Below are 55211 nucleotides of genomic sequence, written 5' to 3'. Positions count from 1 at the left end.
ACGTTCCGCCGCAACGGCCGCGCGGCCGCCGGCGCGGGCCCGCTCTACGGCGAGGGCCAGCCGACGGCCTGGAGCACGTACATCGCCACCGACGACGCCGACGAGATCGCCGGCCGGGTCGAGGCGGCCGGGGGCAAGGTGCTGGTCGCGCCGTTCGACGTGATGTTCCAGGGCCGCATGGCGGCGTTCCTCGACCCGGCCGGGGCGCCGTTCAGCGTCTGGCAGGCCGGCACGATGAAGGGCGCCGACGTGTTCGACGTGCCGGGCGCGCTGACCTGGAACGAGCTGACGACCCGGGACGTCGAGGGGTCGGCGGCGTTCTACGGTGCGGTGTTCGGCTGGGTGGCGCGGGAGAGCTCGATGGACGGGCTGCCGTACATCGTGTGGGAGCACCAGGGCGCGACGATCGCCGGCATGCGCGCGATGGACGCCGGCGAGTGGTCCGACGACCTGTCTCCACACTGGATGGTCTACTTCGCGGTCGCCGACTGCGACGAGTCGGCGGCGCTCGCCCAGTCCCTCGGCGGCCGGGTGGTCCGCCCGCCGGCGGACCTGCCGATCGGCCGCTACGCGGTCCTGGACGACCCGCAGGGCGGCACCTTCTCGATCCTGGAGAGCCCTACCGCCTGACCGGGACCACGAGCGGTCCCTGCTCACCGTCGACGACCTTGACGCGTACGCGGTAGTGCTCGGCGAGCAGGTCCTCGGTCAGCACCTCCCGCGCGGTCCCGTGCGCCACGACCCGGCCACCGGCCAGCAGCACGAGGCGGTCGGCGTACTCCCCGGCCGTCGACAGGTCGTGCATCGTGGCCAGCACGGTCAGCCCGCGCTCGCGTCGCAGCCGGTCGACCAGCTCGAGCACCTCCTGCTGGTGCCCGATGTCGAGCGCGCTGGTCGGCTCGTCCAGCAGCAGGGTGCGGGCACCCTGGGCGAGCGCGCGGGCGAGGAACGCGCGTTGCCGTTCGCCGCCGGAAAGCGTGTCGAGCCGGCGCTCCGCGAACCCCTCCAGGTCCAGCGCGCCGAGGACCTCGCCGACCACGGCGAGGTCCGAGGCGGACTCCCGGCCCAGGGCTCGGATGTACGGCGTACGCCCCAGCAGCACGTAGTCGTAGACCAGCATCGCCGGCGGCACGACCGGGTGTTGCGGGACGGTCGCGACCGTACGGGCCCGGTCGCGGCGGGACAGGGATTCCAGCGGGGCACCGCCGAGCGCGATCGTGCCCGTGTACGGCAGCAGCCCGCCCACGGCCCGCAGCACGGTCGACTTGCCGGCGCCGTTCGGGCCGATGACCGTGACCCACTCGCCGTCGGCCACGTCGAGGTCCACCCCGTCGACGACGGCCGCCCCGCCGAGCCGCACCCGCAGCCCCCGTACGGTGATCATCCTTTGATCCTGCGCAGCACGACGGCGAAGAACGGCGCGCCGAAGAACGCCGTCACCACCCCGATGGGGATCTCCGCGGGGCTGGCGACGGTCCGCGCGACCAGGTCGGTGAGCGCCAGGAACGCCCCGCCGAACAGCACCGACAGCGGCAGTATCGACCGGTAGCTCGGCCCGGCCAGCAGCCGCAACGTGTGCGGCACGATGATGCCCACGAACCCGATCAGCCCGGACACCGAGACGGCCGCCGCGGTCCCCAGCGAGGCGGCGACCACGAGCAGATAGCGGCTGCGCTGCGGATGCAGCCCGAGCGCCGAGGCCTCCTCGTCACCGACCGTCAGCACGTCCAGCTCCCGGCGGTGCGCGAGCACGATGATCCCGGTCACGGCCGCGTACGGCAGCACGATCAGCACGTCGTGCCAGCCCGCGGTCGCGAGCCGGCCGAGCAGCCACGCGTACACCTCGCGCAGCGAATCGGTGTGTCGCTGCATCACGTACGTCTGCGCGGCCGCCAGGAACGCCGACACGGCCACCCCGGACAAGATCAAGGTCGCGGGGGTACGCGCGCGCCCGCCGGCCGCCCCCAGCAGCCACGTCAACACCACAGCCCCGACCGCACCGACGAAAGCCGCCAACGGTACGCCGAAAGGAAGGTCGGCCGTGACATCGCCGGTTCCGGAGCGCGCGGCGATCACCGCGGTCACGCCCAGCCCGGCCCCCGCCGCGACCCCGAGCAGGTGCGGATCGGCGAGCGGGTTCCGGAACACCCCCTGGTACGCGGCACCGGCCAGCGCCAGCATCGCCCCGACCAGCAGCCCGAGCACGACCCGCGGCAGGCGCAGGGCGGTGACGATGGCGACCTCGCGCTCGGTCAGGCCGCTGTGCAGCCGTACGCCCGGAATGAGGTTGAGCAGCTCAGCCGCGACGCCGCCGGGCGGCAGGGTGACCGGCCCGAACGCGATGCCGGCGACGAGCGCGACCGCCACCGCGACGAACCCGCCCGCCAGCCAGGCCGCGCGCAGCCCGGCCGGCTTCCTCCCGGCGGCCTTTGCCCGGGCTTTTGCCGGGTTCTTCGTCCGATCAGCTGCCGCGTTGAAGCCGGCCGGCTCGGCGTCGGCCGCTCGTCCGCCGGTCTCAGCCCGCCCACCGGCAGCCGGGGACGCCGCGCGGGCCGGCCGGGTGGTCACGCCGGAACCTTGGCCACCGCGTCCGCGACCGAACGGACCAGGTCCACCACGCGCGGCCCCCACCGCGACGCGATGTCGTCGTCCAGCGCCACGACCTGGCCGGTCTTCACCGCCGTCACGTTCTGCCACCCCTTGCGGGCCCGGACCGTCGCCGGCGACTGCGCGCAACACTTGCTGTCGGCCAGGAAGATCATGTCCGGGTCCGCGGCGACCAGCGCCTCCTGCGACAACTGCGGGTACGCGGTCTTGGCACCGTCCGCAACGTTCTTCAGCCCGACCATCGCGAAGATCGAACCGACGAAAGTCTGAGACGTCACGGTGTAGTACGTCGGGTCCAGCTCGTAGTAGTACGTCAGCGGCGCGGACCGGGCCGGCACGCCCTTCACGATCTTGTCGATGTCGGCGCGCATCCGCCCGGTCAGCGCGGCGGCCTCCGCCGGGTGCCCGGTGAGCGTGCCCAGCTGCGCGATCTGCCCGTACGTGTCGTCCAGCGTCTTCGCCGCGGGCGCGAGCAGCACCGGGATCTTCAGCTTGCTCAGCTGGTCGACGATCTTGTTGAGGTCGTCGGAGACCACGACGAGATCCGGGTTCTTCCCGGCGATCGCCTCGGCGTTCGGCTTGAACCCGGAGAGATCCGAGCGCGGCGCCTCCGGCGGGTACGTCGACTGGTCGTCCACCGCCACGACCTGCGACCCTGCATCGATCGCGAACAGCACCTCGGTCGCAGTCGGCGCGAGCGACACGATCCGCTCGGGCCGCTTCTCGAGCGTCACCCCACCCGCGGTCGCCGGGTACGCGGCCCCGCTCGCACCGGCCGAGGGCTGAGCGCCCGCGCCGTCGTCCGATCCCCCGCCGCCGCACCCGCCGAGCAACAGCGCGGTCACCGCGATAGCGGCCGTGAACATCCGTCTGGTCATCCTGGTCCTCCTGCCGGCCGAGGCTGCGGTGCATCGCCGGCCGGAGCCCCGGCCCGCGAGGCGCCCCTCCCCGAGAGCGCTGAATCGCGACCGACGCGCAGGCGACCTGGCTTGTCCGATCACCGCCGGAAAGGCGGCATCGGAACTTCACAGTTGCGGGACAGCGCCGGAATCCCACCGGCTTCGCTGCGACGCGGTCCCCCCGACGCTATCCCACCACCTCCGAGGGCCGGATCGGCGGCTCCCCGACTGATGTGTTCACCCGACGACCTCTCGGCGCTGATCCGCTTCGCGAGCGGCCTGGTCGAACCGGGCGCGCCGGCACGGGCCCGGCTGATCGGGCCGGACGGCTCACAGCTGGAACTTCCGGACGAGGTCTACAGCCTCCTCCGGGACGTGGTCACGGCCCTGTCGCAGGGGGTCGCCATATCGATCGCACCGGGGAACACGATGCTGACCACGCAGGAAGCCGCCGACCTGCTCAACGTCTCCCGCCCGACGCTGGTCCGCCTCCTGGCGGCCGGCGAGATCCCGCACACCATGCGCGGACGGCATCGCCGCGTGCTGCTGCGGGACGTCATCGACTGGTTCGCCGGCATCTGTGACTAGTGCGGCAGGCTGGCTGTGACCATGGCGATGAGCTGGTCGTACGTCTCCTCGACATCCTCGGCCAGCCCGAATCCCCCACCCGCCTGCAGCACTGAGAAGCCGTGCACCGTCGCCCGGATGCGGCGCGTCGCATGCGTCGCCGCGGCGTCGTCGAGGCCGTAGCCGCGGAGGACCGCGACGATGACCTCGAGCAGTGCGCGGCCCGCTTCTGCCATCGCCGCCGGGCCGCGATGCAGCGGGTCGAGCGGGACGAGGGCGTACCAGCCCGGGTGGGCGAGGACGAAATCACGGTACGCGCGCATCAGCGCGGCAACCGCATCGTCGTGGCTGCGTCCCACGGCGGCCGACGCCGCGGCGCGGGCCATCGCATGCATGATCTTGATGGCCATGAGGTCGCGCAGGGCGGCGAGGCTGCCGACGTGCTTGTAGAGGGAGGGGGCGGCGACGCCGGCCCGGTCGGCGACCGCCGCGAGGCTCAGCGCCTCCGGGCCCTTCTCGTCGACGAGGGCGAGGGCCACGTCGACGACGGCGTCGCTGGTCAGGCCGGCCCTAGGCATGCAAACTACCTGTCATAGCTCTAAAGCTATGACAGGTAGCTGCTTCCGGCAAGCGGATCAGCAGTACGTGGACTGCTTACCGATCACCTTGTACGGGCAGTCCGCCGCCTCGGCCAGCATCAGCGCGGCCTCCCGGTTGCGCGTGGTCTCCCGGGTGATCACGCTGGCGGGCGGGTAGAAGCCGCCGGCCGACGAGCTGGTCGGGTACATCTCGAAGGTGTACGCGAAGATCTTGTGCGTGCCCCAGAGGTAGTCGAGCAGGTCCCCGTCGGTGATGTAGAGATCGCTGGACTGCTCCGGGGTGTAGCCGTTGGTCGCGGCCATCTGCCGGCCCAGCGTGGCGAAGGTGTTGTTCTGGTCGGCGTTCATGCCGGTCGTGGTGTTCGCCGTGGTGTGCCCGAACGGCCACAGCACCAGCTCCGAGTACGTGTGGAAGTCCATGGCGGCCTTGATCTGCTGCACGCCGCCGACGACCCGGCTGAGCACGAAGTCGCGGACGACGCGCGTCTCGGGAGCGGAGAAGGCAGCGGTGCCGCGGTACGTCTCGGACGACGGGCTACCCGACGAACCGCCGCAGCAGCCCCACTTGTAGCCGTAGTTCCGGTTCAGGTCGGTGCCGACGTACCGGGAGCCGCTGTTGGGTTGCCGGTTCTTGCGCCACGAACGGTAGCTGCCGGTCGCGATGTCGTACTCGGCGCCGTCCGGGTTGACCGACGGGATGATCCAGATCTCGCGGCTGTCGACGATGCTCTTGATCCGGCTGTCGCTCGCGTAGTTGTCCGCGTACAGGTGCAGCAGGTAGACCGCCATCTCCACGGTCAGGTGCTCGCGGGCGTGGTGGTTGGCGTCGTACAGGACCTCGGGCTCGTTCTCGTCGGTGCCCACGTTGTCCGAGATCTTCACCGCGACGATGTCCCGGCCCTCGTACGTCTTCCCGAGCACCCGCTTGCTCGCGATGGCCGGGTAGCTCGAGACGATCGAGTTCACCTCGGAGATCATCTCCGAGTAGTTGTGGTACGCGGCGTCCCGCGACGGGAAGTCCAGCGTGGACACGTCGTCGCTCGCGGCCGCCGCCTCGACCTTCTTGACGGTGAATCCGAGCGCCCGCAACGCTTTCACCTCGCGCGGCGTCGCGGTCACCTCCACCACGGCATGCTGCACCGAATCGATCGCGACGCCGGTGCCGGCGATGGTGTTGCGCTGCTGGAGGGTACGCACGTCGTACACCTCGTACTGGGCGGAACTGTCGGCGCGCAGCTCCGCGGCGGAAGGCTGGGCGGTGGCGGGCTGGGCGGCGGCTGCGGTGGCGGCGATCAGGGCCAGGCCGGCGGTGACCGCCGCGGCCAGACCGGTGACGCGTCGTCTCATGAACGACCTCCGGGGGGTGTCAGAGGGGTCCGGGCCCCGTCACTGCACCACCCGGTATAGACGTTTGGCAATGCGTGGAGGGCATGCCAATGTGCCCCCTACGTCCGCGTGATGACACCGAGCCGCAGCTCAGGAAGCCTTCTCGGCCCCGCCGGTGGCGGCATCCGGCCGGGCGGCGGCCGTGGCGTCCGGCCGAGCGGCCGCATCGGGCCGGCCGGCCGATTCGGCGGGCTTCGTCGCCGGTCCGGCCGCGTCGTCGGCGGGCTGCGCGACCCGATCCGCGGCCCCACCCCCTGCGGCCTTGGCGGCACGGCCGGCGGCCGGCTGCGCGACCCGATCGGCGGCCGGCTCAGCGGCCCGGTCCGCGACCGGCTCAGCGGCCCGGTCGCCCGCCGCGGCGGCTTCCTCGTCGCCCGCGAGCGCCGCCCGCAGCCGCTGCTTCTCCGCCGCGCGACGCTCGGCCACCGACCCGAGCTGCTCGGCCATCTCCTCCCGCCACTTCGCGAGCAGGAAGTACGAGAACGCCGCCGAGGCCACCAGCGCGATCATGGCCTTCACGAGGAAGTTCAGGGGCACGGGCAGCAGCAGCGCGAACACCACGACGAACAGCCCGAAGCGCCCGAGCGTGTACTTGAGGGCGGGACTCATCACGTACTCCTTCAGCCCGCCCGGTGGCTCAGCCACCGGAGGCCGTAGAACCAGACCAGGCAGTAGACGACGGTCAGGCCGAGGGCGCCGACGGCGCCGCTGACCAGAGCCGGGAAAAGAGGCGCGGCCAGGCCGGCGAGCGTCATGCCGACGGCGACGCCGAAGCCGGCTCCGAGCAGGGCGACCACGATCCGGTACGCCCCGAAGCCGGCCGCCCGGAACTCCTCGGTGAACAGCCACACGGGCAGCACGACGGCGATCCATCCGTTGGCGGCCCCGAACTCGGAGGCGCGCAGGAGAGACATGACGCCCTCGAAGATCAGCAGAATGACCAGCCCGGCGACGAGCCCGGCCAGCGCGACGCCCAGCAGGTCCTGAATGGTCGCCAACCGCCCATCCGCATCCCGGCGCGGACGGCGCGCACTCTGAGTCTCGGCCATGACAAAACAAAGGGTACGCCGGAGCGCAGGGCCACCCACCCGCAGCCCGGCAGCGAGCTCAGCAGGTTCGCGGCAGGCTCCCACGCCCGGCGCCTGCAACCCACCCCCGTGACCGAGGCCCGGCAGCCAACGGCTGGCGCCCGGCGGCCAGCCGCACCGAGGCCGACGCCCAGCGGCCCACTGTCGGCGCCCGGCACCCGCCAACGCGGGCCCGGCACCCGGCGGCCCTCGCCCGGCACCCGGCAACGCCGGCCCGGCGCCCGGCGGCCCTCGCCCGGCACCCGGCAACGCCGGCCCGGCGCCCGGCGGCCCTCGCCCGGCTGATCAGCCGGCGTGGCCGCCGGAGGCGTGGCCGCCGGAGGCGTGGCCGCCGGAGCTGGTCGAGCGGCGGGTCAGGCCCAGACCTGCTGGGGTTCGCTGCGGCGCTCGGCGAGCGGCGTCGGCTTGTCGTACTCGCGGACGACCTCGTAGCGGGTGTTGCGCTCGACCGGTTGGAAGCCCGCGTCCCAGATCAGGTCGAGCAGGTCGCCGCGGTGCATCGTGTTGGGGGTGCCGTACGAGTCGGCGTCGTGGGTGATTTTGTACTCGACGACCGAGCCGTCGAGGTCGTCGACGCCGAAGTTGAGGGAGAGCTGGGCGACCGACAGGCCGTGCATGACCCAGAAGCACTTGACGTGCGGCACGTTGTCGAACAGGAGCCGGGAGACCGCGAACGTCTTGAGCGACTCGGCCGGCGCCGCCATGGTGGTGCGGGCCTGGATGCGGTTGCGGATCTTGCCGTCCGCGGAGTCGACGAAGTCGTGCTGGTAGCGCAGCGGGATGAACACCGCGAAGCCACCCGTCTCGTCCTGCAGCTCGCGCAGGCGCAACACGTGGTCGACCCGGTGCCGCGGCTCCTCGATGTGGCCGTACAGCATGGTCGCCGGGGTCTTCATGCCCTTCTGGTGTGCCAGCCGGTGGATCCGCGACCAGTCCTCCCAGTGGCAGTTGTGGTCGACGATGTGCTGGCGGACCTCCCAGTCGAAGATCTCCGCGCCGCCGCCGGTGAGGGACTCGAGCCCGGCGTCCATCAGCTCGTCGAGGATCTCGCTGGCGGGCAGGCCGCTGATCTTCTCGAACCACTGCACCTCGGTGGCCGTGAAGCACTTGAGGTTGACGTTGGGCAGCGCCGCCTTCAGCTCGCGCAGCACCTTGGGGTAGTAGCGCCAGGGCAGCGTGGGGTGCAGGCCGTTGACGATGTGCAGCTCGGTGAGCTGCTCGTCCTCCATCTCCTTGGCCTTGCGGACGGCCTCGTCGATGCGCATCGTGTACGCGTCTTTCTCGCCCGGCTTGCGCTGGAAGGAGCAGTACGCACAGCTGGCGGAGCAGACGTTCGTGAGGTTCAGGTGCCGGTTGACGTTGAACATCACCCGGTCGCCGTTCATCTCGGTGCGCTTGTGGTGGGCCAGCCGCCCGAGCCAGGCGAGGTCGTCGGACTCGTAGAGGGCGATGCCGTCCTCGCGCGTCAGCCGCTCACCGGCGTAGACCTTGGCTTCCAGCTCGCGCTTCAGTCCGACGTCCATCTGGGCCCCTCTCATCACGGTGCTGTCGAGCGTACGTCCACCCTCCGACAGAAGTGCGCCCGTGGCCGCTTCGGGGCGGCGCAGGTCACGTTCACCGGCGCACGATTCTCAGCGTCCTTTCATCTCCATTCGATCGACACCGGTGCAGGTGTTGCGGTAAGACCTTATTGGGGACCGAAGACGCCGGACGGCGACCGGCTGCGGGACGGGGTGGCATGGCTGAGACGAGGCACGGCCGACGCGGAGCGGCTATGAGGGCACGCCCCTGGTGGCGCCCCCTCGCGTATTCCGCAGCGACCGCAGCTGCCATCGCGGCTCTGTTCAACCCGCTTCCCGCCTCAGCCGCACCCGTCGCGCCCGGCGTTCCGGTGGCACCGGCGGCGCCCGTCGTGCCGGCCGCGCCCCTGGCGCCCGGTTCCGTTCCGGATGCTGGTTCCCGGCCCGTCGCCCTCGGCTCGATCACGCTGCCGGGCCAGCGGCCGACGACCCCTGCCACGCCGCCGGCAAGCCTGATCGGCGCCGGCACACCGACCAGTCCGGTTCTCAAGAAGGTGGAGGCCGGGCGGGCCGAAATCACCGCCAAGGGCGAGGAGCTGGCGAAGCTCGACGAGGATCTCAACCTCATCCGGACTCAGCTCACGACCGCCGATCAGAAGGTCACCCAGACCCAGGCCGCGGTGACGGCGGCCGAGCAGGAGGTCACGGCGGCGGCCGCTGCTTCCGTACGCAGCGCCGCAGCGCTTCCGCCCGGCTCCTTGGGCACCGGGCTGCAGGACCTCGATGCACTGGCGCGGATCCAGCGGGGCGATTCCGCGACCGAGCAGGCCGCCGGACGGCAGCTCACGATCGTGCAGGCCGCGTACGTGTCGGCCGTGGCCGAGCAGCAGGCCCTGCGCACCACGCTCGACCGGCTCACCACCGAGCGCGCCACCAAGAAGGCGGCCCTCGACAAGAAGGTCGCCGCCCAGCAGAAGTACGAGGCGCAGCACGCCCCCGAGATCAACGCGGCGGACGCCGCCGAGGCAGCCCAGGACGCCCAGGTCGGCGCCGGCTTCCTCGCGGGTGAGAACGCCGGCCGGGGCGCCGACCCGCGGGCCATCGCGGCGCTGCAGGTCGCTCTGGCTCAGCGCGGAGATCCGTACGTGTGGTCGGAGGAGGGCCCGGACAAGTTCGACTGCTCGGGGCTCATGTGGTACGCCTACCACCAGGACGCGGCGGGCAACTTCCCGCTCACCCGGGTGTCGAAGGACCAGTACTACCAGACCCGCGGCAAGACGGTGGACCGCTACTCGCTGCTCCCGGGCGACCTGTTGTTCTTCAGCTCGACGACCAGCTGGACAGGCATCCACCACGTCGCCATGTACGCCGGCGACGGCATGATGGTGGAGGCGCCGCGCACCGGCCTGAACGTGCGGCTCACCCCCGTACGCTGGACCAGGTTGTTCGCGGCGACGCGCATCTACGGCTCGATCGAGGGCACGGTCGAGGGCCCGCACCTGGGCTCTCCCGACCCGGAGACGCCGAGCCACCACACGCCGACGACCAGCCCCACGCCGAAGCCGAGCAGCAAGCCGCCGACGAAGCCGACGACCCCGGGCACGCCCTCGACGTCGCCCAGCAAGCCGTCGACCTCGCCGAGCAAGCCCTCGACGTCGCCCAGCAAGCCCTCGACTCCGCCGAGCTCGCCGTCGACCCCGCCGACGTCGCCGAGCACGGAACCGAAGCCGACGACCACGCCGCCCTCGAGCGCGCCGCCGTCGTCGGCCACCCCGAGCAAGGACACCTCACCGTCCGGCTCGGCGGACAGCTCGGACGGTACGAAGTCGCCCACGGCGTCGGCCACGACGAGTAAGTCCACGTCAGCGCCGGCCCCCACCTCGACGACGAAGTCCGCGACGGCGAAGACGTCCACGTCAGCGAGCTCGAAGACGTCGTCGTCGGCCTCCGCGAAGACGTCCGCGTCCGCCTCCGCGAAGCCCTGATCCCTGACCGCGAAACAATCGGGTAACAGCTGAGTCCGGAACCGGATCTTCGGGCGGCGACCGCTCGACACCGGGTGCGCTAATGAGCGCTGGTATGGCACGGTAGTGACGAACGCCCGGCATCCGGCTTGCCCGGCGTCCGGTATGTGACGTCGCACGCGGGTGGCGGCGATCGGGAGGACCCATGGACGAGCGGCAGACGGCACCGGACAGCGACGGCACGAAGCCGCCCGCTGCGCGGACGCCCGCGAGCAGCTCCGGGCCGCACGAGGATCACGGGTACGAGCTTCCGCCACCGCCCGCCGCGGGTGCCCTGTGGGCGCCGGAGCCGGCAGATGCGGCGAAGCCGGTCTCCGGCTCGGCATCGGTTCCCACCTCGGCCCCGGTCAGCGGATCCGCGTCAATCCCCAGCTCAGCCCCGGTGAGCGGGTCCGCCTCGGTGCCCAGCTCCGCCCCGGTGAGCGGGCCGTCCGGCCGCGCGTCGGTGCCGGCGGACCGGTCCGCGTTCTTCCCCGGCAGCGCCGCACCCGCCTCGGCCCAGCCAGCCGACGGTGACCAGGCGGAACGCGCCGACAACCGCTCCTCGAACCGGCAGGGCGGCGTCTACGGCACTCGCTCGATCGAGCGCCCCGACGCCGCCACCGAGAGGCCGGCGTCCGAGCCTGCCAGCCCCGGCGCCGCCACCGAGAGGCCGGCGTCCGAGCCTGCCAGCCCCCGCGCGGCCGCCGAGAGACCGGCGTCCGAGCCTGCCAGCCCCCGCGCGGCCGCCGAAACGGCGTCGTCCGAGCCGGCCACCCCCGCCGAGCCGGAGCCTGACCTGCCGGAGCCGTCGACGCCCGACCCGCGGCCGAAGCCGGAGCCTGCGAAGCCCACCCGCCCGGAGCCGGCGCCGTTCCCGCCGCCCTCGCCGCGGCCACCCGGGCCCGGCCCGTCGCCCGAACCGGGCCCGTCGCCGGTGCCGCCGGGTCCCGTGCCCGGCCCCGGTCCGGGCCCCGTCCCGCCGGGTCCCATCCCCCCGGGCCCCGGGCCGAGCCCCGTACCGCCCGGTCCCGGACCCAGCCCCATACCACCCGGTCCGGGTCCGAACCCGGTGCCGCCCGGTCCCGGGCCGAGCCCCGTACCGCCGGGTCCCGGGCCGTCGCCGGTGCCCGCGCCGCCGCCGTTCCCGGCTCCGCCGGTCATTGCGTCGTCCGGCCTGCCGTCGTACACGATGCCGCCGACCGGTGGTCCTGCGGCGAGCGACTCCACCATGCCCTTCACCGCCGCGGCCGCTGCCGGCGGCTTCGGTGGCCACCCCGCGACGGACCGCAACCCCGACGCGACCATGCCGTTCAACGCCGGCGCAGGGAGCGACTCGACCATGCCGTTCAACGCCGGCGCGAGCAGCGACTCGACCATGCCGTTCAACGCCGGCGCGGGCAGCGACTCGACCATGCCGTTCAAGGCCGGCGCCGGAAGCGACTCCACGATGCCGTTCAACGCGGGCGCCGGCAGCGAGTCGACCATGCCGTTCAACGCCGGCGCGGGCAGCGATTCGACGATGCCGTTCGCGGCGCACGCCGCCCAGCAGGCCGCCACCTACGGGGTCGGCGCATCGGGTCCGGCTCGCCAGCCGTTCGGCGGAGCCGCCGCACCGGCCGGCACTTCCTCCGCACGGCCGACGACGTACGGGTCGGGTTCCGGACAGGGCGGCGCCGTGCCGCAGCAGCGCGGCGAGGGCACGGTGTACTGCGGCCTCGCCGACTACGCGCCCGCCGACATGACGATGCCCGTGATGATGAACCCGGTGGAGAACTCCGGCTCGCTCACCGGTCACATCCTGGCCCAGGGCTGGCGCGATGCCCCGGAGGCGCAGCGGCGCAGCAACGTCAAGGTGATCGTCGCCATGCTCATCGTGCTGCTGCTCCTGGTCGGCGTCAGCCTGGCGTTCCTGTTCACGGTCGGTGACGCGTTCAGCAACATGATCGGTGGAGTTTTCTCGAAATAGTTGTCGCTCCGCCGCCCGCCGCCTAAGCTGGCGAGGTTGCGCCCGGGGTGAGTCAGCCCACTACCGGGGCGGAATGCGGGCAGTGTCCCTGACGTTGACCCGTACACTGATGGCAGTAATTGACCTGGCGTGCCCTGTCGGTGCACGCCACGGGCGTTCTTGCGGGCATTTCAGCGGTCGGCTCCCAGCAGCCGAGGCGGGCCATTCGCGAGCATGCGCCCCCGTAGAGAGGTTCTCTTGACCACTTTCGCTGATCCCAGCACGTTCCCGTCCGTCTTCGAAACCCCCGCTTCCCCCGCTTCCTCCGAGGAGCCGCAGGCCCCCGCCGCCGACCAGGTGACGACCAGTGAGGCCCTTTCCGCCGACCCGGCGACGACCACCGAGGCCCTCCCCACCGACCCGGCGACGACCACCGCCGCGGCCACGACGGCCCCCGCCGCCGACCCGACGACCGCCGAGGTCGAGATCGTGGAGGCGACCAAGACCTTCGCCGACCTGGGCCTCGCCCCCGAGCTGGTCCGTGTGCTCAGCCGCGAGGGCATCACCACCCCGTTCGAGATCCAGGCCGCGACGATGCCCGACGCGCTCGCCGGCCGGGACGTGCTCGGCCGCGGGCAGACCGGCTCCGGCAAGACCCTCGCGTTCGGCCTGCCGCTGCTGGCCCGCGTCGCCCAGGGTGGCCGCGCGCTGCCGCACCGCCCCAAGGCGCTGATCCTCGTCCCCACCCGTGAGCTGGCGATGCAGGTCGCCGACGCGCTCATGCCGCTGGGCCGCTCGGTCGGCGTCTTCCTCAAGACCGCCGTCGGCGGCGTGCCGTACGACCGGCAGATGGACGCGCTGCGCCGCGGCGTCGAGGTGATCGTCGCGACGCCGGGCCGCCTGGGCGACCTGATCGAGCGCGGCGCCTGCAAGCTCGACGACGTCGAGGTGACCGTCCTCGACGAGGCCGACCAGATGGCCGACATGGGCTTCCTGCCCGAGGTCACCGAGCTGCTGGCGAAGACCCCGGCGGACGCGCAGCGCCTGCTGTTCTCCGCCACCCTCGACGGCGACGTCGACACGCTGGTCAAGCGGTTCATGACCGACCCGGTGACGCACTCCACGGCTCCGGCCGAGGCGAGCGTGTCCACGATGGACCACCACCTGCTGCTGATCCCGCCGCACGACAAGTTCCCGATCACCGCGTCGATCGCCAACCGCGCGGGCAAGACGATCGTCTTCGCCCGTACGCAGATGGGCGTGGACCGGCTGGTCGAGCAGCTCGCGGCGGTGGGCGTGCGCGCCGGCGCGCTGCACGGCGGCAAGACCCAGCGGGTACGCACCCGCACGCTGGCCGAGTTCAAGGAAGGCCGCACGAACGTGCTGGTCGCCACCGACGTCGCCGCCCGCGGCATCCACGTCGACGGCATCTCGCTGGTCGTGCACGTCGACCCGCCGAAGGACCCCAAGGACTACCTGCACCGCGCCGGTCGTACGGCCCGTGCCGGCGAGTCGGGCGCCGTGGTCACGCTGGTCCTGCCCAAGCAGCGCCGCAGCACCCAGGCGATGATGCAGAAGGCGGGCGTCTTCCCCAGCGAGGTTCGCGTCCGCCTCGGCGACGAGAAGCTGGCGGAGGTCACCGGGGCCCGTGAGCCCAGCGGCGTCCCGGTGAAGGCCGAGCCGGAGCCCCGCGAGCGCGGTGACCGTCCCCGCCGCTTCGGCGACCGCCCGCAGCGCGGTGGCTACGACCGTCCCCGCGGCGAGCGCAGCTACGGCGACCGGCCGCGCGGCGAGCGTTCCTTCGGCGACCGCGACCGTTCCTTCGGCGACCGGCCCCGTTCCTTCGGCGGCGACCGCGACCGCGGCTTCGGCGGCGACCGGGACCGTAGCTACGGCGATCGGCCGCGCACCGAGCGCCCGGCCGGCGGCGAGCGTTCCTTCGGCGGCGACCGCGAGCGCAGCTACGGCGACCGCCCCCGCACCGAGCGTTCCTTCGGCGACCGCGACCGTTCGTTCGGCGACCGGCCCCGCGGTGAGCGGTCCTTCGGCGGTGGCGACCGTCCGGCGGCCCGCAACTACGGCGACCGCACCGGCGGGTTCCGCCGGGACGGCGGCCGGAACGACCGTCGCGAGGCCGGCGGCCGCTACCAGTCGGGCCGGCCCACCCCGATTCACTGATCCACCGCACGACTTGAAGGGCTCCCGGCCGACGCCGGGGGCCCTTTTGCGTGGCGTACGGCGGGCGGGGTATGAAGGTCGCATGTCCGTATCGCCTGGTTCGCTGTTCTGGGAGCGCCGCGACACGACCGGCGCCGAGCACGCCCTGGTCGACCTGAGCGCCGGGCTGGTCGCCCGCGGCACCGCGCTGGCTGTGGACCCGATCGCGTACACCGCGCGGTACGAGCTGCGTACCGATGCCTCCTGGGTGACCACCTCGCTGGAGGTGAGCGCCGAGGGGGCCGGGTGGAGCCGGACGCTGCGCCTGCAGGCCGAAGGCGGCGCCTGGCGTGCGACGACGTCCGAGCACGGCGACCTCGACGCCGCCCTGACCGCCGCGGGGCACGCCGGGGCCGGGCTGCCCGGCACGGAGGAACCGGAGCTGCTGCTGGGGGCGTACGACGTCGATGTGACGGGGTCGCCGCTGACGAACACCCTGCCGATCCGGCGGCTGGGCCTGCTCAAGGCGGAGCCGGGGGTGGCGCACCGGGTCAGCGTGGCGTGGGTGCTGCTGCCCAGCCTCGAGGTGGTCCAGGCGGATCAGATCTACACGGCGCTGGGCGACGGGCGGGTGCGATTCGCGAGCGAGACGTTCAGCGCGGACCTGACCGTCGACGACGAGGGCTTCGTCCGGGACTACCCCGGCCTGGCGGCCCGGCGGGGCTGAGCGTCACGCCCGGTCGCGGATGTACGCGACGCACGCCTTGTCGACCGCGGCGAACGGCTTGCCGAACGCGGCGCTGGAGGCTGAGTCCAGGTCGCGGTCCTCGCGCAGGTGGAGGCGGACGAAGCTGAACAGGGCGCGCTGGCCGTACTTCTTCGCCATGCAGTCCGCCGCGAAGTGGCCGAGGCCGTAGAAGGCGTCGCCGTCGCGCAGCCGGGCCTGCGCCTTCAGCGGGTCGACCGCGATGGACCTGGGGCGCCCGCTCCCGTTGACCAGGGTGCGGACCGCGGGGCGGCGCCAGCTCGCCGTGGCGGGTCGCGGATACCAGCCGATGTATTCGGCGATGCCTTCCTTGAGCCACATGTCGCTGTCGACCCAGGTGCGCCGGTGCACGCCGCCGATGGTGATGACGTGGCCGAGCTCGTGCTGCATCGTGGTGGCGAGGAACTCCGCGTCGTCCTTGAGCTCGGCCATGTTGAGGACCACGTCGGTGCCCGCCTCGTTGCGCGGGAACGCGTACGCGACGATCCACTTGTCGGTGATGCCGCCGTACCAGCTCTTCCACTGCTTGGCGCCGGCCAGGTAGACGCGGTAGCGCTGCTGCGGGTTGCCGAGCAGGGCGGCGAAGCGGTCGTTGACGGCGGCGGCACGCTCGGCGACCGGCAGGACCCGCCGGAAGTACTTCTGCTCGCTGCGGGCGGCGACCAGGGTGACGCGCTTGCCCACGGCGGTGACGAGTTCGCCTGCCACCCAGGGCGCCCGGGACAGGTCGGGAGTGGGCTTCCGGACGGCCAGCGACGTGATCATCCATCGGCCGTTGTGGGGCCTGAGCGTGAGTTCCTGCGCCACCGACGGCGGGCCGTCCGAAACGGCGCTCTTCTCGGTGACGCAGGTGTCGCCGGTGAAGCAGTACGCGACCTCCGCGCCGACCCCCAGGCTGCCGGTCCGGCTGGGGCGCACGTCGCGGACGTACGTCTTGTACTCGAAGTGGCGCACGCCGAGCACCCGCAGCGACCGGTACATCGCGCGGTAGCGGTTGCGCAGCTTCGGGTTGCCCGGGTCGACCGCGGCCAGCCAGGCCTTCTCGTCGCCGCGCAGCAGCGCCGCCGCCTGCGTCTTGAGCGCCGCGCTCGCCTGCTCGAACGGGGTGAGCGGCAGGTCCCGGCGGGCCTCGGCGGCCGCCTCGGCCCGGGAGTCGAGCGGATCGCGGTTGGCCACGTACGCCGCACCGGCGCCGAGGAACAGGGCAGCGACCAGCGCGAGGGATCCGCCGAACAGGAGGCCTCTGCCGAGCGCGCGCCGAGGCTCGGGGGCCGGCGGCGGGGTGCCCGGGGGAACGGACTCCCAGACGTGCGGGGCCCGCTGAGCCGGGACGAACGGGGCGGCCGGTGTCGGTAACCCGGAGGGCGGAGCGGGCGGGATGGTCACGTCGTCGCCGTCGGGCACGACGCTCATCCTTCCAGGTCGCGGGCCTCCACGCTGCCCCCTTCCCGCGGCGGGCGCCACGGCCCGCCGGCGAGAAAGGCATCGATGCAGGCCAGCGGCTCGTCCAGGGTGAGGCCCTGCGCTGCGACCCACCCGTCGGAGTAGTACGTGTCGGCGTACCGCTCGCCGCCGTCGCAGATGAGCGTCACCACCGAGCCCGTGCGGCCCGCCTCGCGCATCTCGGCTATCAGCGCGAACGCGCCCCACAGGTTCGTACCCGTGGATCCGCCGACCCGGCGCCCCAGCACGGCCGAGCCGGCCCGCATGGCCGCCAGCGACGCGGCGTCGGGCACCGGGATCATGCGGTCCACGACCGCCGGCTGGAACGACGGCTCCACCCGGGGCCGGCCGATGCCCTCGATGCGCGAGCCGCGGCCGGTGCGGACCTCCCAGTCCTGGTTCACGTACGCGGGCCAGAACGCCGATCCCTCCGGGTCCACCACGCACAGCCGGGTGGGGAAGCGACGGTAGCGTGCGTACCGGCCGATCGTGGCGCTGGTGCCGCCGGTGCCCGCGCCGACCACGATCCAGGCCGGTACGGGATGCCGTTCCAGCCCCAGCTGCGCGTAGATCGACTCGGCGATGTTGTTGTTGCCGCGCCAGTCGGTGGCCCGCTCGGCGTGGGTGAACTGGTCCATGAAGTGCCCGCCCAGGCCGGCCGCGAGCGTACGGGCCGCCGCCACCACGGTCGTCGGGTCGTCGACGAGGTGGCACTTGCCGCCCTGGAACTCGATCAGCGAGATCTTCTCCGGCGACGTGCTCGCCGGCATGACCGCGATGAACTCCAGCCCCAGCATCCGGGCGAAGTACGCCTCACTGACCGCGGTGGAGCCGGAGGACGCCTCGACGACGGGGGTGTCGGGGCCGATCCAGCCGTTGCAGAGGGCGTACAGGAAAAGGGAGCGCGCCAGGCGGTGCTTGAGCGAGCCGGTGGGGTGTGAGGACTCGTCCTTGAGATAGAGGTCGATGCCCCAGGACGGCGGCAGCGGGAACGGCAGCAGGTGGGTGTCGGCCGAGCGGTTGGCGTCGGCCTCCACGAGCGAGATGGCGTCGCTCACCCACTGCCGGCGGGCCGGATCACAGCGCTCGAGATGCATCCTGATCAACCTACCGCCGGGTCGCGACCCTGCTGCGGCCGGTTCTCCCACTTCGTGGACAGCGCGATCGCCGTCCGGGTGGAGGCGACGCCGGGCGTGCGGTTGATCCGGACGATCAGCTGCTCGAGCTCGGCGATCGTGCCGACCCGGACGGTGAGCTGGTACGACTCCACGCCCGCCATGAAGTAGCAGGACTCGATCTCGGGCATGACCCGCAGCGCGGCGAGCACGTCGTCGGTGTCGGCGCCGGAGTCCTCGATGATGCCGATGAGCGCGGTGACGCCCAGCCCGATCGCCTCGGGTTCGACCTCCGCCCGGTAGGCCCGCAGCGTGCCCGCCGCCTCGAGCTTGCCGACCCGCTCGTGCACGGCGGGGGCGGACAGGCCCACCTGACGGGCGAGCTCGGCGTACGACGAACGGGCGTTGTCGCGCAGCAGGTCGATCAGGCGCAGGTCGATGGCGTCCATGGCTTCAGAGGTTAGTGCGGCCCGTCCGGGTGGTTCACGCCCGGTAGCGGGCCGGGAGCGCCGGAGCGCACAAGGATAATGGTCATCGTCGCAATCAGGGCTTTTTCCGCATTTCAGCGACTTGCTGTTTTTCCCGATGCTCTAATGGCTGTACGTCCCGATCGAGCACGCCGAACACGCACAGTGACCACCGGCGCTCCACAACGACGCAGGGAGAGGGCCGTGGACACTGGAGACCGACTGCTGACGCCCGGGGAGGTTGCCGCGCTGTTCCGGGTCGACCCCAAAACCGTCACGCGATGGGCGGCCGCCGGACGCATCGGCAGCATCCGTACTCCGGGTGGACACCGCCGATTCCGCGAGTCGGAGGTGCGGGCGCTGCTCGAGGGTGACGGCGTGGTCGAGGAGATGCGCGAGGACGACGCGGCCAACCGGCCGCGCAACGCCGGACCGTCGAACCCCGGGGCCGGCTACGGCCCGCCCAACGGGTTGCGCTGAGCCGCATCGCCCGCCCAGCGGCGGGCGCTGCCGGCCCGCGCCGAGGAACTTCGGGCGGTGCGCGCTACGGGGTGCGCTGAGCCCCGCCGAGCTCGCCCCGCCACCTGGTGAACAGGTCGTGGGGCACGCCGAGCGCGTCCAGCACCTTGCCCGCCACGAAGTCGACGAGCTGCTGCGCGGTGGCGTCCGCCCCCGCGCCGTAGAAGCCGGGCGACGCGGGCAGGACCACCGCGCCGGCGTCGTGCAGCGCGATCAGGTGCTCCAGGTGGCTGCGGGTCACCGGGGTCTCGCGCGGCACGACGACCGTACGGCGGCGCTCCTTGAGGGTGACCTCCGCCGCGCGCTGCAGCAGGTCCTTGGACAGGCCGATGGCGATGCCCGCGCAGGCGGCCGTGCTCGCGGGCACGACCGCCATGCCGTGCGCCGGGTACGAACCGCTGCTGGGTCCCGCCGCGAGATCACCGGCGGGCCAGTACACGAGGTCCGCGTCGCCGAGGTCGCGCCCCAGCCAGGCGCCCACGTCGTCCTTCCAGTGCGCGTCCCGGACGGTCGCCCCGGTCTCGTCGAGCAGCGTCAGCCGGGCGGCCCGCGAGATCACCAGGTCCACGGCCGCCCCGGCGTCCAGCAGCGCGCCGATCACGGCCCGGGCGTACGGGGTGCCGGAGGCTCCTGAGACACCGATGATCCACGGGGTGCGCATGCTTCCAGCATGCCCGATCACAGCAGGACGAGATCGAGCAGCGCGAAGAGGAACAGCGCGATCCCGACGAAGCCGTTGGCCGTGAAGAACGCCCGGTTGACCTTGGACAGGTCGGTCGGCGTGACGACGATGTGCTGGTACGCGAACGCCACCGCGGTCAGCGCCAGCCCGATCCACCAGAGCCAGCCCAGCCCTGCGACCTCGCCGAACCAGACGAAGAGCGCGAACGTCACGATGTGCGTGACCGTGGAGATGTGCAGCGCCGTGCGTACGCCGAAGCGGGCCGGGGTGGAGTGCACGCCGATCCGGCGGTCGACCTCGACGTCCTGGCAGGCGTAGATGATGTCGAAGCCGCCGATCCACAGGCCCACCGCGACGCCGAGCAGCCAGGCGGGGCCGGAGCCGTCGAACGTGCCGGTGATCGCCAGCCACGCGCCGACCGGCGCCACCGCCTGCGCCAGCGCGAGGACGTAGTGCGGGAAGTTCGTGAAGCGCTTCGCGTACGGGTAGACGACCAGCGGGATCACGGCGAGTGGCGACAGCAGCAGGCACAGCGGGTTGAGCAGCCCCGCGGCGAGGAACAGCACGGCCAGGGAGACGGCCGCGCCGGTCCACGCGGTGCGTACGCTCACCGCCCCGGTGACCAGCTCCCGGTTCTGCGTCCGGGGGTTCTGCGCGTCGATCCGGCGGTCGAGGATGCGGTTGGCCGCCATGGCGAAGGTCCGGCCGGCGACCATCGCGACGGTGACCAGCAGCAGGTCGAGCCAGTGCACGCCGGCGCCCTCGCGGTCCATCGCGACCGCGGCGGACAGGTACGCGAACGGCAGCGCGAAGACCGAGTGCTCGATGGCCACCAGCCGCAGGAACGCCTTGACCTTGCCGGGCTGCTCCGGCGCGGGGGCCACCGCCGTCATATGCCGTATTCCTTCCAGCGCTTGTCCACGAGGGCGGTGACCTCGCTCGACATGGTCATCTCTTCCGGCCAGCCGCGGGTGTAGCCCTCGGCGGGCAGCTTACGGGTGGCGTCGAGGCCCGCCTTACCGCCCCAGAACTGCTGGTAGGAGGCGTGGTCGAGGTGGTCCACCGGGCCCTGGGTGACGAGCAGGTCGCGGTCGTAGTCGACGTTGCCGAACGCCCGGAACGCGACCTCGTGGTAGTCGTGCACGTCGCAGTCCTCGTCCACGACGACGATCAGCTTCGACAGCGACATCAGGTGCGCACCCCAGATGGCGTTCATGATCTTCTGGGCGTGCTTGGGGTAGCGCTTGCGGATCGACACGATGACGCAGTTGTGGAACACCCCGGCGGCCGGCATGTCGTAGTCGACGATGTCCGGGATCAGCATCCTCAGCAGCGGCAGGAAGATCCGCTCGGTGGCCTTGCCGAGCCCGTGGTCCTCCTGCGGCGGCTTCGACGTGATGATCGAGTGGTAGACCGGCTGCTTGCGCATCGTCATGCACTCGATGTGCAGCACCGGGAACGGCTCGACCGGCGTGTAGAAGCCGGTGTGGTCGCCGAACGGCCCCTCCGGCATCCGCTCGCCCGGCTCGAGATAGCCCTCCAGGATGATCTGGGCCTGCGCCGGCACCTGCAGCGGCACGGTGAGGCAGTCGACCATCTCGACGCGCTCGCCGCGCAGGAAGCCCGCGAACATGTACTCGTCGATGTCGCCGGGCAGCGGCGCGCTCGCCGCGTAGCTGACGACCGGATCACAGCCGATCGCGACCGCCACAGGCAGTCGTTCGCCGCGCCGCTCGGCGACCGCGTGGTGGGCGGTCGAGTCCTTGTGGATCTGCCAGTGCATGCCGAGCGTGTTCTTCGAGTGCTGCTGCAGCCGGTAGAGGCCGAGGTTGCGCTTGCCGGTCTCCGGGTGCTTGGTGTGGGTCAGCCCGAAGTTGTGGAAGATGCCGCCGTCGCCGGGCCACACCTGCAGCCCGGGCAGCCGGTCCAGGTCGACCTCGTCGCCCTTGAGCACGACCTCCTGGCAGGGCGCGGACTTGACCTTGCGCGGCGGTACGGACTTGAGCTGCAGCACCTTGCCCAGGCCCTCGCGGATGCCCGACCAGCCGACCGGCAGCTCCGGCTTGATCAGGTCGCCGATGCGGTCGCCCACCTCGTCCAGGGAGTCCACGCCGAGCGCCATCGCCATGCGCTTCTCCGTACCGAACAGGTTCACGACGACCGGCATCTCGCCGCGGGTGGGCCGCTCGAAGAGCAGGGCCGGGCCGCCGGAGCGGACCGTGCGGGTCACGATCTCGCTGATCTCCAGGGTCGGATCGACCGGTACGCGCACCCGGCGCAGCTCACCGGCCTTCTCCAGGGCCGAGATGAAGCTCTGCAGATCGTGGTACGGGAAGCCCTTCGCAGCCATGCCTCCAGTCTGTCACCCGTCACCGGACGATCTCCTCCGGCGTTGGAGTCTGCGGTTCGGTTTGCGTACGGCTCGGGGGACGGGGTGGGCGGCGTGAGGTTCCGGTTCGTGGCACGGTGGTGCGCGCTGGCCGGCCTGGCCGGCGCCCTGGCGGTCGCGGCGCCCGCGGCCTCCCAGCGCAGCCACCGCCTCCCGGAATGCAAGCCCGGCCGGCCCTCCACCACGGCACCGACCGGGCCGGCGACCACCTCCGCCCCGAAGGCGTGCCGGGCCACCGCACGCATCCTGGAGTCCGGCGTACGGATGGACGCGGTCCGCAACACCCCGAGCGGCTACCACCACCTCGGCGCCGGCACGGGCAACGAGTGGAGCGGCGTCTTCGGCCGCCTTTCCGTCGTCGACAGCGCGGTACGGCGCAACACGTACGACTTCGTCGCGAGCCGCTTCATGGCGAAGCGGGACATGGGCGGCGGCAGGATCGCCTGGCTGGAGGCCGGCTGGGCGGAAACCGGCTGGGCCGGCCAGGGGCGCCAGCGCATCTACACGTTCAACACCAACACGAACGCCTGGCAGTTCTACGACCAGTACCAGCTGCGGCCGGGCGACCGGGTGTGGCTGGACGTGCACACCGACGCCGACAACGTGTGGCAGGCGTGGCTGTGGTGGAACAACCGCTGGAACCTGCTCACCGCCCAGAAGCTGCCGATCGGCTCCAGCGCGTACGTCGAGCAGTACGTCGAGGTGCACGTCGACAAGGGCAAGGCGGCGCGGCTGCGGGTGCCGCCGGTGACCGTGGACAACGTGCAGCTGCGGCCCCCGGACGGCGGGGCGAGCCGCTACTGGCGCGAGGACGTCGACACGCTCACCGGCGACACCGCGCGGGAGCGTACGGGCGGTTTCTGCCTCGACTGGCTCACGCACTACGACACCTGGACGGCCGGCGACTGCTAGCCCCCGATCTTCTCCAGCTCGTCGAGGTCGTCGCCGGACAGCACGAGGCCCGCGCCCGCCGCGTTCTCGCGCAGGTGGGCGACCTTCGAGGTACCCGGGATCAGCAGGATGTTCGGTGACCGCTGAAGCAGCCAGGCCAGCGCGACGGACATCGGTGACGCCTCCAGCCGGGCCGCCACGGCCGACAGCGCCGCGGACTGCAGCGGGGTGAAGCCACCGAGCGGGAAGAACGGCACGTAGGCGACGCCCTGCGCGGCGAACCGGTCGATCAGCGCGTCGTCCTGGCGGTACGCGAGGTTGTAGAGGTTCTGCACGCACACGATCGGCGCGATGCCCTGCGCCTCGGCCACCTGCTCCGCTGTCGCGTTGCTCACGCCGAGGTGGCGGATCAACCCCTGCCGCTGAAGCTCCACGAGCGTCTCGAACGGCTCGGCGAGCGAACCGGGCTGCGGCCCCTCGGCGTTGCCGAGCCGCAGGTTGACCAGGTCCAGCACGTCGACGCCGAGGGCCTCGAGGTTGTCGCGTACGGCCCGGCGCAGGTTCTCCGGTTCCCGGGCCGGGGGCCAGCCGCCCCGCTCGTCGCGGTGGGCGCCGACCTTCGTCACGACGTGCAGCGCCTCCGGGTACGGGTGCAGCGCCTCCCGGATCAGCCGGTTCGTGACGTGCGGCCCGTACGCGTCGCTGGTGTCGATGTGCGTGATGCCGAGCCCGACGACCTCGCGCAACACGGCGAGCGCGCCGTCACGGTCGGCGGGCGGCCCCATGACCCCGGGGCCGGCGAGCTGCATGGCGCCGTACCCGAAGCGGGTGACCGTGAGGTCTCCCATCGTCCAGGTGCCGCCGGGGAGCGAAGAAGAGGAATCAGTCATGCCGCCAGCCTGCCGAGTTGCCGCCGGGCCACCCAGATCCCCGCCGATACTGGTAGTGGCAGGGACAGGGACAGCGCCCCGCCCGCGGCTACCGTGAGAAGCATGCAGGAGGACAACCGGCTCGGGGACTACCTCCGGGCGCGCCGGGAGCTCGTCAGCCCCGGGGACGCCGGGCTGCCGGCGCACGGCATCCGCAGGGTCGCGGGGCTGCGCCGCGAAGAGGTCGCGATGCTCGCCGGGATCAGCGCCGAGTACTACCTGCGGCTCGAGCAGGGCCGCGACCGCAACCCGTCGATGCAGGTCCTCGAGGCGCTCGCCCGGGTGCTGCGGCTCGACGACACCGCCACGGCGTACCTCCTGCAGCTGGCGGCGCCGCGTCCCCGCAGCCGCACCCGCCGGCCCCGGCGGCAGACCGTGCCGCCGGCGACGACGCAGCTGCTCGCCACGATCGGGCTGCCGGCCTTCGCCGCGGACAAGTACTTCGACATCCTGGCGGTCAACCCGCTAGCGACCGCGCTGGCCCCCAACGTGCGGGTGGGCGAGAACCGGCTCCGGTCGCTGTTCCTCGACCCCGCCGAGCAGGACCTGCACCTCGACTGGGCGGCCACCGTACGCGAATGCGTCGCCGCCTTCCGCAGGCGGCTCGGCTCGGACGTCGACGACCCGCGGGCCGCGCAGCTCGTCGGCGAGCTCTCCCTGGCCAGCGAGGAATTCCGCCAGGCCTGGGCCCGCCACGACGTCCGCCCGATGCGCGGCCGGCCGGTCCGGATGCGGCACCCACTGGTCGGCGAGCTCTCCCTCGGCATGTCCAAGCTCGACATCGACGGCACGGACGGCATGGTGCTGTCCGTCTTCCACCCCGAGCCGGGCACCGAGGACGCCGAGCGCCTGGCCCTGCTGACCTCCCTGACCACCGCTCCGGCGACCCGGGAGGTCACCGTCGCGGCGGAGAAGTGACGCCGACGCTCACATGCCGCCGGCGTTGGCGTACGAGTGCAGGCCCTCGAAGAACAGGTTCACGCCGAACAGGTTCATCAGCATCGTCGCGAAGCCGACCAGCGCGATCCACGTGGCCGTCGTGCGCTTGACGCTCGGGGTGGCCCGGGCGTGCAGGTACGCGGCGTAGACGACCCAGGAGATGAACGCCCAGACCTCCTTGGGGTCCCAGCCCCAGTAACGCCCCCACGATGCCTCCGCCCACAGCGGCCCGGCGATCAGCGCGCCGAACGTGAACAGCGGGAAGGCGAACGCGTGCAGGCGGAAGGTCAGGCGCTCCAGCGTCGCCGCCGCCGGGACCTTGGCGCCGAGGGTGTACGGGAAGCGGCGCTTGCCCTCGTCGTGGCCGGTGCGGATGAGGAACATCGCGGCCGGGACCGCCCCGATCAGCAGGATGCCGCTGGCGATGATGATCGTGGAGACGTGGATGACGTACCAGTACGAGTTGAGCGCCGGGACGAGCGGGCCGACCGGGGTGTACGCGATCAGGCCGGCCGCGCCGAGCAGGACCACGAGCGCCAGAGCCGCGAACAGGCCCAGGTGGCGCACGGTGGGGCGGCGGGTGAGGACGCCCAGCCAGACCGCGGAGCCGACCAGCGTGACGGCGAGGATGAACTCGTACATGTTGCCCCACGGCATGCGGTCGGCCGCGATGCCGCGCGTCACCACCGTGCCGAGGTGCAGGGCGAAGGCGAGCCAGTTCAGCCCGACGCCGATGCGGCCGAGCAGTTCCCCGCGGTCCCGCCGAGGGGCCTCGGCAGGCTCCTCAAGAGAGGCCGGCGGGACCGGCGCGCCGGCGCCGACGAGCTCGCGGGCCTGCCGGGTGGCGGCGCGGCCGATGTGGCTGCGGTCGCCGAACGCGTACTCCGCCGCGTAGCAGACCATCGCGGCCAGGTACGCCAGCACCGTGACGGCCATCAACTGGTTGGACAACTCCGCCATCAGGGCGTCCCTCCCTCTTCGCCGCGTGCGGCGCCCACGACCTGCTGGAACTCCTCGCCGAAGCCCGGGTAGTCGGTGCGGGGCAGCCCACCGGCCTCCACCAAGCTACCGGACCCCTCGCGGGGGGTGATGCGGAACCACAGCCGGCGCCGGTGGCCGCTCAGCGACAGCATCAGCCCGAGCAGCCCCAGCACCGCGCCGCCGAGCACGAGCGGCTGGGTGGGGTCGTAGCGCACGGCGAGCGTCGCGAACGGCCGCGTACCCAGGAACTCGAGCTTCGTACCGTCGTCGAGGGTCCACGTCTGGCCGGGGGTGAGCCGCTGCGGGCGGGACCCGCTGACCTGCTTCAGCCGGCCGGTGGTGATCTGGCCGCGGTCCAGCGCGTACACCGAGCCGGGCAGGCCGGCGTCGACGCCGAGGTTGCCCCGGTACGCCGTCAGGAACAGCGCCGGGTCGTTCTCGGCCGGGTACACCGAGGTCGGGCCGCCCTTGGGGTCGACCGTGGGCAGGTACACGCCCTCGAAGCCGACCTGCAGGTTCTCGTCGCGCTTGTTGGTCTTCGGGTCGATGTTGACGTCCGGGAACTGCGCGACGCCCTCGCTGGTGAACATCCCGTCGCGCGGCAGGAACGGCAGGATCTTCGTCTGCTGCTCGCCGTACCGGTCGGTGTAGCGCAGGATCACCGCGTAGCCGTGGCCGAGCAGGTGGATGTTGGCCTGCGACAGCCGCAGCGGGTCGTTGACCGTGAAGCGTTCCCGCCGCCACGGCCCGTCCTGCTTCGTCTGCACGTCCACCGTGGCCTCGAAGTCCTTCGGCTGGCCGGTGGGCTGGAACGCCGCCTGGAAGTCGGTCAGCCGCAGGCAGAAGAACGGCAGGTCGGCGGCGTCGATGCGGGGGCCGAGCGTGGACTCGTCGTACTGCGTGACCGAGTTGCAGAACCCCTGGTCGGCGCCCTGCACGAGGAGCCGGTTGCCGTGCCAGCCGTACCAGTGACCGAAGCCCACGCCGACCAGCACCGCGAGCAACGCGAGGTGGAAGAGCAGGTTGCCGGTCTCCTTGAGGTAGCCCTTCTCCGCCGAGACCGTCCAGGCGCCGTCGCCGCCCTCGCGCACGATCGTGCGGAAGCGGCGCTTGCGCAGCGCCGCGGCGGCAGCGGCCGCCGCGGCGGCCGGATCATCCGGTTGTTCCTGTCCGGCGGCATGCTGCGGCAGGCGTTCCAGCCGGCGGGGAGCATCCGGCGGTACGGTACGCAGCGCGCGGACGTGGTCCACGAGCCGCGGCACCACGCACCCGATCAGCGACGTGAACAGCAGCAGGTAGATCGCGGCGAACCAGGGCGACGCGTAGACCTCGAAGCCGCCGAGGCGGTCCAGGACCGGGGCCAGCTTCGGATGCGCCTGGTAGTAGCCGCTGACCTTCTCGGCGTTGAGGGCGCGCTGCGGCAGCACCGACCCGGGGATCGCGGCGACGGCGAGCAGGAACAGCAGCACGAGCGCCGTACGCATGCTCGTCAGCTGCCGCCACGAGTTACGCAGCAGCGCCCACGCGCGGTTGGGCCGGCGCGGCGGCGGCGACGCCGGGGGTGCGGGACGTTCCTCCACGACGGTCACAGCAGCGTCCCGTCGAAGGTGAACGTCGTCTGCAGCCAGATGAGGAAGCTGTCCCAGCCGCCGGTGACGAGCGTGATCCCGACGACGATGAGCAGCGCGCCGCCGATCCGGGTGACCCAGCGGCTGTTGCGGCGGACCGCCTTGAAGACGCCGAGCAGGCGCCGGAAGAAGAGCCCGAACAGCACGAACGGCACGCCGAGCCCCAGGCTGTACGCGAGCGCCAGCGTCACCGCCCGGTCGGTCTCCCCGGCGGTCGTGGCCAGCCCCAGTACCGCGCCGAGAGTGGGGCCGACGCACGGGATCCAGGAGAGCGCGAAGAGGGCGCCGAACACCGGCGCGCCGATCAGCCCGGCGTTGGGCAGCTTGGTGATCCGGATTTCCCGCTGCATGCCGGGGATCAGGCCGAGGAAGGCGATCCCCAGCACGATGACCAGCACGCCGAGCACGATGTTGAGGGTCTGCCGGTGCGTCTGCAGGGTGATGCCGATGTTGGCGACCAGCGTGGCCATCAGCGTGAACACCACCGCGAAGCCGAGCACGAAGAGGCTTGTCCCGGCCAGGATGCGGCCCTTGGTGCGGGCCCGTTCCGAGGCGTCCAGGTCGGAGCCCGCCAGACCCGTCACATACGACAGGTAGCCCGGGATCAGCGGGAGCACGCAGGGCGAGAGGAAGCTGACCAGGCCTGCGATCGCGGCGGCCGCGATCGCCAGCATCAGCGGCCCGGTGCTCGCGGTGTTCGCAAACGACTCGCCCATCAGCCGGTCGATTCCGCTGCGATGCGCTCGACGACGGGCTTGAGGATGCCGATCGTGGTGGCGCCGCGGATGGCGGCGGCGATCCGGCCCTGCCGGTCCAGGATCAGCGTCGCCGGGGTGCTGACCTGCGTGACGTCGAACTTCAGCGCCACGCTGCCGTTCGGGTCGAAGATGCTCGGGTACGTGACCCGGCCGCGCTCGAACGCCTTGGCGGCGTCCCGGTCGTCCCGCGAGTTGACCCCGATGAACGTCACGTCCTTCGCCTTGGTCGCCTGGTACGTGCCCTCGAGATCGTCCGCCTCGGCACGGCACGGGCTGCACCACGAACCCCAGAAGTTGACCACCACGACCTTGCCGCGGTCCTGCGCGACGTCGTACGTGCCGCCGCCGAGCAGCTCGCCGGTCACCTCGCGGGCCTGCGGGCGCTGGTCAGGGGTGCACTCGATGACGTTGTCGGCGTTCGTCGTGCACTTCTTCTCCCAGCTCTCGCTGCCGCAGCCGGTCAGGGCACCGGCCGCGACGGCGGCGGTGAGGACGACAGCGGCGAGCCGGCGCACGGTCAAGCTCCCTTGGCGGTCCTGGCGCCGGGCGACATGGCGACCAGCGCGGCGGCGGGCTCGGCGTAGTCGATGCCGACGATCTTCGACCCCTCGAAGCGGAACGAGGTCAGGCTCGCCAGCCCGCACTGGCGCTTGCGGGGGTCGTGCCAGAGACGCTTCTTCTCGACGTACCGGCGCAGTGTCCAGATCGGAAGCTGATGCGAGACGCAGACGGCCTCGTGGCCCTCCGCGGCCACCCGGGCGGCCTGGACCGCGGCGAACATCCGCTGGGCGATCACGATGTACGCCTCGCCCCAGCTCGGCGTGATCGGGTCGCGCAGCACCCACCAGTTGCGCGGGTTGCTGAAGGCGCCGTCGCCGACCGACACCTTCTTGCCCTCGAAGAAGTTGGCGCTCTCGATCAGCCGCGTGTCGGTCGCCGTCTCGAGCTTGAACTGCTCGGCGAACGGCTCCGCGGTCTCCTGCGCGCGCTCCAGCGGGCTGGCCACCACGTACGTCACGTCACGCTCGGCGAGGTGCTCCGCCGCCGCCTTGGCCATCTGCCGGCCCAGCTCGGACAGGTGGAAGTCGGGCAGCCGGCCGTACAAGATCTTGCCGGGGTTGTGCACCTCGCCGTGCCGCAGCACGTGCACGGTGGTCTTCGTGGGCTCGCTCATGAGGTGCTCCCCGCTGCCGCGGCGGCGCGGGCCGCAGCCGGCAGCGCCGCACCGATCGTCTCCAGGGCGTCGTCGTCCAGGGCGGTCGACACGAACCACGACTCGAAGGCGCTCGGCGGCAGGTAGACGCCGCGGGCGAGCATCGCGTGGAAGAACGCCTTGAACGCCGCGCTGTCCTGGGTCTTCGCCGTGTCGTAGTCGCGCACGTCCGCGTCGGTGAAGAAGATCGAGAACATGTTGCCCGCGTACGAGAGCCGGTGCGCGACCCCCGCGGTGTTGAGCGCGTCCGAGGTGAGCGCGCCCACGGTGGCCGACAACTCGTCGAGGCGCTTGTACGCCGCGTCGTCGGCGAGCCGCAGGCTGGCCAGTCCGGCCGCGCAGGCGAGCGGATTGCCCGACAGCGTGCCCGCCTGGTAGACCGGGCCGGCCGGGGCGAGGCGGGACATGATCTCCGTCCGGCCGCCGAACGCCGCCGCGGGCAGCCCGCCACCCATGACCTTGCCGTACGTGAACAGGTCCGCGTCGACGGGCTCGAGCCCGGCCCAGCCGCCCGCGGACACCCGGAAGCCGGTCATCACCTCGTCGACGATGAGCAGCGCGCCGTTCGCGTGGGCGATCTCGGCGAGCCGCTGGTTGAAGCCGTCACGCGGGGCGACCACGCCCATGTTGCCGGCGGCCGCCTCGGTGATGATCGCGGCGATGTCGTCCTGCTCCGCGAAGACCGCCTCGACCGCGGCCACGTCGTTGTACGGCAGCACGATGGTCTCGCTCGCGGCCGCACCGGTCACGCCGGGCGAGTCTGGCAGCCCCAGCGTGGCGACGCCGGAGCCGGCCGCGGCGAGCAGCGCGTCGACGTGGCCGTGGTAGCAGCCGGCGAACTTCACGATCTTGGAACGCCCGGTGTAGCCGCGGGCCAGGCGGATGGCCGTCATCGTCGCCTCGGTGCCCGAGTTGACCAGGCGCACCTGCTCCACGGGGGTCCGCCGGACGATCTCCTCGGCCAGCTCGACCTCGCCCTCCGTCGGGGTGCCGAAGCTGGTGCCGTGGGCGGCGGCCGACTGCACCGCGGCGATGATCGCCGGATGCGCCTGCCCGTGGATCAGCGGACCCCACGAGCAGACCAGGTCCACGTAGCGGCGCCCGTCGGCGTCCACCATCCACGGACCGGCGCCCCGGGCCATGAACCGCGGCACGCCGCCGACGGCCCGGAACGCACGCACGGGTGAATTGACCCCGCCCGGCACGATGGCCTGGGCGCGGTCGAACAGGGCCTGGGAAGCCGGGGCGTCCTCCGGGTACGGAGTGCCGGCGCGGTATGAGGTGGTCACGGCGAGTCCCATTCTGTCAGCGTCGCGCGGGATGCGTCCGCCCAGCCCCGCACCGGGTTGTTCAGGTCACCCCGCATCCGGCGGCCAAACCGTGCTCAACAGGCAACATTCGGCAGCCCGCGATAGGGTGGCCGGGTGGAGCGACCGGAGCTGTCCATCGCGGTTGAGCGCGCCACCGACGAGGTCGTCTTCCACCTCGCCGGTGAGATCGACGTGCTCACGGTGACGAACCTGTCCGCGATGGTGAACGAGGTGCTGCAGGACCCGGAGCCGCCGGCCCGCATCGTGCTCGACATGGCGGGGGTGACGTTCTGCGACTCGCAGGGCCTCGGCACGCTGGTGGTGCTCAGCCGTAAGGCCCAGCACGCCCGCGCGGTCCTCGCGCTGGCCAACGTCGGCGACTTCCTGATGCGGGTGCTGGACATCACCGGGCTACGCTCGGCCCTGATGATCTCCTCCACGGCCTGAGGCCCGCCGGGCTCAGGTTCCCCAGCGGGCCTTCTCCAGCAGTTCCAGGGCTTCCGCGGCCGCGCCCTCGCCGCCGGCGCGCAGCGAGCGGGCCGCCTCGTCCACCAGGTCGGTGAGCCGCTGCCACTGTGCGTCGCGCTCGCGGGCCGCCTCGGCCTGGGCCTTGAGCTGCTGCGTCTTGGTCCACAGCTCCACGAAGATGGACACCTTGGCGCGCAGCACCCACGGGTCGAACGGCTTCGTGAGGTAGTCCACCGCGCCGACCGCGTACCCGCGCAGGGCGAGCTGGGCGTCGCGGTCGGCCGCGGTGAGGAAGAGGATCGGCACGTGCCGGGTCCGCTCGCGGCGCTTGATGTGGCTCGCCGTCTCGAAGCCGTCCATGTTCGGCATCTGCGCGTCCAGCAGGATCACGGCGAAGTCGTCGACGAGCAGCTGCTTCAGCGCCGCCTCGCCGCTCTCCACCGCCACCGCCTGCACGGGCAGCCCCTGCAGGATCGCCTCCAGCGCGACCAGGTTGTCGCGCCGGTCGTCGACCAGCAGAGCCTTGGCGCGCTCAGCCACGCTCACTCTCCGTCCCCGAGGTCTCGGACGCGTTCACCCAGCGAGCCATCAGCTCGATGAGCTGGTCCAGGTCCACGGGCTTCGTGATGTAGTCACTGGCACCCGCGGCCAGCGCCGACTCGCGGTCACCGGGCATCGCCTTCGCCGTCAGGAACACTACCGGTAGGTCGCGGAAGCGCTGATTGCGGCGGATCCCCCGGGTCGTCTCGTACCCGTCCTGGTCCGGCATCATCGCGTCCATCAGCACGATGTCGACCTCGGGGTGCTCAGCCAGCAGCCGTACGCCGTCCACGCCGTTGTCCGAGTAGAGCACGTTCAGCCCGTGCATCTCGAGGGCGCTGGTCAAGGCGAACACGTTACGGACGTCGTCGTCGATGATCAGCACCGTGGCGCCGTCGAGCTGCCGGCTGGCCGGGGTGACCGTGTGCGGCTCGGCCTCGGCCGGCTGGGCGAGCAGCGGCATGTCCAGCGACGACATCGACGAGGTCCGCGGCGGCCCGCTCTGCTCCACCGCGACCTGCGGCAGCGCGGGGACCGGGACGGAGTCGCGGACCAGCACGTCCGGCACGTAGAGGGTGAAGGTGGAGCCCTCGCCCGGCGCCGAGGAGACCACGATCGTGCCGCCGAGCAGCGCGGCGAACTCCCGGCTGATCGACAGACCCAGGCCGGTGCCGCCGTATTTGCGGCTGGTGGTGCCGTCGGCCTGCTGGAACGCCTCGAAGATGAGGTTGAGCTTCTCGTCGGAGATGCCGATGCCGGTGTCGGAGACCGCGAACGCCACCACCTGATCCGCCGAGGTCAGCGACGGCAGGTCGAAGCCGGTGCCCGGGGACGCCGGGAAGATGCTCAGCGTGACCGAGCCGCGGTCGGTGAACTTGACCGCGTTCGACAGCAGGTTGCGCAGGATCTGCTGCAGGCGCTGGGTGTCCGTGACGATCGAGTCGGGCAGGTCGGGCGACACGTCGACCCGGAAGTCGAGGCCCTTGTCCTCGGCCTGCGGGATGAAGGCCTGCTCGACGTACGAGCGGATCTCGTCGAAGTCGACCTGGTCGGGTTCGACGTCCATGCGCCCCGCCTCGATCTTGCTGAGGTCCAGGATGTCGTCGATCAGCGACAGCAGGTCCGAGCCGGCGCTGTGGATCGTACGGGCGAACTCGATCTGCTTCTCGGAGAGGTTCTTCTCCGGGTTCTCCGCGAGCAGGCGGGCCAGCAGCAACAGCGAGTTGAGCGGCGTACGCAGCTCGTGGCTCATGTTGGCCAGGAACTCCGTCTTGTACGCCGACGCCCGCGACAGCTGCTGCGCCTTCTCCTCCAGCCCGAGGCGGGCCAGCTCGATCTCGCGGTTCTTGATCTCGATGTTGCCCTTCTGCTCGCTCAGCAGCTGGGCCTTGTCCTCGAGCTCGGCGTTGGTGCGCTGCAGCTCCGCCGACTGGTCCTGCATCTCGCGGGCCAGCCGCTGCGACTGGGCGAGCAGCTCCTCCGTACGCCGGTTGGCCTGAATGGTGTTGAGCGCGATGCCGATCGTCGCCACCAGGCGCTCGAGGAAGGTCAGGTGCAGCCCGGAGAACGCGGCGACCGACGCGAACTCGATCACACCGAGCATCTCGCCCTCGAACAGCACCGGCAGCACGACCAGGTCGTTCGGGGGCATCGCCATGAGGCCCGAGCGCATCGTCAGGACGCCGTCGTGGGTGGCCCGCACCCGGATCGTGCGCCGGGAGACCGCCGCCTGGCCGACCAGGCCCTCGCCGGGGCCGAACGTGACCTCGTTGGTGCGCGCGACGTAGCCGTACGAGGCGGCCAGCCGCAGGCGCATCACCGCTTCCTCGTTGTCCATGAGGAAGAACGCGCCGAGCTGCGCCTCCACCAGCGGCGTCACCTCAGTCATGATCATGCGGCAGACCTCGCCGAGGTCGCGCTGGCCCTGCAGCAGACCGCCGATGCGGGCGAGGTTGGAGTCCAGCCAGCCCTGCTCGGCGTTCGCCTTGGTGGTCTCGCGCAGGGTCACGATCATCTGGTTGATGTTGTCCTTGAGCTCCGCGACCTCGCCCTGGGCCTCGACGGCGATGCTCTGCGTCAGGTCGCCGCGGGTCACCGCCGTGGACACCTCGGCGATCGCGCGCAGCTGCGTGGTGAGCGTCGAGGCGAGCTGGTTCACGTTGTCGGTGAGGTCGCGCCAGGTTCCCGAGACGCCCTTGACCTGGGCCTGACCGCCGAGCTTGCCCTCGATGCCGACCTCGCGGCCGACCCGGGTGACCTCGTTGGCGAACGAGGACAGCTGGTCGACCATCGTGTTGACGGTGTCCTTGAGCTCGAGGATCTCGCCGCGGGCGTCGACCGTGATCTTCTGCGACAGGTCACCCTTCGCCACCGCGGTCGTGACCGAGGCGATGTTGCGCACCTGGGCCGTCAGGTTGGAGGCCATGTAGTTGACGTTGTCGGTCAGGTCCCGCCACGTGCCGGCCACGCCGGGCACCTGCGCCTGGCCGCCGAGCTTGCCCTCCGAGCCCACCTCGCGGGCCACGCGGGTCACCTCGTCGGCGAACGACGACAGCTGGTCCACCATCGTGTTCACGGTCGACTTCAGCTCGAGGATCTCGCCCTGCGCGTCGACCGTGATCTTCTGCGACAGGTCACCGCGGGCGACCGCGGTGGAGACCTGCGCGATGTTGCGGACCTGGGCGGTCAGGTTGGAGGCCATCGAGTTGACGTTGTCGGTCAGGTCCCGCCAGGTGCCGGCCACGCCGCGGACCTGGGCCTGGCCGCCGAGCTTGCCCTCGGTGCCCACCTCGCGGGCCACCCGGGTCACCTCGTCGGCGAACGACGACAGCTGGTCCACCATCGTGTTGACCGTCGACTTCAGCTCGAGGATCTCGCCGCGGGCGTCGACCGTGATCTTCTGCGACAGGTCACCCTTGGCCACCGCGGTCGTGACCGAGGCGATGTTGCGCACCTGGCTCGTCAGGTTGGACGCCATGTAGTTCACATTGTCGGTCAGGTCCCGCCACGTCCCGGAGACGCCCTTGACCTGCGCCTGACCGCCGAGCTTGCCCTCCGAGCCCACCTCGCGGGCCACCCGCGTCACCTCGTCGGCGAACGACGACAGCTGGTCCACCATCGTGTTCATCGTGTTCTTGAGCTGCGCGATCTCGCCGCGGGCGTCGACCGTGATCTTCTGCGACAGGTCACCCTTGGCCACCGCGGTCGAGACCTGGGAGATGTTGCGCACCTGGTCGGTGAGGTTGGCGGCGAGCTGGTTGACGTTCTCCGTCAGGTCGCGCCAGGTGCCGGAGACGCCGCGGACCTGCGCCTGACCGCCCAGCCGGCCCTCGGTGCCCACCTCGCGGGCCACCCGCGTCACCTCGTCGGCGAACGACGACAGCTGGTCCACCATCGTGTTCACGGTGTCCTTGAGCTCCAGGATCTCGCCCTGGGCCGCGACCGTGATCTTCTGCGACAGGTCGCCCTTCGCCACCGCGGTGGAGACCTGGGCGATGTTGCGCACCTGGCTGGTCAGGTTGGAGGCCATGGAGTTCACCGAGTCGGTGAGGTCCTTCCAGGTGCCGGCCACGTTCGGCACATCCGCCTGGCCGCCGAGCTTGCCCTCCGTGCCCACCTCGCGCGCCACCCGGGTGACCTGCTCGGCGAACAGGCGCAGGGTGTCGGTCACGCCGTTCATCGTGTCCGCCAGCTCGGCCACCTCGCCACGGGCCGACACCGTGATCTTCTGCGACAGGTCGCCGCGGGCCATGGCCGTCGCCACCTGCGAGATCGAGCGCACCTGGTGGGTCAGGTTGGAGGCCATCGTGTTGACGGAGTCGGTGAGGTCCTTCCAGGTGCCGGCGACGCCCCGGACGTCCGCCTGGCCGCCCAGCTCACCCTCGGTGCCCACCTCGCGGGCCACGCGCGTGACCTCGCTGGCGAACGACGACAGCTGGTCCACCATCGTGTTCACCGTGCGGCCGATGCGCAGGAACTCGCCGCGCAACGGGCGCCCGTCCATCTCCAGCGCCATGTGCTGGGAGAGGTCGCCCTCGGCCACCGCGACGATGACGCGGGAGATCTCGGTGGTCGGCCGGGCCAGGTCGTCGATCAGCGAGTTGACCGAGCGGACGCTGTCGGCCCAGGCCCCGTCCAGCCCCTCCTCGTCGAGGCGCTCGGTGAGCCGGCCCTCGCGGCCGACCGTACGGCTGATCCGCCGCACGTCCAGGTTCTGCCGCTCCTGCAGCGTCACCACCTCGTTGAACGCGTCCACGAGCTCGCCGAACGTCCCGCTCCGGCGCGCCAGGCGGACCTTCAGGTCGCCGTTGCGCACCCGGCGCAGCGCCTCCGCGAGCTCGCCGAGCAGCACGGTCTCCTCAGCCACGCCGGGGCCGGCTTCCTTCGCCGCAGTCATGCTGTCCTCACTCGCTGTCCAGGGCAGGGCGTCCCATCATCCCTCGCCCGGGCGGGTCATTGCGAGATGTGGCTTTGTGCAACCGCCCGTCGGCAGGAGAGGATGCACTGGTGCCGGTGGAGACAGGACGCATGACGGGCGCTCTGGTGCGCCGCGTCCGGCTGCCCAACGACCGGCGTACGCCCGCCGCCGCCCGCGCGCTCGTCCGCTCGGTGCTGGAGGAGACCGGCCTCGACGCGCTCGTCAACGAGGCGTTGCTGCTGACCACGGAGCTGTCCACCAACGCCGTGGTGCACGCCGGCACCGAGCTCGACATGGAGGTCGCCGCCGATCCGGGCGGGCTGACCGTCACGGTCACCGACTTCGCCCCGGGCCCGGTCGAGGAGCTCGCGGTCGGCCCGCGCAACGAGAAGTCGGAGATCGGCGAGGTTGCGGAGCGTGGTCGCGGACTCCTGCTCGTCGACCATTTCGCCAGCCGCTGGGGCACGGTGCACGAGGGCACCGGCAAGGGCGTGTGGTTTCGGCTCGAGAGCCGGGCGGGCACCGTCTCCCCGGCCGCGCTGCCGGTGCTGGAGGGCGACGCCGCCCCGACCGTCGGCGAGCTCACCGCGCTGCTGCAGAGCGACGCCGAGCGCCCGAGCGAGGAGACGCTCGCCGAGTTCGCCACCGACCTGATCGCCCGCCTGGCCCGGCTGACCGGCGCCACCGGCGGAGTCCTGCGGCTCGACCGCGGCGACGGCGGCGGACGGCAACTGCTCGCCCGGCACGGCCGGCCCCCGCGCGACAACGCGGCCACGATCCGGGTGCCGCTGTCGGTGCAGCGGCCGTGGGCGGGTGAGCTCGAGCTCGACGCCTCCCCCGAGGGCTACGCGCTGCCGCTCGCCACGCTCGTCGCCGAGCGGCTGTCGCTGCACCTGGAGAACGACCGGCTGCGGCGCACGGACCTGCGGCGCCAGACCTGGCTGACGTTCCTCGCCGAGGCCAGCGAGCTGCTCGCCCAGTCCCTCGACGTGAACCTGACGATGGCGCTGATCCCGCAGCTGGTGGTGCCGCGGCTGGGCCAGTGGTGCGCGGTGCACACCACCGACTCGTGGGGCCGCCTGCAGCTCGCCGCCGCCACCCACGCCGACGAGTCCGCGGTGTCCCAGCTCTACGGCACGCTGTCGGAGACCGGCCCCGATTCGATCCTGGCCCGGCTCGAGGAGGCGTCCCGCCTCGGCCAGCAGGTCATGTTCGGTACGCCGTCCGAAGGCTTCGCGGTGCCCCTGGTCGCGCGGGGCCAGCGGCTCGGCACCCTGGCCGTGGGCCGCCACGTGCGGCACCGGCACGACGTGGACGAGGTCGCGGTCCTGGAGGACGTGGCGCGCCGGGCCGCCCTGGCGATCGACAACGCGCGCATCCACGACGAGCGGCACAAGGTCGCCCGGACGCTGCAGGCCTCGCTGCTGCCACCGGCCCTGCCCCACGTCGAGGGCGTGGGCTTCGCAGCCGAGTACGTGCCCACCGGCTCCGAGGTCGGCGGCGACTTCTACGACGTGGTCCCGACGGGCGACGGCTGGATCGTGGTGGTCGGCGACGTCTCCGGCAAGGGCGTGCAGGCCGCGACCGTGACCGGCCTGGTACGCGACGTGATCCGCATCCTCGTCGACGACGGCAAGCCGATGACGGAGGTCCTCTGCCGGGTCAACCGCACGCTCGTCCAGCGCGGCGGCGGCCGCTACTGCACGCTGGCCATGGCCTCGGTGACCCGCGACGGCACCGACCTGCACGTCTGCCTGCACCTGGCCGGCCACGACCGCGCGGTGCTCGTGCACGCCGACGGCCGGACCGCGTTCGTGGGCGAGGGCGGCACGGCGCTGGGCCTGCTGGAGAGCATCTCGTCGCCGGACGTCGCCGTCGTGCTGAGCCCCGGCGACTCCCTGATCTTCTACACCGACGGCGTGACCGAGCGCCGGCGCGGCCGCGAGCTGTTCGGCACGGACCGGCTGCGGCAGGCGGCGGCACCGCTGGCCGGCTATCCGGCGGACGTGATGGCCGCGCGGCTGCGCTCGACGACGATCAACTTCTCCGTCGAGGAGCCGCGCGACGACATCGCCATCCTCGTCCTGCGCAACGACGCCTGACCCTCCTACGGCTTGGCGCAGAGCGCGGCGTCGACGCTGTCCGAGACGTCGGCGACCATCTTCTCGGTGGTGGGCAGGCCGGTCACCGCGACCACGGCGCTGCGGCCGTCCGTCGTGACGAGGTTGCGCGTCTCGAAGCCCTGGATGTCGCCGCCGTGGCCCCAGGCGTACCCGCCGCAGGGCAGCGCGTGCCGGGCGATGCCGAGGCCGTACTCCCAGTCGCCGGTCGGCTCGAAGCCGGGCGCCGGGACGGTCTTCATCATGGCCGCCTGCTGCGCGGGCTTGAGCAGCCTGCCGCCGGCCAGCGCCTCGAAGAACGTCCGCAGATCACCGGGACTGGCCACCAGCTGACCGGCCGACCAGCCCAGCGACGGGTCCATCCGCGTGACGTCCACCCAGGGCGCGCCGGGCTCGACCGCGACATAGCCCTGCGGGTGCCGGCCGCGCAGGCTCTGCTCACCCACGCCCGGCCAGTACGTGTCCCGCAGACCCAGCGGCTGGATGATCCGCCGGGTGATCTCCTCACCGATGGGCCGCTCGGTGACCCGCTCGACGATCAGTCCCGCGAGGATGTAGTTCGTGTTGCTGTACTCCCACTTCGTGCCGGGAGCGAAGCGCGGCGGCTGGGTGAGCGCGGCGTCCACGAGCCGGCGCGGCTCGAAGTAGGAGTGGCTCTTGTCCACGAGATCCTGCGGCTTGGTGAAGACGACGTCGTCGTAGTCCGGCAGGCCGCTCGTCTGCTGCAGCAGCTGGTGCACGGTGATCTTGCTGCCGTCGTTGCCCTTGCCGCGTACCACCCCGGGCAGGTAGTGCTCCACGGTGGCGTTCAGATCGATGCGGCCCTCGCCCACGAGCTGCATCGCGACCACGGCGGTGAAGGTCTTCGTGTTGCTGCCGATGCGTACGCGGCCGTCCCGGGGGACCGGCCGGTGGGTCTCGAGGTCGCCCACGCCGGCGGTGTAGTCGCGGACCCGTCCGCCGGCGCCGCGTACCGAGGCCAGGACGCCGGGGAAGCCGTCCTCGCTGACCAGCCGGTTGATCTGCTGCTGCACGACGTCGGTGCGGCCGCGGTGCGACGTGTCCGCGGTGCCCGCGAAGGCGGACGGCGCGGCGAGGGCGGCGCCGGCGGTGAGAACGGCCAGCGCGCCGCCCGCGATCGAGAACGTACGGCGGCGGGTGGGTACGGCGGTGTGCGACATGCTCGCTCCTCGATGAGCCGGATGGGCTGGACACGTCCATCCTTCGAGAGGCGGCGCCCGCCGACGATCCCGCCAAGTGCCCGGCGCCGGTACAGCAGGCACTACCAGCCTGACCGATCCGACCTTTTTGTCGGCTGCGTCGTGGCATGGTGTTTGTCGTGGCGACGACTCAGTACTACACGGCGACCAGCATCGACGGCTTCACCGCCGACCTGGACGACTCCCTCGAGTGGCTGTTCGAGGTCGACGAGGGCACCGACAACCCCTTCGGCGCGTTCTTCGCCAACATCGGCGCGTTCGCGATGGGCGCCACCACGTACGAATGGATCCTCAGGAACGACAACGTGATCGAGGAACCCCAGAACTGGCACGACATGTACGGCGACATCCCCTGCTGGGTGTTCACCCACCGGGAGCTGCCGCTGGTGCCCGATGCCAACATCTTCATGGTCAGCGGCGACGTACACCGGGTCCACGAGGCCATGACGGTCGCCGCGCAGGGCCGCAACGTGTGGCTGGCCGGCGGCGGCGACCTGGTGGCCGAGTTCTCGGACGCGGGCCTGCTCGACGAGATCATCCTCGCGGTCGCCCCGGTGATGCTGGGCGCCGGCACCCCGGTGCTGCCGCGCCGGCTCTCCTCCCAGCAGCTGGCGCTGACGAACGTCGCCCAGATGGGCCAGTTCGCCTACCTCACGTACGCGGTGGGCATGCTCGCCGACCTGGGCCGCCACATGGCCGCCGACGTCCTGCGCCGCTCACCCGCCCACACCTGACCCACCCGGCCGGGCCGGCTAGAAAAGGTCCTGGCGGGCCGCCATGTCGATCTCCTCGCTGATCTCCCGAGGCGCTGCTATGGCCACGCAGCGACCGCCGCGGGCCAGCAGCACCCCGCGCACCGCGTCCAGGATGCCTTCGACCCGCTCCGCGCCGAGCGACCCGGGCAGGACCGCGTGCACGACACCGCGGCCCGCCGAACCACGGATCGGCACCGGCATCCCGGTCACGTCGCGCAGCGCGTACACCGCGGCCTGCAGGTCGCCCGCCGGCACCGCTATCCGCAGGGCCACGTCGGCCGGGCCGAACGGGTAGCGGCCCCACCAGCCCGGGGCCAGGGGCGAGGTGGTCGCGTCGTCGCCGAGGCTCTTCTCCAGATCGGCGGCCCGCTGCGCCACGTCGGCCGGGTCGCCCTCGAGCAGGACCGCGAGCGTTCCGCGGACCGTGCTCGCCGAACCGGGTGCCGGCACCACGCGCAGGCGCGCCGGCGGATCCGTCCCGGCCGCGGCGGGCTCGGCCCCGGCGGGCAGGTCCACCTCGACGGCGCTCGGGCCGACGGTGCGGGCCAGCGTCTCGGCGACCAGGTCGTGGACGTCGCGCGGCGTCGCGACCGGCACCGACACCCAGCGCCGCGCCGCCGGCAGCGGCTCCAGGCGGACCCGCGCCGACAGGATCACCCCGTCGATCTCGGCGATGCCCGGCCGGCCGTCCTCGCCGTCGGAGGTGGCGGCCTCGCCGTCCCTGGTCACGTACGCGACGCTGACGACCTGGGCGGCGGCCGTGCCGAAGCGGTAGCGCAACGGGCCGGTCTCGTTGACGGCGAGCACGCCACCGAGCGTCGCCGCCGCGGAGGGCGGGTCCACCGCCACACGTTGCCCGCGCAGGGCGAGCGCCGCCTGGAGGGCCCGGACGGGCGTGCCGGTGCCGATCTCCGCCGTTCCCGCCTCGGCGTCGTGGTGCCAGATGCCGTCCAGGCGGCCCGTGTCCAGCAGCAGGTCCACGCCCGGCGGCGGCGTACCCCAATCGAGTTTGGATCCGGAGCCGCGCGGGATGACGGCCAGGCCGCGCTCCGCGGCCAGGCGCATGGTGTCCGCGACCGCGGCGGTCGTCGCGGGTGCCGCGACGAAGCTGGCCAGGTGCCCGGCCACCCGGTCGGACGGCCCGGCGGTCCGCGCGAAGCCGGGCCCGCAGATGTCCACCAGCGCTCGCAGCAGCGGCTCACGCGCGGGAAGTCCCGTCCCCATCGCCACTCCCCCGCTCCGGTGTCCCGAACATCGATTGCTCTTGGAGATCGTCCACTCTGGCACATCGTACACATGTTCGAATGCTCCGGGGAGACGCGTGCATGCCGGTGCCAGCGATGATCGACAACCGACCGGTAACGTGGACAAGCGTGACGACCGACATGCCCACGACCCCGCCCGCGGTGCGCCAGGTGCCCAGCGAGCGCACCTTCCACGGCGACACGGTCACCGACGAGTTCGCCTGGCTCGCCGAGAAGGAGAACCCGGACACGATCGCCTACCTGGAGGCGGAGAACGCCTGGACCAAACGGGCGACCGCGCACCTCGAGGGGCTGCAGAACACGATCTTCGAGGAGATCAAGCGCCGCACCCAGGAGACCGACCTCTCGGTGCCGCAGCGCAAGGGCGGTTACTGGTACTACACGCGGACGGTCGAGGGCAAGCAGTACGGCATCCACTGCCGCGTCGCGGCCGCCCCGGGCGACGTGACCCCGCCGGCCACCGGCGACGGCGCCCCGCTGCCCGGCGAGGAGGTGCTGCTGGACGGCAACGAGCTCGCCGAGGGCAAGAATTTCTTCGCGCTGGGCACGTTCGACGTCACGCCCGACGGCACCCGGCTGGCGTACTCGGTGGACTTCGACGGCGACGAACGCTTCACGCTGAAGGTCAAGGATCTGCGGACCGGCGAGACGCTGGCCGACGAGGTGCCCGGCACGTTCTACGGCAGCGCCTGGTCCGCCGACGGCTCCACGCTCTTCTACATCACCGTCGACGACGCGTGGCGGCCGCACCGGGTGTGGCGGCACACCGTCGGGCGGCCCGCGTCCGACGACGTGATCGTCTACGAGGAGGCCGACGAGCGGTTCTGGGTGGGCGTCGAGCTGAGCCGCAGCGAGAAGTTCATCGTGATCGACGCCAACAGCAAGATCACTTCTGAGGTACGGGTCATCGCGGCGGACAACCCGACAGCCGAGCCCGCCGTGATCCGCGAACGCGTCCAGGGCGTCGAGTATTCGGTGGAGCACCACGGCCACCGCTTCCTCATCCTGCACAACGAGAACGCCGAGGACTTCGCGATCGCCTCCACCTCGGTGGACAACCCCGGCGAATGGGTCCAGCTGATCCCGCACACCCCCGGCACCCGCCTCGAGTCGGTCGACGCGTTCCAGCGCCACGTCGTGATCTCGCTGCGCCGCGACGGCCTCACCGGCCTGCGCGTGCTGGCCGACGGCAGCACCGGCACGTACGACATGGAGTTCCCCGAGCCGCTCTACAGCGTCGGCCTGGCCGGCAACCCCGAGTACGACACCAACATCGTCCGGATCAGCTACACGTCGATGGTCACCCCGGATTCGGTGTACGACGTGGACCTGATCACCCGCGCGATGGTGCTGCGCAAGCGCAAGCCGGTGCTCGGCGACTTCGACCCGGACGCGTACGAACAGTTCCGCGAGTGGGCGCTCGCCGACGACGGCACCAAGGTCCCGATCTCGATCGTGGCGCGCAAGGGCACCCCCCGCAACGGCACGGCGCCGCTGCTGCTGTACGGCTACGGCTCGTACGAGGTCAGCATGGACCCGTACTTCTCGATCGCCCGCCTCTCCCTGCTGGACCGCGGCATGGTCTACGCCATCGCGCACGTCCGCGGCGGCGGCGAGATGGGCCGGCGCTGGTACGAGAACGGCAAGATGCTGGCCAAGAAGAACACCTTCACCGACTTCGTGGCCTGCGCCCGCGCCCTGGTCTCCTCGTCGTGGACCAGCGCGGACCGCATCGTCGCCCGCGGCGGCTCGGCAGGCGGCCTGCTCATGGGCGCGATCGCCAACCTCGCCCCGGACGCCTTCGCCGGCATCGTCGCCCAGGTACCCTTCGTGGACCCGCTGACGTCCATCCTGGACCCGTCCCTCCCGCTGACGGTCACGGAATGGGAGGAGTGGGGCAACCCGCTCGAGAACGCGGACGTGTACACGTACATGAAGTCGTACAGCCCGTACGAGAACGTCACGAAGCAGGCGTACCCCAGAATCCTGGCGGTGACCAGCCTCAACGACACCCGCGTGCTGTACCACGAGCCGGCCAAGTGGATCGCCCGCCTGCGCGCGACGGCGCCGGACGGCTCGTACCTGCTGAAGACCGAGATGGGCGCGGGGCACGGCGGCCCGAGCGGCCGCTACGACTCCTGGAAGGAAGAGGCGTTCGTGACCGCCTGGATCCTGGACACGGCCGGCCTCGCCTGACGCAACATTGGAAAGGCCCGGCCGTTCGGCCGGGCCTTTCGTGTCACGTACGGCGCAGCGCCACCACCGCGATGTCGTCGGCCTGTTCGCCCGCGCCCGCCAGCCGGACCAGCAGCCGCTGGCAGAACGCGTCCAGGCTCGGCTCGACCTCGGACACGCACTCCGCCAGCGCCGTCAGCCCCACGTCGATGTCGGCCTCGCGGCGTTCGATGAGGCCGTCCGTGTAGAGCACCAGGGTGCCGCCCGGCGGGAGGACGAACTCCAGGTCCTCCGGGCGGGGCGCGTTGATGCCGAGCAGCGGGCCGCGCGGCGCCAGGAAGCGGGCTCCCGTGCCCGCCACGTGCAGCAGCGGCGGCAGGTGGCCGGCGCTGGCCATGCGGATGCGGCCCGAGGCCGGTTCGAGGGTGAGCAGGCAGAGCGTCGCCGACTCGGCCGGCAGGACCGTACGCATGAAGCGGTTGACCAGGTCGATGACCGCTCCCGGCGGGTGGCCCTCCACCGCGTACGCGCGGACCGCGTGCCGGAGCTCGGCCATGACCGTGGCCGCGTGCAGGGAGTGGCCGGCCACGTCGCCGATCGCCACGAGGAGGCGGCCGTCGAGCATGGTCAGCTCGTAGAAGTCGCCGCCCACCTCGGTCTGGGCGCCGGCGGGTTCGTAGCGGACCGCCAGTTCGAGGCCGGGCACGTCGGGCAGGCGGGACTGCAGGAGGCTGCGTTGCAGGGTGACCGCGATGCGGTGTTCCTCGTCGTACGAGCGCTGGGCCTCGACAGCCGCCGCGACGGCCTGGGAGAGCTGGCGCAGCACGGGGAAGCCGGGGCTCTGCGAACTGGCGGGAACGGCCACGTAGACGGGGGTGCGGTCGCTGCGGAGCCGGGCCGAGGCCACCGCCACGGATTCGCCCTCGGGCCAGTCGACGAGGCTCCAGGCGGACGGCTCGTCCGTACGGATGGTCGAACCCACCGCCGTCTCGTGGTGTTCGACGGTCCAGGGTCGCACCGCGCTGGGCCGGCCGGTCGCGACCGCGGCCAGCCCTTCACCCTCGGAGGTCTCCGCGACCACCACGATCGGGCCGCCGAAGATCGCGTACGCGCCGTCCGCGGCCGCCTGCAGCAGCCCGACCAGCGTCGACGCCGAGTTGATCGCCAGCGTGGTCTCGGCGAGCCGGATCATGCGGGCGGCGAGGAGCTCGGCGCGCTGCCGGGCGCGGTAGTAGCGCAGCACCGCCTGCGACGTCGCGATCAGCTCGTCGGGCTCGATCGGTTCGACCAGGTACGCGTCCGCACCCCGGTTCAGGCCCTGCGTACGGTCGACCACGTCCACCGCGTGCGCCGAGACGTGGATGACGGGCAGGACGCCGTACTCGGGGTCGGTCTTGATCCGCTCGCAGACCTCGAAACCGCTCATGTCGGGCAGCTTGACGTCGAGCACGACCAGGTCGACGTCAGCCTCGCTGAGCATCGCCAGGGCGGCGCCTCCGGTCTCCGCCTCCACCACCGTGAACCCGGCCCGGGTCAGCCAGCTCACCAGCAGGTATCTCTTGGTGGCGCTGTCGTCGACCACCAGGACGGTGGCCGGGGTCATGGCGACACCGGCAGCGAGACGACGAACGTGCTGCCCTCGCCGGGCACGGACGTCACCCGCAGCGCCCCGCCGAGGATGCCGACGAGCCGGCGGGCGTACGGCAGGCCCAGCCCGGTGCCCTTGCCACTCAGCGCCTGGCTGCCGGGCACCTGGTAGAACTCCTCGAAGATGCGTTCGTGCAGCTCGGGCGGGATGCCGGTGCCGGTGTCGGCGACCGTGAACTCGACGTCGCCGCCGACCCGTTCCACGCCGAGCCGTACGGAGCCCGTGGCGGTGAACTTGAGGGCGTTGGTGAGCAGGTTGCGCAGGATCTGCGCGAGGAGGACCTCGTCGGAGCGCAGCAGGGGCACCGCCGGCTCGTCCACGATGAAGTCCACCTCGGGACGCGTAGCGAGCGGGCGCAGGGTGCCGCGGAGCTGACCGAACATCGCCTTCAGGTCCACATCGGACCACGTCGGCTCGATCCGGCCCGCCTCGGCCTTGGCGAGGTCCAGCAGGTCGTTGACGAGTGACAGCAGGTCGGCGGCGGAGGACCGGATCAGCTCCACCTGCCGGGCCTGCTCGTCGGTCAGCTTGTCCGAGGACTCGTCGGCGAGCAGCCGGCCCAGCCCGATGATGGCGGTGACCGGGGCGCGCAGCTCGTGGCTGACGTTGGCCAGGAACCGGCTCTTCGCCTCGCTGGCGGCGCGCAGCTGCACCGACTTCTCGTCGAGCTCGGCGTAGAGCGCCACCACGCCGCGGTTCGTCTCCTCCAACTCGTCGGAGAGCTGGTGGTACAGCGCCATCACGCCGCGGTTGGTCTCCTCCAGCTCCGCGTTGAGCCGCGCGAGGTCGTCGCGCTGGGCCCGTACTTCGTCCAGCGCGGCGATGAGCTGCTGGTTCTGCACCGTCAGCTCGTCGAGCGGGGTGCCCGGCACGTGGCCGGACAGGCGGTCGCGAATCTCGTCCATACGGCCGGGGATCAAAGCCGGTGAGCTCGGCGGCAGACGTCGGGACATCCGCACGACCGTACCGGTTTCACCTTCCCCTACCTCCAAAGTGTCGACCAGGCGGCCCACCTGGGTCAGCTGCGCGCTGAGCTGCACGCTGTCGCCCGGCACCGGGTGAGCCATCTCTACGAAAAGGGTGGGTACCCCGGCGAGCGCCGCTGTGAACACCACGTCCGCGTCGCGGCCCGCGGCGACGAGCAACCGGCCCACCTCGCTGAGCGCCGTGGCGAGCCGGGTCTGGTCCTGCGACTCGAGCCCGACCTCCCGCGCCACCTCGCGGCCGATCTGGCGGACCGTGAAGACGTCCTGCTCCACCCGGATCCGCGTCCGCATCAGCGGCTCGTCCCTCACGGCAACCGCGCCACGAGCACGCCGGCGTCGTCGCGGCGGGTGCCGGCGTCGCGCAGGACGGTGGCCGCGATGACCTGCGGCGAGCGGCCGAGCAGGCCGGGGTAGTCGGTCGCTTTCCAGCGGTCCACGACCCCGTCGGTGTGCATGAGCACCACGGCGCCGGGCGGCAGCGGATAGTCGTACTCGCGGATCTGCCGGCGCTGATGCCCGGCGATGCCGGGCAGCGACACCATGCCGCGCCGGCCGCCGTCCCCGGCGATGATCGTCCCGGAGATGTTGCCCAGGCCCGCGTAGCGGACCAGACCCGCCTGCTGGTCCAGCTCGGCGACGGCGAGCGCGGCCCCGCGGGTGTGTCCGAGCGTACGGTGCAGAGCGTCGACGACCGCAGCCGGCGGCATCTCCGTCAGCCCGCCGAAGACGCGTACGGCCTCCTGTGTGGCCGCGTGCGCGAGCCGCCCGTGCCCGAGACCGTCGCAGACGAGGACCTGCCGGCGCGCACCGGCCTGGCGTACGGCGAAACCGTCCCCGCTGACCGGCTCGCCCGTGAGCGGCCGGGTCAGACCCGCGGCCCACACCGGCGCCGGCGGTGCGGTGGGCCACACCTGGGCGGCGAGCACGGTGCCCTTGCCCGGCACCGAGTGCACGTCGCACCACCCGGCCTGGCGCACGATCGCCCCGAGCCCGATGCCCAGCGTACCGGCGGTCGAGTGCCCGTCGCCGAAGGAGCGCAGCAGGTCGGCCATGCCGGGGCCCTTGTCGATGAGCACGATCTCGACGCCGGCCTCGGTGCCCGCACGGACCGGACGCAGCAGGATCACGCCCTCGTCGGCGTGCTTGACGAGGTTGCCCGCGGCCTCCGACACGACGATGGACAGGTCGGCGATCCGGCGCTCCGGCATGCCGAGCTCGACCGCGAGGCGCTCCGCGGAGCGGCGTACGGCGGCAGCCGCACTGGAGGCCTCCACCCGGAACCAGAGGCCTCCCTCGAGAAGCCCCTCGGGTAGCGAAGCCACCGTTCCTCCGCTCATCGGCACCACTTGGTCACGCTGATCGTCGTACCCTCGCCGACCGCGGTCTCGATGTCGAACTCGTCGACCAGGCGACGGGCGCCGCTGAGACCGAGCCCGAGGCCCCCGCCGGTGGTGTAGCCGTCGGTGAGCGCCAGGTCGAGGTCCGCGATGCCCGGGCCCTTGTCGGCGAAGACGATGCGGATGCCGGACCGGCGGCCGTTGTCGACCCGGGACACCTCGACGGTTCCGCCGCCGCCGTAGACCAGCGTATTGCGTGCCAGCTCGCTGGCGGCGGTGACCAGCTTCGTCTGGTCGACCAGGGACAGCTTCACCGCCACGGCGACCGTACGGACGAGCTGACGGACCCGGACGACGTCCTGGTCGGTGGCGACCGCTATCCGCTCCGCGGCCCCGCCGGTCATGGGGTGGTGACCGCCGGCTCGTCGGTGTCCTCGTGGCCGGTGTCGTCCTCGCGCTCGGCCCGCGCGGCCGCCAGCAGCTCCATGCCGAGGTCGACGTTGAGCGCCGTACGGATCCCCGGCAGCGACAATCCGAGCTCGACCAGCGTGATCGCGACCGCGGGCCGCATGCCCACCACGACCGTCTCGGCGTCCAGGACGCGGGAGATGGAGGCGATGGTGGCCAGCGTGCGGCCGACGAAGGAGTCGACGATGTCCAGCGCGCTGATGTCGATGATCACGCCGTGGCAGCCGGTCGCCACGATCCGGTCGGCGAGGTCCTCCTGCAGCTGCAGCGCGACCTGGTCCTCCATGTCGATCTGGATGGACACCAGGAGAATGTCGCCGATCTTCAGGACCGGCACGCGTTCCATCGGCTCAGCCTTCCCGGCGCAGCGGCTTCTGCGCGACCTTGTCACCGGTCAGGCGCAGCACGTGCCGCAGGGCGTCGGCGAGGCTCGACTTGGTGGCGATGTCGCCGAACTCGATGCCCAGCGCCACGATCGTCTGGGCGATCTGGGGCCGGATGCCGGAGATGATGCAGTCTGCACCCATGAGCCGCGCGGCGACGACGGTCTTGAGGATGTGCTGCGCGACCTGGGTGTCCACCGCGGGGACGCCGGTGATGTCGATGATCGCGTACGGCGAGCCGGTCTCCACGAGCGTCTCGAGCAGCCGCTCCATGACGACCTGGGCGCGGGCCGAGTCGAGCGTGCCGACCAGCGGCACCGCGACGACGCCCTCCCACAGCTTCACCACCGGGGTGGAGAGCTCGAGCAGCTGCTCAGCCTGGTCGGCGATGAGCTCCTCGCGCGCCCGCGCGTAGCTGTCGAACGTGAAGAGGCCGGCACGGTCGACGAACGCCGAGAAGGCCACGTACTCGCGCAGGGCCGCGGCGTCCGTGCCCTCGCCCTGGTCCAGCACGTGCAGCACCGCGTCCTTGAGCGTGAAGACGCTGATCGCGGTCTCGGTCGCGGTGAAGCCCTGCCGGGCCCGGGCGCTGGAGAGCTCGCTGAGCTGGGCCCGCAGCTCGGCCGCCGCCTCGTCGCCCACGTCCTGGGCGCCGCCGCCGAACGCGCTCTGGAAGCCCCGCTGCAGCTCGGAGGTCTGCCGGTGCAGCTCGGCGTGGCTCAACCGGCCCCGCAGGGAGGCGGCCACCGCGTCCGTCCAGAACGCGACGATCGCGTCCTCGTGCCCCTTGAGCAAGTCGGCGAACCGACTGCTCTGGTCCGAACTCAGCGCCACCGGTGCCTCCTGTGACCTCGGCCGGGTCATGGCCGCCGCAGGTCGCGGTCAACCGCGCCGGACTTTACCATCGGGACCGGTTCATACTTGCTGTCGGCCAACTAATATCCCGTGGTCAGCACGCCTCCCCGTTCTGCGGACACCGCGCAGCGTGGAGTAACGTTCTGCCCATAACTGGGAGGTCCTGAATGTCCCTGACGGTACAAACCGAGCAGCGCGGCGACGTGGTCGTCGTGTCGGTGGCGGGCGAGCTCGACATGGCCACCGCGCCCCAGCTGCAGGACCAGATCAGCGACCTGCTGGAGAAGGGCCGCACCCGGCTGGTCTTCGACCTGGCCGAGGTCTCGTTCTGCGACTCCACCGGGCTCTCCGTGTTCGTCCGTGCCAAGAACAGCACCGACGACGCGGGCGGCGTGGTGCGGCTGGCGGCTCCCCAGCGCGGGGTGCTGCGCATCCTCGAGGTGTCCGGGCTGGTCGAGGTGCTGCACACGTACCCGACGGTGGACGAGGCCGTGACGGCCGAGGAGCCTGCGCTCGACTGAGCGCGCCCGCTTCCTCCAGATGGGCCGATCGGCGTAGTTTGTCGCCGACCGGTCGCGGGCAAACGCTGCGATCGAATCCCCCTCGGCCCTCATCGCAGGAGTGCTCGTGAGTTCGATGTTCAAAGGCTTCAAAGACTTCATCATGCGGGGCAACGTCGTCGACCTCGCGGTCGGCATCGTCATCGGCGCTGCCTTCACCGCCGTGGTCACCGCCTTCACCAACGCCTTCCTCAAGCCGCTGATCCAGCTCATGGGTGGGGGCACGGGCGTCAATGCCGGCAAGCCGGAGATCCGTGGCGTGCCGTTCGACATTCCCGGCTTCATCAACGCGTTGATCACGTTCCTGCTGACCGCCGCGGTGCTGTACTTCCTCGTGGTCTACCCGCTGAACCGGCTCGCCGAGCGGCGCAAGCGCGGCGAGGAGCCGCCGCCGGAGGCCCCCAGCGAGGAGGTCAAGCTGCTCACCGAGATCCGCGACGCCCTGGTCCGCCAGCAGGTCGCCCCCGGCGCGGTCGACGACATCCTGGGCCGCCGGGGTCAGGAACCGCCCCGCTGAGGTTCGGCCGGAAAAGATCAACCCACCCGGCACTGTTCGAACAGATGTTCGATACAGTGCCGGGATGGAGCAGCGTAAGCACTGGTGGAACGGCAGATGGGGACGCGTCGCACGCAAGGACGTCTACCTGCGGACGAGCGGCGACCAGTGGTACGTGGAACAGCGCGCGGGCGGCGCTGACGGTGTCTCCCACTTCTTCGAGTACGACAGCGAGGACGCCGCGCTGGACATGGTCCGCGCGCTCCTGACCGGCCCGGACGAGTGGCGTGAGCTCTCCGTCCGCCCTCGCGAACGCTGACCGTGCGATCTCAGGCGGCCCGGCGTTCGTCTCCCGGTGCGTGCCGGGCCGTGACCGGGCCACCCGGCAGCAGGCGCAACCGAGCCGGCCGGGCCGGCTCATCGGGCTCGCCCTGCACCAGATGCCAGGCGGCGCCCACGCCGGCCCGGTCCCCCGGCGGCTCGGCGGAGCCCGCGGCGACCCGCGACAGCGCCACGACGAGCAGATAGCCCAGGATCACGAAACCGTGGCTGACCAGCCGCGTCCCGTCGACCCGCGCCGCGGACAGGTCGTTGACCGACAGCAGCAGGAGCATCCCGACGAAGGCGCTCAGCATCGGCACGAGCCCCGTCGGCCGGCTGCGGCGCAGCGCGATGAACAGGTAGCCCGCCCCGACCGCCACGTTCCAGGCCGCCGACTCGTGCCACAGGTGGCCGGGGGTCGCGTCCAGCCCGGCGTGCACGTGCAGGCTGCCGCTGCCGCCGCCGACCTGGGCCAGCCCGAGGATGAGCTGCACGGCGCCGACCGCGGCGAGGGCGACGTACAGGACCGCGCCCAGCCGGACGCATCCGCCGGCCCGGCGCCCGCCACCGGGCTCGGCCCGCGTGATCGCGAACCACTCCCGCCAGATGCCACGGCGGGCCGGAGCCGGAGCGGGAAGGGCCGCGAGGATGGCGGCGCTGAGGTCGGGCACGTCCGCGGCGAGCCCCGTACGCGTCAGCCGGTTGACCGCCGCCGCCCGGTCGAGCCACTCCCGGCACCCGCCGCATCCGGCCAGGTGCTCCTCGACCCGGGCCCGGTCGGCCGGATCGTCCTCGCCGTCCAGTTGCGCCGATATCAGCTCGCGCCACGGTTCACACGCCATGCACCCATAGTCGCGCGGAGACGGCCGCTGGTTCCCACGAGAGCAGAGCGACTCCGGCCCGCGGCGGCCGGCACGTCAATGCAGGCCGCGGCCTGGACGCCGGCGGACCGACGCCCCGCGGCCCGGACGCCGGCGACCCGGACGCCGGCGGGCCGGCGCCTCAGCGCAGGTCGTGCCGGGCGCGGCCGTCCTGGTCGCCGGTGCCGCCCATCAGCCGCCGCCGTTCCCGGAACGCCCGCAGGTTGGCCGTGTTGCCGCAGGTGCTGACGTCGTGCCAGACCCCGCTGTTGTTGCGGGAGGTGTCGAAGAACGCCGCACGGCACTCGACGTTGTTGCACAGCTTCAGCCGCGGCCACAGCCCGGCCTGCTGGGCGAGGAGCGCCTCGGACCACAGCGCCGACGCGAGCCAGCGGGTGCCGCGGCCGGCGGGAACCATGCGGACCCAGCCGTCGGCGTCGGGGACCAGGCTGACCGGCACGTCCGCCGGGGGCAGCGCGCCGTCCGGGTTGGGGTGGCGTCCGCCGGCCGCCAGGATCACGCCCTCGAAGGTGCTCCGCAGCCGGCGCAGCGAGCGCAGGTCGGTCGAGGAGAGCAGCAGCACGGGGGCGGGGAGGCCGGCCACCCGCGACCAGGTGGCCAGGGCGTCGGTCAGCCAGCGCTGGGCGTCGTCGGGCGTGGCGAGCAGGTCCGGGGCGTACGACATGGTCGCCCGGGTGTTGACGAAGTCCTGCAGAAGGGCGAGGCCGGCAGGCGCCTCGCGTACGCCGTGCCGGGCACTTGCCTTCCATGACATAGGCGAAGAGTACTTGATTCTTTTTCACGCGAGCATCCGCCACACGCCTGAGCGCACCGGGCGCATCCGTCGTACGCTGCGCGTTCGGCCCCTGACCCCGCGTTGATCATGACAGGCTTGACGGCTTACGGCAGCATGAACATCTCTCGCGTGTGAGTATCGGACAATGAGGTGTAAGTGGTGCGCAGAGCTCTGACCGCCGCCGCGGCTTTGGTGACCGCGGCCGCCCTGGCCACCGGATGCGACACCGGCGGCGCGAACGAGGCCGCGCCGGCGCCCTCCGCGACCGCCACCCCCGCCACGTCGCCGTCGGACGCCCCGACGGCCTCCCCGTCGGCGTCCGCATCACCGTCGGAGACGCCGACCACCGCGCCGGCGCCCAAGCCGCAGAAGCTCAAGTCGGGCGCGAAGGGCGAGAAGGTGGTCGCCCTGCAGAGGCGCCTGACGGAGCTCGGCTACTGGAACGGCAAGCCGGACGGCAATTTCGGCTCGCAGACCCAGCAGGCGGTGTTCGCGCTGCAGAAGGCGGCCGGGCTGGGCCGCGACGGCGTGGTGGGTCCCAAGACCCAGAAGGCCCTCGACCGAGGCGTACGCCCCGAGGCGAAGAGCACCAGCGGCCGGGTCATCGAGATCAACAAGAAGCGGCAGCTGCTGATGCTCGTGACCGACGGTGAGGTGACCGAGGTCTTCAACACGTCCACAGGCTCGAACCAGCACTACGAGCAGGAGGGGCGGACGTATCTGGCCGACACTCCGAGCGGCAAGTTCCGGGTCTCCCGGCAGATCGACGGCTGGCGCAACGCGCCGCTGGGGCTGTTGTGGCGTCCGAAGTACTTCAACGGGGGCATTGCGGTGCACGGGGCGAACAGCGTGCCGCCGTACCCGGCTTCGCACGGTTGCGCGCGGCTGTCGATCTCGGCGATGAACTACCTGTGGACCAACGACAAGATCCCGCTGAAGACGAAGGTGTGGGTGTACTGAGCCGGGATCAGGCGGCCACGGCGAGCGTCCGCGCCACCTGACGCAGGAACTCGGCGTTCGACGCCGTGCCGCGCAGCTGGACGAGCAGCTGCCGCATGCCGTCGCGACCCTGGCCGTTGAGGGCGCGGCGGACCTGGGCCGCGATCGCCAGCTCGGCGGGGGCCTGGAGGTTCTCGTCGTGCCGGGTGCTGGAGCCGGCGAGGTCGATCGCGGGGAAGATGCGGGCCTCCGCGAGCGAGCGGTCCAGCCGCAGCTCGGCGTTGCCGGTGCTCTTGAACTCCTCGAAGATGACCGTGTCGAGGGCCGAACCGGTGTCGACCAGCGCGCTGGCGATGATGGTGAGCGAGCCGCCGTTCTCGATGTTGCGGGCGGCGCCGAGGAAGCGCTTGGGCGGCTGCAGGGCGCTGGAGTCGAGGCCGCCGGAGAGCGTACGGCCCCGCCCCGGCGCCAGCAGGTTGTACGCCCGCCCCAGCCGGGTGAGCGAGTCGAGCAGGACCACCACGTCGTGCCCGAGCTCGACGAGGCGCTTGGCGCGTTCGATGGCGAGCTCGGCGACCGCGGCGTGCTCGTGCGGCGGCCGGTCGAACGTGGCGGCGATGACCTCGCCGTCGACCGAGCGCCGCAGGTCGGTGACCTCTTCGGGCCGCTCGTCGACCAGCAGCAGCATCAGGTGGGCCTCGGGGTTGTTGCGGGCGATCGCGTTGGCGATCTGCGCCAGCACCATGGTCTTGCCCGCCTTGGGCGGGGCCACGACGAGGGCGCGCTGCCCCTTGCCGATCGGCATGACCAGGTCGATGACGCGGGTGGTGAGGATGTGCGGTTCGGTCTCCAGCCGCAGGCGTTCCTGCGGGTAGAGCGCGGTGAGGTCGTAGAAGGCGGGCCGGCGGCCCGGCTTGCCGCCGTTGACCGTGTCGACCTGCAGCGCGGCGGTCTTGCGTCCGCCGGTACGGGCGACCCCGGTGACCCGGTCGCCGCGGCGCAGGCCGAGCCGGCGCACCTGGTCGAGGGAGACCGGGATGTCCCCCGGCCCGGGGAGGTAGCCGTCGGCGCGCAGCCAGGCGCCGTCGCCGACGATGTCGAGGATGGCGTCGACAGGTGTGCCGATGCCCGAATTGTCCGTCATGGGCGTACTCCAAAGGGAGAATGGACGCGCGTCGAATGAGGCGCGGAGGGAAGAGAAAGAGCCGATCTCGAACCTCTGGGGGCGGCATGGGCCACCGGCATCCAGGGCGCGGCTGAGGCAAAGGTAGCACTCCCGCGGCCCGGCGGCCATCGGGCAGGATGGAGACCGGCGATTCGTCGAGCGTCGAGGAGACGGCCATGGCCCTGCTGCGCCGGATGATCGGAGCGGTCCTTCGCGAGGTACGCCGCCGCCAGGGCCGGACCCTGCGCGACGTGGCGGAGGCGGCCGGGGTGTCGCTGCCGTACCTGTCGGAGGTGGAACGCGGCACCAAGGAGCCCTCGTCGGAGATCCTCGCCGCGATCTGCCGGGCGCTCGACCTGCCCTTGGCCGACCTCCTCGACGAGGTACGCCGTGAGCTGCGGCGCGACACCCCCGCCCCCCGCCTCTTCCACACGGCGAACCTGCAGGCCACCGAGTGGCTCGCCGCCTGGACGGCCGACGCGAAGGTGCGCACCTTGGTCGGCTGATCGTCACCTGACGTCCATGTCGGACCGCTAGGTGTACTGACCACGGACGTTGGTGACGGGAAGATCTTGTAAAAGGTGAGGGCCTTCGGGTTCGGTGTGGATTGCGACGTCCTACCCCGAACCGTGG

General features: G+C 71.9%; 50 protein-coding genes, 3 pseudogenes and 1 riboswitch (1 of these 54 running past the window's edge). Of the genes and pseudogenes, 18 read left to right on the top strand and 35 right to left on the bottom strand.

Annotated features, from left to right (window positions below; all coding sequences use genetic code 11):
* Positions 1 to 630, top strand: the 3' portion of a protein-coding gene (locus AB0K03_RS09630) for a VOC family protein (protein ID WP_364682554.1). The gene continues 135 nt to the left of window position 1, outside the view; 630 of the gene's 765 nt are visible here — the last part of the coding sequence; its start codon lies off the left edge, out of view; its stop codon occupies positions 628 to 630.
* On the opposite strand, the gene AB0K03_RS09625 is transcribed toward AB0K03_RS09630, so the two are convergent.
* From AB0K03_RS09625 to AB0K03_RS09615, 3 genes are all read right to left on the bottom strand, one after another.
* Positions 620 to 1384: an ABC transporter ATP-binding protein gene (locus AB0K03_RS09625; protein ID WP_364682552.1), complete on the bottom strand. Its 765-nt coding sequence runs from the start codon at positions 1382 to 1384 to the stop codon at positions 620 to 622. The genes AB0K03_RS09630 and AB0K03_RS09625 overlap by 11 nt on opposite strands.
* Positions 1381 to 2403, bottom strand: a complete 1023-nt coding sequence (locus AB0K03_RS09620) for an iron ABC transporter permease (protein ID WP_364683051.1) — start codon at positions 2401 to 2403, stop codon at positions 1381 to 1383. The genes AB0K03_RS09625 and AB0K03_RS09620 overlap by 4 nt, the downstream gene beginning before the upstream one ends.
* Before the next feature lie 161 nt (positions 2404 to 2564).
* Positions 2565 to 3485: an ABC transporter substrate-binding protein gene (locus tag AB0K03_RS09615; protein WP_364682550.1), complete on the bottom strand. Its 921-nt coding sequence runs from the start codon at positions 3483 to 3485 to the stop codon at positions 2565 to 2567.
* Between the two features lie 105 nt (positions 3486 to 3590).
* Positions 3591 to 3667: riboswitch (cobalamin riboswitch) on the bottom strand.
* A 70-nt stretch (positions 3668 to 3737) separates the two neighbouring features.
* Here AB0K03_RS09615 and AB0K03_RS09610 point away from each other — a divergent pair.
* Positions 3738 to 4094 (top strand): helix-turn-helix domain-containing protein, encoded by a 357-nt coding sequence (locus AB0K03_RS09610; protein ID WP_364682549.1) that lies wholly within the window; start codon positions 3738 to 3740, stop codon positions 4092 to 4094.
* Here AB0K03_RS09610 and AB0K03_RS09605 read toward each other — a convergent pair.
* The 5 genes and pseudogenes from AB0K03_RS09605 to mqnE all read right to left on the bottom strand — a co-directional run bounded on the left by AB0K03_RS09605 (position 4091) and on the right by mqnE (position 8669).
* On the bottom strand, positions 4091 to 4651 hold the full coding sequence (locus AB0K03_RS09605; RefSeq protein WP_364682547.1) for a WHG domain-containing protein: 561 nt from the start codon (positions 4649 to 4651) through the stop codon (positions 4091 to 4093). The two genes, AB0K03_RS09610 and AB0K03_RS09605, sit on opposite strands and share 4 nt — an antisense overlap.
* Positions 4652 to 4711: 60 nt before the next feature.
* Positions 4712 to 6019: pseudogene (locus AB0K03_RS09600) on the bottom strand (M14 family metallopeptidase); the annotation flags it as partial.
* Positions 6020 to 6421: 402 nt separating this feature from the next.
* Positions 6422 to 6667: pseudogene (locus AB0K03_RS09595) on the bottom strand (DUF4229 domain-containing protein); the annotation flags it as partial.
* Positions 6668 to 6678: 11 nt separating this feature from the next.
* Positions 6679 to 7107: a hypothetical protein gene (locus AB0K03_RS09590; RefSeq protein WP_364682545.1), complete on the bottom strand. Its 429-nt coding sequence runs from the start codon at positions 7105 to 7107 to the stop codon at positions 6679 to 6681.
* Positions 7108 to 7499: 392 nt separating this feature from the next.
* Positions 7500 to 8669, bottom strand: a complete 1170-nt coding sequence (mqnE, locus tag AB0K03_RS09585; RefSeq protein WP_364682543.1) for an aminofutalosine synthase MqnE — start codon at positions 8667 to 8669, stop codon at positions 7500 to 7502.
* 251 nt (positions 8670 to 8920) lie between these two features.
* Here mqnE and AB0K03_RS09580 point away from each other — a divergent pair, with 251 nt between their 5' ends.
* Positions 8921 to 10651, top strand: a complete 1731-nt coding sequence (locus AB0K03_RS09580) for an NlpC/P60 family protein (RefSeq protein WP_364682541.1) — start codon at positions 8921 to 8923, stop codon at positions 10649 to 10651.
* A 273-nt stretch (positions 10652 to 10924) separates the two neighbouring features.
* Here AB0K03_RS09580 and AB0K03_RS09575 read toward each other — a convergent pair whose 3' ends face one another.
* A complete protein-coding gene (locus AB0K03_RS09575; protein ID WP_364682539.1) occupies positions 10925 to 11227 on the bottom strand; it encodes a hypothetical protein in 303 nt (100 codons plus the stop codon).
* Positions 11228 to 11900: 673 nt separating this feature from the next.
* Here AB0K03_RS09575 and AB0K03_RS09570 point away from each other — a divergent pair.
* From AB0K03_RS09570 to AB0K03_RS09560, 3 genes are all read left to right on the top strand, one after another.
* A complete protein-coding gene (locus AB0K03_RS09570) occupies positions 11901 to 12638 on the top strand; it encodes a hypothetical protein (RefSeq protein WP_364682537.1) in 738 nt (245 codons plus the stop codon).
* Positions 12639 to 12875: 237 nt separating this feature from the next.
* Positions 12876 to 14795, top strand: coding sequence for a DEAD/DEAH box helicase (locus AB0K03_RS09565; protein WP_364682535.1), 1920 nt, complete (start codon positions 12876 to 12878; stop codon positions 14793 to 14795).
* Positions 14796 to 14877: 82 nt separating this feature from the next.
* Positions 14878 to 15501 carry a putative glycolipid-binding domain-containing protein gene (locus tag AB0K03_RS09560; RefSeq protein ID WP_364682533.1) on the top strand — a complete coding sequence of 208 codons (624 nt, stop codon included), beginning with the start codon at positions 14878 to 14880 and terminating at the stop codon, positions 15499 to 15501.
* 3 nt (positions 15502 to 15504) lie between these two features.
* On the opposite strand, the gene AB0K03_RS09555 is transcribed toward AB0K03_RS09560, so the two are convergent.
* The 3 genes from AB0K03_RS09555 to AB0K03_RS09545 are packed head-to-tail and all read right to left on the bottom strand — an operon-like array spanning position 15505 to position 18547.
* On the bottom strand, positions 15505 to 16944 hold the full coding sequence (locus tag AB0K03_RS09555) for a hypothetical protein (protein ID WP_364682531.1): 1440 nt from the start codon (positions 16942 to 16944) through the stop codon (positions 15505 to 15507).
* Between the two features lie 5 nt (positions 16945 to 16949).
* Entirely contained in the window at positions 16950 to 18080 is a 1131-nt protein-coding gene (locus tag AB0K03_RS09550; protein WP_364682529.1) for a PLP-dependent cysteine synthase family protein, read from the bottom strand.
* A 5-nt stretch (positions 18081 to 18085) separates the two neighbouring features.
* The gene (locus AB0K03_RS09545; RefSeq protein WP_364682527.1) at positions 18086 to 18547 is read right to left on the bottom strand and encodes an Lrp/AsnC family transcriptional regulator; all 462 of its coding nucleotides are present in this window, start codon (positions 18545 to 18547) and stop codon (positions 18086 to 18088) included.
* Positions 18548 to 18769: 222 nt separating this feature from the next.
* Between AB0K03_RS09545 and AB0K03_RS09540 the strand changes: the two genes are divergently transcribed.
* Positions 18770 to 19045: a BldC family transcriptional regulator gene (locus AB0K03_RS09540; protein ID WP_071803604.1), complete on the top strand. Its 276-nt coding sequence runs from the start codon at positions 18770 to 18772 to the stop codon at positions 19043 to 19045.
* A 64-nt stretch (positions 19046 to 19109) separates the two neighbouring features.
* Here the strand turns inward: AB0K03_RS09540 and AB0K03_RS09535 are convergent, their stop codons facing one another.
* Genes AB0K03_RS09535 through AB0K03_RS09525 form a run of 3 tightly spaced genes read right to left on the bottom strand, consistent with a single transcriptional unit; the run spans position 19110 to position 22116 of the window.
* Positions 19110 to 19745 (bottom strand): UbiX family flavin prenyltransferase, encoded by a 636-nt coding sequence (locus AB0K03_RS09535; protein WP_364682524.1) that lies wholly within the window; start codon positions 19743 to 19745, stop codon positions 19110 to 19112.
* Positions 19746 to 19762: 17 nt separating this feature from the next.
* Positions 19763 to 20659, bottom strand: a complete 897-nt coding sequence (gene mqnP / locus AB0K03_RS09530) for a menaquinone biosynthesis prenyltransferase MqnP (protein WP_364682522.1) — start codon at positions 20657 to 20659, stop codon at positions 19763 to 19765.
* On the bottom strand, positions 20656 to 22116 hold the full coding sequence (locus AB0K03_RS09525) for a menaquinone biosynthesis decarboxylase (RefSeq protein ID WP_364682520.1): 1461 nt from the start codon (positions 22114 to 22116) through the stop codon (positions 20656 to 20658). Before AB0K03_RS09525 ends, mqnP begins: the two co-directional genes overlap by 4 nt.
* Positions 22117 to 22209: 93 nt before the next feature.
* On the opposite strand from AB0K03_RS09525, the gene AB0K03_RS09520 reads away from it, so the two are divergent.
* A complete protein-coding gene (locus AB0K03_RS09520; protein ID WP_364682518.1) occupies positions 22210 to 23067 on the top strand; it encodes a hypothetical protein in 858 nt (285 codons plus the stop codon).
* On the opposite strand, the gene AB0K03_RS09515 is transcribed toward AB0K03_RS09520, so the two are convergent.
* A complete protein-coding gene (locus AB0K03_RS09515) occupies positions 23064 to 23936 on the bottom strand; it encodes an aldo/keto reductase family oxidoreductase (protein WP_364682517.1) in 873 nt (290 codons plus the stop codon). The two genes, AB0K03_RS09520 and AB0K03_RS09515, sit on opposite strands and share 4 nt — an antisense overlap.
* A gap of 102 nt (positions 23937 to 24038) precedes the next feature.
* Here AB0K03_RS09515 and AB0K03_RS09510 point away from each other — a divergent pair, with 102 nt between their 5' ends.
* Positions 24039 to 24893, top strand: coding sequence for a helix-turn-helix transcriptional regulator (locus AB0K03_RS09510; RefSeq protein ID WP_364682515.1), 855 nt, complete (start codon positions 24039 to 24041; stop codon positions 24891 to 24893).
* A 9-nt stretch (positions 24894 to 24902) separates the two neighbouring features.
* Here AB0K03_RS09510 and ccsB read toward each other — a convergent pair whose 3' ends face one another.
* From ccsB to hemL, 6 genes are read right to left on the bottom strand one after another with little or no spacing between them, the layout of a single operon-like run.
* Entirely contained in the window at positions 24903 to 25874 is a 972-nt protein-coding gene (gene ccsB, locus AB0K03_RS09505) for a c-type cytochrome biogenesis protein CcsB (RefSeq protein WP_364682513.1), read from the bottom strand.
* Complete coding sequence (locus AB0K03_RS09500; protein ID WP_364682511.1) at positions 25874 to 27484, bottom strand: cytochrome c biogenesis protein ResB; 1611 nt, start codon at positions 27482 to 27484, stop codon at positions 25874 to 25876. Before AB0K03_RS09500 ends, ccsB begins: the two co-directional genes overlap by 1 nt.
* Entirely contained in the window at positions 27481 to 28239 is a 759-nt protein-coding gene (locus tag AB0K03_RS09495; protein WP_364682509.1) for a cytochrome c biogenesis protein CcdA, read from the bottom strand. The genes AB0K03_RS09500 and AB0K03_RS09495 overlap by 4 nt, the downstream gene beginning before the upstream one ends.
* Positions 28239 to 28802 carry a TlpA disulfide reductase family protein gene (locus AB0K03_RS09490; protein WP_364682507.1) on the bottom strand — a complete coding sequence of 188 codons (564 nt, stop codon included), beginning with the start codon at positions 28800 to 28802 and terminating at the stop codon, positions 28239 to 28241. The genes AB0K03_RS09495 and AB0K03_RS09490 overlap by 1 nt, the downstream gene beginning before the upstream one ends.
* Complete coding sequence (locus AB0K03_RS09485; protein ID WP_364682505.1) at positions 28799 to 29455, bottom strand: histidine phosphatase family protein; 657 nt, start codon at positions 29453 to 29455, stop codon at positions 28799 to 28801. Before AB0K03_RS09485 ends, AB0K03_RS09490 begins: the two co-directional genes overlap by 4 nt.
* On the bottom strand, positions 29452 to 30795 hold the full coding sequence (gene hemL, locus AB0K03_RS09480) for a glutamate-1-semialdehyde 2,1-aminomutase (RefSeq protein ID WP_364682503.1): 1344 nt from the start codon (positions 30793 to 30795) through the stop codon (positions 29452 to 29454). The genes AB0K03_RS09485 and hemL overlap by 4 nt, the downstream gene beginning before the upstream one ends.
* Before the next feature lie 123 nt (positions 30796 to 30918).
* Between hemL and AB0K03_RS09475 the strand changes: the two genes are divergently transcribed.
* The gene (locus AB0K03_RS09475; RefSeq protein ID WP_364682501.1) at positions 30919 to 31251 is read left to right on the top strand and encodes an STAS domain-containing protein; all 333 of its coding nucleotides are present in this window, start codon (positions 30919 to 30921) and stop codon (positions 31249 to 31251) included.
* A gap of 12 nt (positions 31252 to 31263) precedes the next feature.
* Here the strand turns inward: AB0K03_RS09475 and AB0K03_RS09470 are convergent, their stop codons facing one another.
* Together AB0K03_RS09470 and AB0K03_RS09465 are read right to left on the bottom strand one after the other, a co-directional pair.
* Positions 31264 to 31812 (bottom strand): response regulator, encoded by a 549-nt coding sequence (locus AB0K03_RS09470; protein ID WP_199512307.1) that lies wholly within the window; start codon positions 31810 to 31812, stop codon positions 31264 to 31266.
* Positions 31805 to 36208, bottom strand: coding sequence for a HAMP domain-containing protein (locus AB0K03_RS09465; protein WP_364682499.1), 4404 nt, complete (start codon positions 36206 to 36208; stop codon positions 31805 to 31807). The genes AB0K03_RS09470 and AB0K03_RS09465 overlap by 8 nt, the downstream gene beginning before the upstream one ends.
* Before the next feature lie 131 nt (positions 36209 to 36339).
* On the opposite strand from AB0K03_RS09465, the gene AB0K03_RS09460 reads away from it, so the two are divergent.
* Positions 36340 to 38331, top strand: coding sequence for a SpoIIE family protein phosphatase (locus AB0K03_RS09460; RefSeq protein ID WP_364682497.1), 1992 nt, complete (start codon positions 36340 to 36342; stop codon positions 38329 to 38331).
* Between the two features lie 5 nt (positions 38332 to 38336).
* Here AB0K03_RS09460 and AB0K03_RS09455 read toward each other — a convergent pair whose 3' ends face one another.
* Positions 38337 to 39530 (bottom strand): serine hydrolase domain-containing protein, encoded by a 1194-nt coding sequence (locus AB0K03_RS09455; RefSeq protein ID WP_364682495.1) that lies wholly within the window; start codon positions 39528 to 39530, stop codon positions 38337 to 38339.
* 158 nt (positions 39531 to 39688) lie between these two features.
* Between AB0K03_RS09455 and AB0K03_RS09450 the strand changes: the two genes are divergently transcribed.
* Positions 39689 to 40303, top strand: coding sequence for a dihydrofolate reductase family protein (locus AB0K03_RS09450; RefSeq protein ID WP_364682493.1), 615 nt, complete (start codon positions 39689 to 39691; stop codon positions 40301 to 40303).
* An 18-nt stretch (positions 40304 to 40321) separates the two neighbouring features.
* Here AB0K03_RS09450 and AB0K03_RS09445 read toward each other — a convergent pair whose 3' ends face one another.
* Positions 40322 to 41548, bottom strand: coding sequence for an FAD-binding oxidoreductase (locus AB0K03_RS09445; protein ID WP_364682491.1), 1227 nt, complete (start codon positions 41546 to 41548; stop codon positions 40322 to 40324).
* Positions 41549 to 41697: 149 nt separating this feature from the next.
* On the opposite strand from AB0K03_RS09445, the gene AB0K03_RS09440 reads away from it, so the two are divergent.
* Positions 41698 to 43785 carry a S9 family peptidase gene (locus AB0K03_RS09440; protein ID WP_364682489.1) on the top strand — a complete coding sequence of 696 codons (2088 nt, stop codon included), beginning with the start codon at positions 41698 to 41700 and terminating at the stop codon, positions 43783 to 43785.
* 43 nt (positions 43786 to 43828) lie between these two features.
* Here the strand turns inward: AB0K03_RS09440 and AB0K03_RS09435 are convergent, their stop codons facing one another.
* From AB0K03_RS09435 to AB0K03_RS09410, 6 genes are read right to left on the bottom strand one after another with little or no spacing between them, the layout of a single operon-like run.
* A complete protein-coding gene (locus AB0K03_RS09435; RefSeq protein WP_364682487.1) occupies positions 43829 to 45367 on the bottom strand; it encodes a fused response regulator/phosphatase in 1539 nt (512 codons plus the stop codon).
* Complete coding sequence (locus tag AB0K03_RS09430; RefSeq protein ID WP_364682486.1) at positions 45364 to 46689, bottom strand: sensor histidine kinase; 1326 nt, start codon at positions 46687 to 46689, stop codon at positions 45364 to 45366. The genes AB0K03_RS09435 and AB0K03_RS09430 overlap by 4 nt, the downstream gene beginning before the upstream one ends.
* A 14-nt stretch (positions 46690 to 46703) precedes the next feature.
* The gene (locus AB0K03_RS09425) at positions 46704 to 47735 is read right to left on the bottom strand and encodes a SpoIIE family protein phosphatase (protein WP_364682484.1); all 1032 of its coding nucleotides are present in this window, start codon (positions 47733 to 47735) and stop codon (positions 46704 to 46706) included.
* Positions 47732 to 48139, bottom strand: coding sequence for an ATP-binding protein (locus AB0K03_RS09420; protein ID WP_364682482.1), 408 nt, complete (start codon positions 48137 to 48139; stop codon positions 47732 to 47734). Before AB0K03_RS09420 ends, AB0K03_RS09425 begins: the two co-directional genes overlap by 4 nt.
* Positions 48136 to 48549 carry an STAS domain-containing protein gene (locus tag AB0K03_RS09415; protein WP_364682480.1) on the bottom strand — a complete coding sequence of 138 codons (414 nt, stop codon included), beginning with the start codon at positions 48547 to 48549 and terminating at the stop codon, positions 48136 to 48138. Before AB0K03_RS09415 ends, AB0K03_RS09420 begins: the two co-directional genes overlap by 4 nt.
* A 4-nt stretch (positions 48550 to 48553) precedes the next feature.
* Entirely contained in the window at positions 48554 to 49420 is an 867-nt protein-coding gene (locus AB0K03_RS09410) for an STAS domain-containing protein (RefSeq protein WP_364682478.1), read from the bottom strand.
* 188 nt (positions 49421 to 49608) lie between these two features.
* On the opposite strand from AB0K03_RS09410, the gene AB0K03_RS09405 reads away from it, so the two are divergent.
* The 3 genes from AB0K03_RS09405 (at position 49609) to AB0K03_RS09395 (ending at position 50816) form a co-directional block, all read left to right on the top strand.
* A complete protein-coding gene (locus AB0K03_RS09405; RefSeq protein WP_106126981.1) occupies positions 49609 to 49962 on the top strand; it encodes an anti-sigma factor antagonist in 354 nt (117 codons plus the stop codon).
* A 115-nt stretch (positions 49963 to 50077) separates the two neighbouring features.
* Positions 50078 to 50518, top strand: coding sequence for a large conductance mechanosensitive channel protein MscL (gene mscL / locus AB0K03_RS09400; protein WP_364683049.1), 441 nt, complete (start codon positions 50078 to 50080; stop codon positions 50516 to 50518).
* 64 nt (positions 50519 to 50582) lie between these two features.
* Positions 50583 to 50816 carry a hypothetical protein gene (locus AB0K03_RS09395; RefSeq protein WP_364682477.1) on the top strand — a complete coding sequence of 78 codons (234 nt, stop codon included), beginning with the start codon at positions 50583 to 50585 and terminating at the stop codon, positions 50814 to 50816.
* A 10-nt stretch (positions 50817 to 50826) separates the two neighbouring features.
* Here the strand turns inward: AB0K03_RS09395 and AB0K03_RS09390 are convergent, their stop codons facing one another.
* Positions 50827 to 51660, bottom strand: coding sequence for a zf-HC2 domain-containing protein (locus AB0K03_RS09390; RefSeq protein ID WP_364682475.1), 834 nt, complete (start codon positions 51658 to 51660; stop codon positions 50827 to 50829).
* A 160-nt stretch (positions 51661 to 51820) separates the two neighbouring features.
* Complete coding sequence (locus tag AB0K03_RS09385; RefSeq protein WP_364682473.1) at positions 51821 to 52453, bottom strand: CGNR zinc finger domain-containing protein; 633 nt, start codon at positions 52451 to 52453, stop codon at positions 51821 to 51823.
* 180 nt (positions 52454 to 52633) lie between these two features.
* On the opposite strand from AB0K03_RS09385, the gene AB0K03_RS09380 reads away from it, so the two are divergent.
* The gene (locus tag AB0K03_RS09380; protein ID WP_364682471.1) at positions 52634 to 53434 is read left to right on the top strand and encodes a L,D-transpeptidase family protein; all 801 of its coding nucleotides are present in this window, start codon (positions 52634 to 52636) and stop codon (positions 53432 to 53434) included.
* A gap of 7 nt (positions 53435 to 53441) precedes the next feature.
* Here the strand turns inward: AB0K03_RS09380 and rho are convergent, their stop codons facing one another.
* Complete coding sequence (rho, locus tag AB0K03_RS09375) at positions 53442 to 54557, bottom strand: transcription termination factor Rho (protein WP_364682469.1); 1116 nt, start codon at positions 54555 to 54557, stop codon at positions 53442 to 53444.
* 197 nt (positions 54558 to 54754) lie between these two features.
* Between rho and AB0K03_RS09370 the strand changes: the two are divergent.
* Positions 54755 to 54997 (top strand): annotated as a pseudogene (locus AB0K03_RS09370) (helix-turn-helix transcriptional regulator); the annotation flags it as partial.
* Positions 54998 to 55211: the final 214 nt, after the last annotated feature.

Origin of the sequence: Actinoplanes sp. NPDC049316 (assembly GCF_040677315.1) — a bacterium.
Taxonomy (GTDB): Bacteria; Actinomycetota; Actinomycetes; order Mycobacteriales; family Micromonosporaceae; genus Actinoplanes.
The sequence above is the reverse complement of the archived record's forward strand: the minus strand, read 5'-3'. Positions and strand labels throughout refer to the sequence as shown.

Excerpts from the sequence above, each read along its gene's own strand:
- AB0K03_RS09625 (WP_364682552.1), bottom strand. The coding sequence starts at position 1,384 with ATGATCACCGTACGGGGGCTGCGGGTGCGGCTCGGCGGGGCGGCCGTC.
- AB0K03_RS09615 (WP_364682550.1), bottom strand. The coding sequence starts at position 3,485 with ATGACCAGACGGATGTTCACGGCCGCTATCGCGGTGACCGCGCTGTTG.
- AB0K03_RS09610 (WP_364682549.1), top strand. The coding sequence starts at position 3,738 with ATGTGTTCACCCGACGACCTCTCGGCGCTGATCCGCTTCGCGAGCGGC.
- AB0K03_RS09605 (WP_364682547.1), bottom strand. The coding sequence starts at position 4,651 with ATGCCTAGGGCCGGCCTGACCAGCGACGCCGTCGTCGACGTGGCCCTC.
- AB0K03_RS09590 (WP_364682545.1), bottom strand. The coding sequence starts at position 7,107 with ATGGCCGAGACTCAGAGTGCGCGCCGTCCGCGCCGGGATGCGGATGGG.
- mqnE (WP_364682543.1), bottom strand. The coding sequence starts at position 8,669 with ATGGACGTCGGACTGAAGCGCGAGCTGGAAGCCAAGGTCTACGCCGGT.
- AB0K03_RS09580 (WP_364682541.1), top strand. The coding sequence starts at position 8,921 with ATGAGGGCACGCCCCTGGTGGCGCCCCCTCGCGTATTCCGCAGCGACC.
- AB0K03_RS09570 (WP_364682537.1), top strand. The coding sequence starts at position 11,901 with ATGCCCTTCACCGCCGCGGCCGCTGCCGGCGGCTTCGGTGGCCACCCC.
- AB0K03_RS09560 (WP_364682533.1), top strand. The coding sequence starts at position 14,878 with ATGTCCGTATCGCCTGGTTCGCTGTTCTGGGAGCGCCGCGACACGACC.
- AB0K03_RS09550 (WP_364682529.1), bottom strand. The coding sequence starts at position 18,080 with ATGCATCTCGAGCGCTGTGATCCGGCCCGCCGGCAGTGGGTGAGCGAC.
- AB0K03_RS09545 (WP_364682527.1), bottom strand. The coding sequence starts at position 18,547 with ATGGACGCCATCGACCTGCGCCTGATCGACCTGCTGCGCGACAACGCC.
- AB0K03_RS09535 (WP_364682524.1), bottom strand. The coding sequence starts at position 19,745 with ATGCGCACCCCGTGGATCATCGGTGTCTCAGGAGCCTCCGGCACCCCG.
- mqnP (WP_364682522.1), bottom strand. The coding sequence starts at position 20,659 with ATGACGGCGGTGGCCCCCGCGCCGGAGCAGCCCGGCAAGGTCAAGGCG.
- AB0K03_RS09525 (WP_364682520.1), bottom strand. The coding sequence starts at position 22,116 with ATGGCTGCGAAGGGCTTCCCGTACCACGATCTGCAGAGCTTCATCTCG.
- AB0K03_RS09515 (WP_364682517.1), bottom strand. The coding sequence starts at position 23,936 with ATGACTGATTCCTCTTCTTCGCTCCCCGGCGGCACCTGGACGATGGGA.
- AB0K03_RS09510 (WP_364682515.1), top strand. The coding sequence starts at position 24,039 with ATGCAGGAGGACAACCGGCTCGGGGACTACCTCCGGGCGCGCCGGGAG.
- ccsB (WP_364682513.1), bottom strand. The coding sequence starts at position 25,874 with ATGGCGGAGTTGTCCAACCAGTTGATGGCCGTCACGGTGCTGGCGTAC.
- AB0K03_RS09495 (WP_364682509.1), bottom strand. The coding sequence starts at position 28,239 with ATGGGCGAGTCGTTTGCGAACACCGCGAGCACCGGGCCGCTGATGCTG.
- AB0K03_RS09485 (WP_364682505.1), bottom strand. The coding sequence starts at position 29,455 with ATGAGCGAGCCCACGAAGACCACCGTGCACGTGCTGCGGCACGGCGAG.
- hemL (WP_364682503.1), bottom strand. The coding sequence starts at position 30,795 with ATGGGACTCGCCGTGACCACCTCATACCGCGCCGGCACTCCGTACCCG.
- AB0K03_RS09465 (WP_364682499.1), bottom strand. The coding sequence starts at position 36,208 with ATGACTGCGGCGAAGGAAGCCGGCCCCGGCGTGGCTGAGGAGACCGTG.
- AB0K03_RS09460 (WP_364682497.1), top strand. The coding sequence starts at position 36,340 with ATGACGGGCGCTCTGGTGCGCCGCGTCCGGCTGCCCAACGACCGGCGT.
- AB0K03_RS09455 (WP_364682495.1), bottom strand. The coding sequence starts at position 39,530 with ATGTCGCACACCGCCGTACCCACCCGCCGCCGTACGTTCTCGATCGCG.
- AB0K03_RS09445 (WP_364682491.1), bottom strand. The coding sequence starts at position 41,548 with ATGGGGACGGGACTTCCCGCGCGTGAGCCGCTGCTGCGAGCGCTGGTG.
- AB0K03_RS09435 (WP_364682487.1), bottom strand. The coding sequence starts at position 45,367 with ATGACCCCGGCCACCGTCCTGGTGGTCGACGACAGCGCCACCAAGAGA.
- AB0K03_RS09430 (WP_364682486.1), bottom strand. The coding sequence starts at position 46,689 with ATGCGGACGCGGATCCGGGTGGAGCAGGACGTCTTCACGGTCCGCCAG.
- AB0K03_RS09425 (WP_364682484.1), bottom strand. The coding sequence starts at position 47,735 with ATGAGCGGAGGAACGGTGGCTTCGCTACCCGAGGGGCTTCTCGAGGGA.
- AB0K03_RS09420 (WP_364682482.1), bottom strand. The coding sequence starts at position 48,139 with ATGACCGGCGGGGCCGCGGAGCGGATAGCGGTCGCCACCGACCAGGAC.
- AB0K03_RS09415 (WP_364682480.1), bottom strand. The coding sequence starts at position 48,549 with ATGGAACGCGTGCCGGTCCTGAAGATCGGCGACATTCTCCTGGTGTCC.
- AB0K03_RS09405 (WP_106126981.1), top strand. The coding sequence starts at position 49,609 with ATGTCCCTGACGGTACAAACCGAGCAGCGCGGCGACGTGGTCGTCGTG.
- mscL (WP_364683049.1), top strand. The coding sequence starts at position 50,078 with ATGTTCAAAGGCTTCAAAGACTTCATCATGCGGGGCAACGTCGTCGAC.
- AB0K03_RS09395 (WP_364682477.1), top strand. The coding sequence starts at position 50,583 with ATGGAGCAGCGTAAGCACTGGTGGAACGGCAGATGGGGACGCGTCGCA.
- AB0K03_RS09390 (WP_364682475.1), bottom strand. The coding sequence starts at position 51,660 with ATGGCGTGTGAACCGTGGCGCGAGCTGATATCGGCGCAACTGGACGGC.
- AB0K03_RS09385 (WP_364682473.1), bottom strand. The coding sequence starts at position 52,453 with ATGTCATGGAAGGCAAGTGCCCGGCACGGCGTACGCGAGGCGCCTGCC.
- rho (WP_364682469.1), bottom strand. The coding sequence starts at position 54,557 with ATGACGGACAATTCGGGCATCGGCACACCTGTCGACGCCATCCTCGAC.